We start from the raw sequence: 57,671 nt of genomic DNA, 5'->3' as shown, positions 1-57,671 counted from the left end.
CACCATTAATGCCCTGTATTACAATATTGCCGACTTCTCTATCCATGACTTTACTGGTGGATTGCAAGATCTTGAGCAACGTCAACTACGCCTGATTGGCGATCCTGAAACGCGTTACCGTGAAGATCCTGTACGCATGCTGCGCGCCGTTCGTTTTGCAGCCAAGCTCGATTTCCAACTCGAAGCCCAGACCGCTGCGGCACTGCGCCCTTGCGCCAGCTTATTGCTCCAAGTGGCACCAGCACGCTTATTTGATGAAGTGCTGAAGCTCTTTTTATCCGGCAAGGCAGTGAAGACCTTTCATCTGCTCCAGGAACAACATCTCTTTCAGTTTTTGTTTCCTGCCACCGCAGAAGCTTTTCGTGAAGATCCGACAAGCCTGAAACTGGTAGAACAAGCCCTCGCCAACACCGATCTGCGTATCGAGCAAGAAAAGCCCGTCACACCCGCTTTCCTCTATGCCGCACTACTGTGGCCGGGCGTCAAAATGCGTTTTGATAAGAAGCTGAGCGAGGGTTGCCCGCCCTTCCCCGCCTTGCAGCAAGCCAGTCAAAGGTTGCTTGAAATGCAAAGCCAGCATATTACGCTGCCCAAGCGCTTTGCTTTTCCGATGCGTGAGATCTGGGATTTACAGCTCAAACTCCCCCAGCCACATGGTAAAAAAGCGTGGCAGCTTCTCCAGCATCCACGCTTTCGAGCAGCCTATGATTTCTTGCTCCTGCGTGAGGCAGCAGGTGAAGCAACGCAAGGCTTTGGTCAATGGTGGACGGCCTTTCAGGAAACTGACGCCAGTGGGCAGCAACAGCTCCTCAGCCAGCTGGTACGCCAGCCTGGGGCAGCACGTAAGAAAAGACGTAAGCCCAAAAAGAAAGTGCAGCAGGAGGGCTAGATGGCACAGGCATGGATTGGATTGGGGAGTAATCTTGACGACCCGATAAACCAGGTGACGCAAGCCCTCGCTGAGCTGGATCAGCTGGACCAGACGCACTTGGTCACAGCATCACAACTCTGGCAGAGCCAACCTGTTGGCCCTCAAGATCAGCCGGACTTTATCAATGCTGTGGCGTTGATTGAAACCCAGCTGGCACCCTTGGCGCTCCTTCATCAGCTGCAAAGCTTGGAGCAGGCACATCGCCGTGTCAGAGAACGCCACTGGGGGCCACGCACCTTGGATCTGGATCTGCTCGCCTATGAACAGCAGGTGATGCAGACCCCTGAGCTGACGCTCCCCCATCCCCGTCTTTATGAACGCGCTTTCGTGCTCAAACCCTGGGCCGCGATCAATCCAGCATGCATCCTGCCACCAGGACAGACTATCCAATACTGGCTTGATCAACTGCCGCAGGCAGCACTAAATGAAGTGTTACCTTTGCAGACAGAAACCCTGAGCAGACTTTGACAACTGGGTTACTAGAGGTAACAATCCGCTCATGGCGAGCCAGCCACACGCCCGCTTGCCCTCTTTTATCTCACAAGGAAAATCAGTATGCAGGCTGTCACCCTCAGCACTCTGAAGAAAATGAAACAAGAGCAACGTAAATTCAGCGTTGTGACCTGCTATGACGCCAGTTTCACCCAACGTGTGAATGAGGCGGGAATCGATGTGATACTGGTGGGCGATTCACTGGGCATGGTGCTCCTCGGCCACGACTCGACCGTACCGGTGACCCTGTCAGATATGGTCTACCACACACAAAGCGTCAAACGTGCTAATCAGCGCTGCCTGATTATGAGCGATCTCCCTTTTATGCCTGATGCCAGCCCTGAAAAGCTGCTTGAGAACGCAGCAGCATTGATGCGCGCTGGCGCTCATCTGGTTAAAATTGAAGGCGGAGAATGGCTGGCGTCGGGGATTACTCAACTCACCCAGCGCGGCATTCCTGTCTGTGCGCACCTTGGACTCACGCCACAAATGGTCAACCAGCTCGGAGGTTATAAGGTGCAAGGACGCGGTGAAGCAGGCCAAGCCCTGATCGACTGCGCCCAAAAACTCGAAGCGGCTGGTGCGGCCTTGATTCTGCTTGAATGTGTTCCCAGTGAGATCGGTGCTGCTGTTACGCAGGCGGTGAGCTGTCCGGTGATCGGCATAGGCGCGGGTCCAGATACAGATGCCCAAGTCCTGGTTCTTCATGATTTATTAGGCATTACCCCTGGCAAAACAGCCAAATTTGTTAAAAACTTTATGGAAGAGGCCAGCTCGATTCCCGAAGCCCTGAGCCTCTATCATCAGGCCGTCCAATCAGGACGCTTTCCTGCAGAGGAGCACTGTTTTCAATGAGTCAGTTGACGACCCTGACCACTCTGGCCAGCCTCCGAGCCGAACTGCGCCAACTGCGCCAGCAAGGTCAGACTATCGCCTTAGTCCCAACGATGGGCAACCTGCACGCTGGGCATTTGCGTCTGGTTGAAGAAGCAAAACGCCATGCTGATAAGGTGATCGCAACCATCTTTGTCAATCCGCTCCAATTTGGTCCAGATGAAGACTTTGCCAGCTATCCGCGTACCCTCGCGGATGACCAGGCTCAGCTCGCCAGCGTGGGCTGTGACTTCTTATTTGCACCCAGCGTTGATGAAGTCTATCCTCACGGCCAGCAACAACTGACCAAGGTCTGTGTACCTCAGGTCAGTGAAGGTCTCTGTAGTGCCAAGCGCCCAGGGCATTTTGATGGTGTGGCCACCGTCGTCACCAAGCTGTTTAATATGGTGCAGCCTGATATTGCCTGTTTTGGTCAGAAGGACTATCAGCAGCTGGCGGTCATTCGTAAGCTGACCGAAGACCTCAGCTTCCCCATTCAGATTATTGGTGTGCCAACCTGCCGCTCCGCTGAAGGTCTGGCCCTGTCTTCGCGCAATGCCTATCTCACTGAAAAAGAGCGCGAGCGTGCACCTAAGCTCTATGCAACACTTCAGGCCATCGCCCTTAAGCTTCAGGAAGGCAAGCTGAATTACCATGAGCTGACCTATCAAGCCCGCGCTAAGCTGGCTGAGCTGGGCTTCTCACCTGAATATGTAGAAATTCGGGCACTGGATCTTTCTCCTGCTCTGGCCACAACGCAAGAATGGGTGATCCTCGCCGCTGCGCGTATGGGCAAAGCGCGCTTGATCGATAACCTGATTGTGAAAAAACATCAGGCCTAACACAAGCTGGACTCAGTCAGCGAAAGACTGTATAAAAACGGCCCAGCCGAACGAAAAGAGGTTTTTTAATCATGCAAACTATCCTGCTCAAAGCCAAGCTTCATCAGGCAAGAGTGACTCATGCCGTGCTTGAATATGAAGGTTCTTGCGCGATTGATGGCGATCTGCTCGATATGGCTGGCCTCCATGAGTATGAGCAAATCCAGATCTACAACATCGAAAATGGCAACCGCTTTACCACCTACATCATTCGTGGTGAACCCGGTTCTGGCATTATTTCAGTCAATGGCGCTGCCGCTCACTTGGCCGATGTTGGTGACCGAGTCATCATCTGCGCCTATGCCAACTACAGCGAATCCGAGCGCCAACAGCACAAGCCCGCGCTGATCTATCTGGCCGAGAAGAACCACGTTAGCCATACCAGCAACGCGATTCCAGTCCAAGTGGCTTAAAGGCCATAGCGCTGTTCATCAAGGCAAGCTCAGGCTTGCCTTTTTTGTGGCCGCTATCAGGCCGATAAAAGATCCATAGTCCCTCAGCCTAAAGTGTGTCATTCTTTTGTTGCGTGTTACTGCTAAGCTATTACCTTTACCCACCAACCTCAGTGTTGAGGTGTTTCAGGAGTCTAGACTATGCAAGACGTTGTTATTGTTGCTGCAGGCCGTACAGCGATTGGCGGTTTTGGTGGTGCTCTCGCCGGTGTTGCCCCCCATCTGCTGGGTGCCACTGTGATCAAGGGACTGTTAGAGCGTTCAGGCCTCAAACCTGAACAGATTGATGAAGTCATTCTTGGGCAGGTCCTGACTGCAGGATGTGGCCAAAATCCAGCACGCCAGGCGATGATTCATGCTGGCTTACCAGAAACCACCCCCGCGATGACAATCAATAAGGTCTGCGGCTCAGGCCTGAAAGCTCTCCATCTGGCCACCCAAGCGATTCGCTGTGGCGATGCGGAGATCATCATTGCTGGCGGCCAAGAAAACATGAGCCAGTCTCCCCATATCCTGCCTAACTCCCGCTCTGGTCAGCGCATGGGCAACTGGGTCGCGCAAGACACGATGATTGTTGATGGCCTTTGGGATGCTTTTAATGACTACCATATGGGCATCACGACAGAAAATATCGTCGACAAGTTCGCTATCAGCCGTGAAGATCAGGATGCCTTTGCCGCCGCCTCACAGGCCAAAGCACTGGCCGCACGCAATGCAGGTCGCTTTGCTGATGAAATCATTCCGGTGACGATCCCGCAGCGCAAAGGTGATCCGGTGATCTTTGATACCGATGAAGGCCCGCGTGAAGTCTCGCTAGAGAAGCTTGCCGCCATGCGTCCAGCCTTCAAAAAGGATGGCACAGTCACCGCCGGTAACGCCTCCTCGATCAACGATGGTGCTGCTGCGGTGATTCTCTGCTCAGCACAAAAAGCCGCTGAACTGGGCTTACCTGTCCTCGCTAAAATTGCGGCCTACTCTTCTGCCGGTGTTGATCCCACCATCATGGGAACGGGTCCTATTCCTGCCACCAAAAAATGCCTTGAAAAGGCAGGCTGGCAGATCACCGATCTCGACCTAGTTGAAGCCAACGAAGCCTTTGCCGCTCAAGCTTTATGCGTCAATCGTGAACTGGGTTGGGATACCGAGAAGGTCAACGTGAATGGTGGCGCGATTGCACTGGGCCACCCTATCGGGGCTTCAGGTTGCCGTGTTCTGGTCACGCTCGTGCATGAGATGCAAAAGCGTGATGCTAAAAAAGGTCTCGCCACCCTGTGCATCGGTGGTGGACAGGGTGTTGCACTAGCAATCGAACGCTAACAGCCAGGCTTTTTTAGGGTACAAAAAAACCCAGCTTAAGAGCTGGGTTTTTACATTCAGCGGCCGATTAAGATGCGCTGTTTTCCTGTTCGAAGCGCTGACGCTCTTCTTCAGTGACTTCTTTAATCGACAGCTTCACGCGGTTACGGTTATCAATATCGATGACCTTCACCAGCACTTCTTGGCCTTCCTTCAGGAAGTCCTTCACTGTCTCGATGCGCTGTGGCGCGATCTGAGAAATGTGAACCAAACCATCCTGACCTGGTAAGAAGGTGACGAACGCACCAAAATCAGCAATCCGCGCGACCTTGCCTTGGTAAACACGATCAATTTCTGCGACGGCAGTCAGACCGAGGATGATATCCACCGCTGCCTGAGCGGCTTCTTGATTCTCGGCGTAGAGCTTGATTTCACCGCTGTCGTCGATATCAATCGAGGCACCAGTGCGCTCAGTAATGCTACGAATCGTGGCACCACCCTTACCAATAACATCACGAATCTTGTCAGGATCGATTTTCATCGTGGTCATGGTGGGTGCATTTTGCGATACGCTAGAGCGTGAAGCAGGCAGCACTTCATTCATCTGGCGCAGGATATCCAAGCGCGCAGCTTGTGCCTGCTGCAGGGCCTGTTCCATGATGGCTTCATTGATGCCTTCAATCTTAATATCCATTTGCAGTGCGGTAATGCCCTGCTCAGAACCCGCCACTTTAAAATCCATATCGCCCAGATGGTCTTCATCACCGAGGATATCGGTCAGTACAGCATAACGCTCGCCATCCTTGACCAGACCCATCGCAATACCAGCAACAGGGGCTTTCAACGGGACACCCGCATCCATCAGCGCCAGAGATGAACCACAAACCGAGGCCATAGAGCTTGAACCGTTGGATTCGGTGATCTCCGAAACCACACGCACGGTATAGGGGAAATCGTTCTCAGCAGGCATCATCGCTTGAACGCCACGCTTCGCCAAACGACCATGGCCGATTTCACGACGCTTAGGACCACCCATAAAACCGGCTTCGCCGACAGAGAAGGGAGGGAAGTTATAGTGGAACAAGAAGTTATCCTTATGCTCACCTTCCAAGCTCTCGATGATCTGTGCATCACGAGAAGTCCCCAGCGTTGCCACAACCAGTGCCTGAGTCTCACCACGGGTGAACAAAGCTGAACCGTGTACCTTCGGCAGCACACCCACTTCAATGGTCAGCGGACGCACTGTCTGATGATCACGACCATCAATACGCGGCGCACCGCTTAATACGTTCTCACGCACGATATGCTTTTCTAAGCTGGCAAAAGCGGCCTTCACGGCTTCTGCACTCACTTCGCCTTCTTCTTTGACCAACTCAGCCAAAACAGACTGACGCAGCGCATCCAAACGCGCATAACGCTCCATCTTATTGGTGATGGTATAGGCTTCTTTGATGCCAGCTTCCGCTAAGGGGCGCACCAGATCCTGAGTCGTGGTGTCCTTAGGAGCAGGCTGCCAATCCCAAGCTGGCTTGCCAAATTCGGCTGCAAATTCACGAATCGCTTGAATCGCGACCTGCATTTCTTGGTGTGCATAGAGCACAGCGCCCAGCATCTGATCTTCTGTCAGCTCTTGCGCTTCAGACTCCACCATCAGCACTGCGGCTTCAGTTCCTGCGACAACCATGTCGAGGCGCGACTCTGCCAGTGCTGCACTATTGGGGTTGAGCATATAGCCATTGGCATCGGTATAACCCACACGGGCAGCCGCCATTGGGCCATTAAAAGGCACACCAGAAATGGCTAAGGCAGCAGAGGCACCCAGCATCGCAGCAATATCGGCTTCTTCGCCGCGCTCAGCAGAAACGACCGAACAGATAATCTGTACTTCGTTAGAGAATTCTTTGGGGAACAATGGACGGATCGGGCGATCAATCAAGCGCGATACGAGGGTTTCTTTCTCAGTGGGGCGGCCTTCACGCTTGAAGAAGCCACCAGGAATTTTGCCGACTGCGTAGGTTTTTTCTTGGTAGAAAACAGCCAGCGGAAAGAAATCTTGTCCTGGATTGACGTCTTTTTTAGCCACAGCGGTACAGAGCACGCTGGTCTGGCCCATGGTCACCAGCACCGCACCTGTCGCCTGACGCGCCAAACGGCCTGTTTCTAAGGTCACGCTATGCTGACCAAATTGAAAAGTCTTTGTTTTTGCTTCTGGAATCACGGATTTTATCCTTTCGTTCAATTGTTTGTCGCCATTAATTAGCCCCCGTATCATACGCTGCCTTGGGCAACAAACAAACCAACCAGATAAAAAAAACCCTCACCATCGTTGATGGCAAGGGTTTTCTTGCGTCAGTCGCCACAAGGGCGGCTGGGCAGCGCTTAGCGGCGCAGGCCTAAACGCTTGATCAGATCAGCATAACGGGTGACATCTTTACCTTTCAGGTAGTCCAGCAGCTTACGACGCTGGTTAACCTTACGGATCAGACCACGACGGCTGTGGTGATCCTTGTGGTTTTCCTGAAAGTGGCCTTGCAGCTTGTTGATGTCAAAAGTCAGCAGAGCAACCTGAACTTCAGGGGAGCCAGTATCGTTGGCGCCACGAGCAAAGTCCTGAACGATTTGTGCTTTTTCTTCTACAGTTAACATGTTTTTCTCCACGGTCGCATCAGAAAACAAGGGTCATGCCGTGCGACGTTACAGCAGACCTGAGGCCGATCAAATCGGCGAATCGGTTGAGCAAGAAACAGGAATCGGGCTGCGACACATCTTTTTGGGCTGTATCCACCCTGTTTCTGGCTGATATTCACCAAGACCCAAGAATTCGGACGTCGGCGAATAAAGGCGCGTAGTGTGCATCATCTGCGCCTCTGCGTCCAGCTTTGAGTCGCTTCTCGCCCCGTCCTGCCCAAGCTGATCAGCTTGCCAAAAAGGCGGATCCAGATAGGGTGCAGCCGCGACAGGCTGTCCGTGGAGGACGGCCTCAGCATCCGTTGAGGTTAAGCGGCACAAGGGCAGATGCTGTAGCAGAAAGTCCACTGGTTGCAAATAGGGCTCCAGTGCATGCTGATCTTCATCCGCATCGGCAAAGTCAGCTTCAAGCGCCTCTAGCGTGACCAACTGGTGAGCCTCGATACCACCTGATTCAATGCGCCGTAAAGCCGCCAAATAGCCACAACTGCCCAGTGCGCGCGCCAGATCTTCACCCAGCACACGAATATAGGTGCCCTTGGAGCAACGCACTTGGACTTCCAGCCAGTCATCGCCGAAATCCAGCAAGGTTAATTGGTGCAGCTCTATCGCCCTTGCTGGGCGCTCCACCTCTTGACCAGCTCGGGCAATTTCGTAGAGCTTCTGACCTTGATGCTTGAGTGCTGAGTACATCGGTGGCACCTGTTGCTGCTTGCCTACAAAGCTGGCCAACAGGGCTTCGAGACGCTCACGCGATAAGACAGGTAACGGGGCACGAGCGATCACCTCGCCTTCTGCATCCCCAGTTGAGCGAGCCTCACCCAGCTGAATGCGCGTAATATAAGTTTTATCCGCATCCAGACCAAAGCGGGCAAACTTGGTCGCCTCGCCAAAGCACAAGGGCAGCACACCACTGGCTAAGGGATCGAGATTGCCTGTATGCCCTCCCTTTTGGGCTTTGAGCATCCAGCGTACTCGCTGCAGCACCTGATTACTGCTCTTGCCCAGCGGCTTATCGAGCAGCAGAATGCCGTTCACCTCGCGCCTGAGCACCTTCTTTTGCGGTAACTTTTTGCTTGGAGCAGCTTGATCCATGAGGCTCTAGTCTTCCTGACGCTGGCGATCTGCGGCAACGGCCTGCTCAATCAAACTGGAGATCTGACGACCGCGCTGAACGCTTTCGTCATAGTGAAAGCGCAGCTGAGGAATCACTCGCAGCTTAATTTCACGTCCGATACGACTGCGCAAAAAGCCTGCCGCCTGCTTGAGAATCGCGAGATTTTCTTGAATCACCTCGGGCTTGTCTTCTTTGCCCAGCACCGTGACATAAACATCGGCATAACCCAGATCTTTGCTGACTTTTACGCCGCTAACCGTAATCATGGCATCGAGCCGGGGATCTTTAATTTCGCGCTGAATCATCACGGCCAGCTCACGCTGCATTTGATCGGCAATGCGATCTAAACGACTAAATTCTTTCATTGGGCTTCTCCTTAAAGAGACCTCCACCGTAAACAAAGAAGCCTCCTGCCGACATTCAGATTTTCTGAATTCTGCAGGAGGCTGGCGATTAACTCAGCTCTGATTAGAGACTGCGCTCAACCTTCACCTTGTCAAAGACTTCGATCTTATCGCCAACGCGGACATCATTGTAGTTCTTCACACCGATGCCACACTCCATACCATTGCGCACTTCACTGGCGTCATCTTTAAAGCGGCGCAGAGATTCGAGCTCGCCTTCATAGATCACCACGTTATCACGCAGAACACGGATTTTCTTATTCCGATAAACGGTACCTTCAACCACCATACAGCCAGCAATTTGACCCAGCTTGGGTGAGCGGAAGACATCTCTCACTTCAGCAATACCCACGATATCTTCGCGGAACTCAGGAGCCAGTTTGCCGACCATGGCTTGTTTAACCTGCTCGATCAGCTCATAAATGATGCTGTAATAGCGCAGATCCAGACCTTCGCGCTCGACCAGGGCTTTTGCTGAAGCATCAGCACGAACGTTAAAGCCGAGCAGAATCGCCTCAGAAGCCAGCGCAAGGTTTGCATCAGTCTCGGTAATACCACCGACACCTGAATAGACCACGTTCACCTTCACTTCATCGGTCTCAAGATCTTTCAGCGCACCGATAATAGCTTCCACTGAACCCCGCACATCCGATTTCAGGATGATATTCACGCTGGCAGTTTTGCCGTGCTCCATCTGACTGAAGACGTTTTCCAACTTGGCTTTTTGCTGGCGTGCGAGTTTGACTTCGCGGTATTTGCCTTGACGGAAGAGGGCGACTTCGCGCGCTTTCTTCTCATCCTGCACCACGGTGAATTCATCACCGGCTTCAGGCGTACCATCCAGACCAAGAATCTCAACAGGAATTGATGGACCAGCTTGATCTGTCTGCTTGCCGTTTTCATCGATCAATGCACGCACACGACCATAGTTCAAACCTGCAAGGACGATATCGCCCTTCTTGAGGGTTCCATTTTGAACCAGCACTGTGGCAACAGGGCCGCGACCCTTATCCAAGCGCGATTCAACAACCACACCCTTACCAGGCGCTTCAGGAACAGCGGTCAGTTCGAGCATCTCAGACTGCAGCAGGACGGCCTCGAGCAGCTCATCAACACCCATCCCCTTCTTGGCAGAAACGTGAACAAAAGGTGTATCGCCACCCCATTCTTCAGAGATCACGCCATATTGCGACAGCTCGTTACGAATGCGCTCAGGATCAGCGGTTTCTTTATCTATCTTGTTGACAGCCACCACCAGCGGAACGCCTGCAGCTTTAGCATGCTCAACAGCTTCAATGGTTTGCGGCATCACACCGTCATCGGCAGCCACAACCAGAATAACCACGTCTGTGGCCTTGGCACCACGAGCACGCATCGCTGTAAACGCAGCGTGGCCGGGCGTATCCAGGAAGGTGACCATATTGCCGCCTTCGGTTTCTACGTGATAAGCACCGATATGCTGCGTAATACCACCAGCCTCAGCATCAGCCACCTTGGCGCGGCGGATATAATCCAGCAGCGAGGTTTTACCATGGTCAACGTGACCCATCACCGTGACAACTGGCGCACGCGTGATGGATTGACCATCGTAGCTGATGTTCTCCAGCACTTCGGTTTCAATCGCGTTTTCTTTTTGCAGCTTGGGAATATGACCCAGCTCTTCCACCACAATGGTTGCAGTGTCTTGGTCGATGACCTGATTGATGGTTGCCATTGCGCCCATCTTAAACATCACCTTCACCACTTCTGAGCCTTTAATGGCCATACGATCAGCCAGATCAGCAACAGTAATGCTTTCGGGAATCAAGACTTCGCGTTTAATCGGTGCTGTTGGCTTTTCAAAACCGTGTTGACGACCGGATGTGGGCGCGCGTCGGCCACCCTTGCGCTTGTCATCCTTGCTACCACGGCGACTGAGACGACGATCATCAAAGTCATCTTCTCTTTTGGTGCCTGTCTTGCGGCCACCAGCAGATTTGCGGTTACCTGGCTTGCTTTTTGGCTTGTCATCGACCTTAGCGACGCGGACATCGGCATCAAGGACTTCTTCTTTTACATCATCTTCGACATCTATCACGACTGGATTAGCTCTCGCTTTGCGCGCCTGCTCTGCACGACGCTTCTCTTCTTGTTTGCGACGCTCTTTTTCAGCTTCGGCTTTCTGAGCCGCTTCAGCATCTAAGGGGGCCGCTTCTTGAGTCCGATCTTGCTCTTGCTTCTGACGACGCGCTGCCTCTTCGGCTTCCAGCTGACGCGCTGCTTCTGCCTCAGCTTCACGACGCTTGGCTTCAACTTCTTGGCGCTTGGCTTCAGCAGCGGCTTCTGCTTCTTGCAGGGCTTGCTGTTCAGCGGCCAGGCGTGCCTGTTCTTCCGCTTCTACATTGGCCTGCTGTGCTGCCACAGCTTCTACATCTGCTTTTTTGACGAAGGTTCTCTTCTTGCGAACTTCAACATTCACGCTCTTGCGACCATCGGTTTTCAGCTGTTGCGTCACCTTACGCGTCATGGTGATCTTGGCTGGCTCATCGGCAGCCTTGCTATTGCGCTTCAAAAAGCTCAGCAGCTTTTCCTTATCTTGCTCAGAGACAGGCTGGTCAGCTTGAGTATGATGCAAGCCGGCTTGCTTCATCTGTTCGAGCAGGCGCTCAACGGGGCGCTTTACTGCTTCTGCTAAATCTTTTACGGTATTTTCTGCCACTATCCATCTCCTCTTACCTGCAACCTGATCACCGGGAAGAATCCTGTTCGCCCTTGGGCTTATTCCTGATCTTCAAACCAGTGAGCACGAGCAGCCATAATGAGTTTACCAGCCCGCTCTTCTGTCATGGATTCGATATCCATCAGATCATCTATCGCCAATTCGGCCAGATCATCCAGACTTTTGACACCACGCTGAGCCAGTGCTGCGGCAAGAGAGCGATCCATACCGTCAAGATCCAAGAAAGAACCTTCTGGATCAACTTCAGCTAACGCCTCTTCAGATGCGATCTCTTGGGTGAGTAGCGCATCTTTCGCTCGACGTTTAAGCTCGGCAATCAAGTCTTCATCAAAACCATCAATTTCTAAGAATTCTTCTGCGGGCACATAGGCCACTTCTTCTAAACCGGTAAAACCTTCTTCAACCAGCAAACGGGCAAGATCTTCATCCACATCCAACTGCTGAATAAAAGACTGAACCAGCGTATCTGTTTCCTGCGCCTGCTTACCGCTGGCTTCTTCTTCGGTCATCACATTCAGACGCCAGCCTGTGAGCTCACGCGCCAGTTTCACGTTTTGACCACCACGACCGATCGCTTGCGCCAGGTTATCAGCGGCAACAGCCACATCCATCGCATGCGCATCTTCATCAACAATGATCGAGGCCACCTCAGCAGGCGCCATCGCATTGATGACCAGCTGAGCAGGATTGTCGTCCCAGAGCACAATATCGATGCGCTCATTGTTCAGCTCAGTAGAGACCGCCTGCACGCGTGAACCACGCATACCAACACAAGCACCAACAGGATCAATACGGCGATCGTTGGTTTTCACGGCAATTTTAGCACGCAATCCAGGATCACGTGCAGCGCCGCGGATTTCAATCAGCTGCTCTGAAATCTCTGGTACTTCGATCTTGAACAGCTCAACCAGCATTTCAGGGCAGGCACGCGATAACAACAGCTGGTGACCACGCTGATGTGGGCTGACTTCGAGCAGAACCGCACGCACACGATCATTCATACGGAATTTTTCACTGGGAATCATCTCGTGACGCGCCAGATAAGCTTCTGCGTTGCCGCCCAGATCAACAATCACACCATCACGCGTGACTTTTTTAACACTACCGGAAACCAACTGGCCCTGCTGCTCCATATACTGGCGCACGACCTCGGCCCGCTCGGCCTCGCGTACCTTTTGTACGATGACCTGTTTAGCTGTTTGCGCGGCAATACGACCAAACTCGATCGATTCGATCAATTCTTCTTTGATATCACCAACATGCCGCCCTTCTTCCTGTGCTTCAGAAAGGGGGAGCTCAGCTGCTGGTTCAGAGAAGTCTTCGTCATCAACCACTGTCCAACGGCGGAAGGTTTCATATTGACCGGTTTTGCGATCAATTTTGACGCGAATATCGACTTCTTCTTCCAGAAAGCGCTTTTTGGTTGCACTGGCTAGTGCGGCTTCTATGGCCTCAAAAATGGTTTCCTTTGGAACGCCCTTCTCATTGGAGACGGCATCCACGACCATCAAAATTTCTTTACTCATGCCTCAGCCTCGCAAAACTGTCCTTGCTACTTATTAGATTTTGTTTTCTCCAGGCGCGTTTGTACTTTGGCCTGGTCAATCGTTTCAATAGGGAAACAAAACTCGTCTTCATCGACATGGAGGATGACTTCATCCCCTTCCACGCCTTTTAATACACCGGTGAATTTACGCCGTCCTTCAAAGGCTAAGCGTAGCTTAATCTGAACGCTTTGACCGCTATAGCGCTGATAGTGTTCTAATTTAAACAGCGGGCGATCAAGACCAGGCGAGGAGACCTCGAGGGTATATTCACCAGGAATAGGATCTTCAACATCTAAGATCGCACTGAGCTGACGACTGACCTTGGCGCAATCATCGACCAGGATACCGGCATCACTTTCAATATAGACACGCAGTAGGGTTTGGCTGCCTCGACCACTGAATTCAAGACCCCAGAATTCATAGCCTAGAGAGGTCACAGTGGGCTCAAGGAGTTGTTCTAGCAGTGTTTCTTTCATTGCCACGGGAGGGGCTCCAGCTAAATGTCATAAGAAGCGACATATCACAGGCCGGAAAACTTCGAAGATTGGTCTAAGGGGCACCGTCTGTGCGAAGACTTTTTCGACCTAACAAAAAGCCCCTTAAAAAAGGGGCTTTCGATAAATCTTGGTAGCGGGGGCCGGATTTGAACCGACGACCTTCGGGTTATGAGCCCGACGAGCTACCAGGCTGCTCCACCCCGCATCAGAAGAACTACATCTTATAGACTGGAAAGCGGCAAGTCAAGAAATTAAATATTGAAGCTGAGGAGCACTTCTCTTTACTTGCTTTAAAGGACAAGCTTTTGTCTGATGGTGCCGAAGGCGGGACTCGAACCCGCACAGCCATACAGCCACTACCCCCTCAAGATAGCGTGTCTACCAATTCCACCACTTCGGCGAGCCTATTTACTCAGGCGCAAATATACTATTCGTTCCATTGGGCTTTTGCAAGCCCAAAAGAAATATTTTTACTCAGCTTCAGCCGCTGGCACTTCAATAACAGCAGGTTCTTGTGGAAGAACAAAGGCATCATCCAGAAGCGGCAGACGATCCCGATTAAACTCTTCGATAATATCAGCCGCTGGCGTTTGAATCGTTGGCGCATGCTGCTTGCCCGCCAGATAAGCCAAACCCAAGCTGGTCACAAAGAACCCAGCCGCCAACCAGCTGGTGGCTTTACCAAAAAAGCCTAGTGGACCCAGACTACCAAAAACTGTATTGGAAGCACCGCCACCAAAGGATGCGCCGGCTTCAGCGCCCTTACCTTGCTGCATCAGTACCAGCACGACCAGCGCGACGGCCAGAACAACATGTATCATCAATACCACAGTGTGCATAGTTTTATTCCGCTGCGTTTGCAATTGCTAAAAACTGGCCTGCATCCAGGGACGCACCACCAATCAACCCACCATCTATATCCGGCATACTGAATAAGGAAGCCGCATTATCAGCCTTTACACTGCCCCCGTAAAGCACTCCGACCTGCTCCGCCCAGCTGGCATCCACTTCAGCTAACTGAGCACGAATGGCGGCATGGACAGCCTGCGCTTCTTCCGGCGTTGCAGTGAGACCTGTTCCGATTGCCCAGACAGGCTCATATGCAATACAGAACGAAGCCAGCTCTTGGAGCGTGAAGTGTTCTAAAAAAGGAGCAATCTGTGCTGCAACCACCTGCTGCGTCAAGCCCTGCTCGCGCTCAGCCAGTGTTTCTCCGACACACAAAATAGGCTTGAGCCCAGCTTCAACAGCGCGCCGTCCTTTTTCAACCAACAGCGCGTTGTCTTCACCGTGGTAGTGCCTTCTTTCTGAATGGCCGATCAGCACCCATTGCACACCTAGATCAGCCAGCATGCGTGCCGACACCTCACCCGTATAAGCACCCTCCTGATACGCCGAGCAGTCCTGCGCACCAATCTCGACACCCGTGGTCTGCAAGGCTGCGACAGCTTGCAGCAGATAAGGAAAAGGAGGACAGACCAGTAGCGCCGCCGTGGTCTTTTCCGCCTGCTCGGCAATGGCATGCAGCAAGGCAGCATTCTGCGCCTGATCGCCATTCATTTTCCAGTTGCCTGCTACCCGCTTTTGTCGCATCTTCTTTTCCTGTATTGAATTCAGCCCGCGATTCTATAAAAAAAGCGTCAGCGGCTCAACCTGCGACCTGAATCACCACCGCAGCAATCCGTTCAGCGGCCTGCTGGACTTCCTCTTTATCCTGCCCTTCAACCATCACACGAAGCAGAGGCTCTGTACCGGATGGACGCAAGAGTACGCGGCCGCGCCCCTGCATCTCTTGCTCGACAGCCGCGACTTCTTGCAGCACTTGAGGATGGCGTAACAGCATGGTCTTATCGGCTTGAGTGCGCACGTTGACCAAACTTTGTGGCAACTTCTCCAGACCTTGCAACAAGGGCTCCAGCTGGCCTTTGGCTTCCACCATCGCCAGCAAAACCTGGAGCGCTGCGACAATACCATCACCCGTGGTTTGCACATGACGACAGACCAAATGGCCCGACCCCTCACCACCGAGTAACCAGTTATTTTTTTGCAGCTCAGCCATCACATAGCGATCACCAACAGCGGCGCGCACAAAAGGCACACCCATCTCTTTGAAAGCCAGCTCAAGGCCATAGTTGGTCATCAAGGTGCCCACCACGCCACCTTCTAAGCGCCCTTGTTGATGGAGATGTCGGGCAATAATGTACAGCAGATCATCGCCGTCTAATAAGCGCCCTGTCCGTGTCGCCATCACCACACGATCACCGTCACCATCAAAGGCAATACCGAGATCTGCACCTAGCTCCACCACCTTATCCTGTAGAGCCTGCGGATGGGTTGAACCCACACCTTTATTGATATTCAGGCCATCTGGCTCAGCACCGATCACCGTAACCTGCGCACCCAGCTCGCGCAAAACAGCCGGCGCGATGTGATAGGTCGCACCATGCGCACAATCAATGACCAGATGCATACCTTGCAAGCTGGTGTGAAAAGGCAGGGTATTTTTGCAGAATTCGATATAGCGTCCAGCAGCATCATTGATCCGACGCGCCTTACCCAAGAGCGCCGGCGCCACAGTTTCTAGAGGCTGCTCTAACCAGGCTTCGATTTCTGTTTCGATCTCGTCATCCAGCTTTTCACCCTGAGCGGAAAAAAACTTGATGCCATTATCCTCAAAAGGATTATGGGAAGCGCTGATCACAATACCTGCATCGGCGTGAAAGGTCTGCGTAAGATAAGCAATGCCAGGGGTTGGCATCGGCCCCAGCAAATAGACATCGACACCGGCCGCAGACAAACCGGCCTCCAAAGCAGATTCAAACATATAACCTGAAAGGCGCGTATCCTTACCGATCAGAATGCGCTTTTTCCCTTGGCGCGCAAACACCTTACCCGCTGCCCAACCTAGTTTGAGCACAAAATCGGGAGTGATCGGCAGCTCTCCAACTCGACCTCTTATACCATCTGTACCAAAATAACGACGCGCCATACTGCCTTCCTTTATTGTTTATCTTTGCAAAAAACCATGCGTGCGCCCAGCCATCTACTGGCCGCTCATTCAATCCTGGGTATACTGCTCGACAGCGCGCCAGACCTGCAGGGCATCATGCAAACCAGCCACTTGATGCACTCTTAGCCAGCTGGCACCTTGTTGTGCCGCCATCAGATGTGCAGCCAGCCCTGCCGCCTCACGCTCTTCAACAGGCCGACCGGTGATTTCGCCAAGCATTCTTTTACGCGACATACCCACCAGCACGGGAAGACCCAAGTTAGTTAAGGCCGATAAATTCGCTAGCAGCGCCAAATTATGCTCTAGCTGCTTTGCAAAACCAAAGCCGGGATCCAGAATCAAGCGCTCGCGCAGGATACCTGCCGCAGCACAAGCTTGAACACGGGCTTCAAGCCACTGGCCGACTTCAGCCACCACCTGCTGATAGATACTCTGTTGCTGCATTGTTTGCGGCTCTCCGCGCATATGCATAAGACAGACAGGCAATCCAGTGGCCGCAGCAGCTTCCAACGCACCAGGACGACCTAAGGCTCGGACATCATTAATCAGATCTGCCCCCAAGGCCGCGGCCTCCGTCATCAGCTGGGGTGAACTGGTATCAATAGAAATTTTAATGCTACTTTGCGCACGCAACTTTTCCAGAACTGGCAACACGCGATCCATCTCTTCCTGCACTGATACAGGTGCAGCACCTGGGCGCGTGGACTCACCACCCAGATCAATTAATTGCGCCCCTTCCTGCTCTAGGCGCAGAGCCTGCCGGACAGCGGCATCAACCTGCTTATAACAGCCACCATCTGAAAAAGAATCGGGGGTAATATTCACAATACCCATGATTTGCGGTGTCGTTGGACACCACCATCTTTGCTGCATCGCCTACTCCTTAACGATCACGCCGCTGATAAAAGTCAAAGTCCATCGCCAGAATACACAAAACCCGCCGAAGCGGGTTGTGTGGATCAACTGATTTAGTGGACGGAGCCACCGAGAGGATCACTGGGTTTACGTGGTTCCACACCCTCGTCCTCGTCATCCTGCTCGTCGGTCTCAGGCTCCACGTCCTGCGCCTTAACACCACCTTGATCATCATTATGCCAGTCTTTGGGTGGCTCTGGCTTTTTCCCTTCCATAATCTGATCAATCTGATGCGCATCGATAGTCTCGTACTCCATCAAGGCATCTTTCATCAGCTCCATCTTATCGCGGTTTTCTTCTAGCAGGCGCGTGGCTTCTGCATAGCAGTCATCAAGAATCTGGCGTATTTCAGCATCCAGAAGCTTGGCGGTTTCACCGCTGACATTCATCGAGCCGCCACCTGAGTTACCCTTACCAAGGAAGATCTCACCTTCTTCTTCGCTATAGAGCACTGGGCCAGCTTTATCGGATAAGCCCCACTTGGTCACCATATTGCGCGCCATTTTGGTGGCCTGCTGAATATCATTTGAAGCCCCAGTTGAGACGCCATCTGCACCATAGAACATCTCTTCAGCGATACGCCCACCATAAGCAGAGGTAATGCGGCTCAACAGGTAGCGACGGCTGTAAGACACCTTGTCTTCTTCGGGCAAGAACATAGTGACGCCCAGCGCGCGACCGCGTGGAATAATCGAAACCTTATAAACAGGATCATGTGCTGGCAACAAACGGCCCAAGATGGCATGACCCGCCTCATGGTAAGCAGTCATGATCTTGTCTTTTTCAGTCATCACCATGGACTTGCGCTCAGCGCCCATCATGATCTTATCCTTGGCCTTATCAAACTCTTCCATGCCAACTAGACGACGATCAGTGCGTGCTGCAAAGAGTGCAGCCTCATTGACCAGGTTCGCTAAATCAGCACCGGAAAAGCCTGGCGTACCCCGTGCGATCACAGAAGGGTTCACATCATCAGCCAAAGGCACTTTGCGCATGTGTACCTTGAGAATCTGCTCACGACCACGAATATCCGGCAGACCCACGACCACCTGGCGATCAAAACGGCCTGGGCGCAACAGAGCTGGGTCCAATACATCCGGACGGTTAGTGGCCGCAATAACAATAATGCCATCATTGGGATCAAAACCATCCATCTCAACCAGCAGCTGGTTCAGAGTTTGTTCGCGCTCATCGTGGCCACCGCCCATGCCGGCACCACGGTGACGACCAACAGCATCAATCTCATCAATAAAGATGATGCAAGGCGATTGCTTTTTGGCCTGCTCAAACATATCGCGTACCCGTGAGGCACCGACACCAACGAACATTTCAACAAAGTCAGAACCTGAGATGGTAAAGAAGGGCACCTTGGCCTCACCTGCCACCGCTTTGGCAAGCAATGTTTTACCTGTCCCTGGGCTACCGACCATCAGCACACCACGCGGAATCTTGCCGCCAAGACGCTGAAATTTGTTTGGATCACGCAGAAAGTCCACCAGCTCTTTCACGTCTTCCTTGGCTTCATCACAGCCTGCAACATCGGCAAAGGTGGTTTTAATCTGATCTTGAGTGAGCAGACGGGCTTTGGATTTACCAAAGCTCATCGGGCCACCACGACCACCGCCACCGCCTTGCATCTGGCGCATAAAAAACAGGAAGATCGCCATGATCAGCAGAATCGGGAAGCTGGCAATCAGCAGACGCGTCCACAGGCTCTGGCCCTCTGGCTTGCGGCCTTCAATGACGACATCATTGGCGATCAAATCATCGATCAAACGTGGATCTTCGGCTGCTGGACGAATCGTCTGGAAGCGACTCCCATCCGTGCGCTCACCGTAGATATCAAAGCCATCGATCACCACTTTGCGCACCTGTTGGCGCTGCACATCTTGGACGAACTGAGAATAGTTCACCGTATTGGCAGGGGTATCGACATTAAAACTATTAAACACGGTCAGCAGTACTGCCGCGATAATGAGCCACAGAATGAGATTTTTGGCCATATCGTTCAAGGCATTGCCCTCTTATTAAAACACGTCCGCCGAATCAGCTTTTCGGTCAATATACTACAGCATTTCATAGATGAGACCGAAGAAAAACCAATGCGTTTCATTGATCTTTTAAATGAACAGTCAGCAAGCAGGCTAGCACAAAGACTGGATGCCTTTCCATATTGCAGCGCCGTTGCTTGTCTCAACCATCAGGCCGACTGATCACCTTCCACCACGAAAACCCTTAGCCAGCAGGTACACCTCGCGTGAGCGCGCACGCGATGCCTTGGGTTTACGCGTCAACACCTGTTGAAAGTGCTCTTTTAGTAATTTGAGATAGACATCATAACCTTCGCCCTGAAAAGCCTTAGCCAGAAACACCCCTTGAGGTTTCAGCACCTGCTGCGCCAAATCCAGCGCCAGCTCGATCAAATACATGGCTTTCGGCTGATCGATGGCATTCATACCGCTGAGATTAGGTGCCATATCGGAGATCACCAGATCGGCCTGCCGACCCTGCATGGCTTCCAACAGGGCATCCAACACGCTCTCTTCGGTAAAATCGCCTTGAATAAACTGCACATCGGCGATCGGGTCCATCGGCAGAATATCTGACGCCAGAATAATCCCGCGCCCTTGAAGGCGCTCAGCGACAAGCTGCGACCAGCCACCTGGAGCAGAACCGAGATCGATCACCGTCATACCCGGCTTGAGCAGCTGATCTTTATCATCGATTTCTGCAAGCTTATAAGTGGCGCGCGAACGGTAGCCGTCTTTTTGCGCCTGCTGCACCCAATAGTCGTCCACATGCTCTTTGAGCCAAGCGGCACTGGTTTTTGATCTTGCCAAGTATCACCTATTGATTGACTAGGCTGAATGTCAGCCGCGACACCCAGCTGTAAAAATGAGGCCTCATCCACCCGAGACACAAAATAAAGTCGCGAGAGGATGACCCTCTGGCTTTCTAGCACTAGAATAGCGGGATCCGATGACTGACGCGGCTCATCGGCTGCGCAGCCTTTTTTAACCCCGAGACGAGAATAGATTAACATGAGCCTAAAAGGCGCACAAAAGAAAGCACTTCGTTCGATTGGTCATCACCTCAACCCGGTGGTGCTGGTTTCCGAAAACGGCCTCTCTGAAGGTTTGCTCAAGGAAGTTGAACGTGCACTGAATGATCACGAACTGATCAAAATTCGTTTTGTGATTACTGAGCGTGATGAGCGCATTGCACTGATAGAGCAGTTGGCGCAACAGGTTCAGGCTGAGGTTGTCCAGACGATTGGCAAGATGGCGCTCTTTTATCGCCCAGCCAAAAAGCCGAACCCCAAGCTCTCTAACCTGCTGCGTTTTCAGGAAGGCTGAGTTTTTCATAGCCCTCTGCTGAACGGCCTGCACACCGGCCCATCCAGATAAAGCAAAGCCACCCCCAAGGGAGTGGCTTTTTTTGCGACCTGCATGTGATCAAGGCTGGCCGTAATGTACCGCCGTGATCTCGTACTCAACCTCACCTTTTGGCGTTTTGATATTGGCAACATCACCTTCTTCTTTGCCGATCAAACCGCGTGCAATCGGTGAAGTAAAGGAGATCTTGTTGACCTTCAGATCAGCCTCATCTTCGCCAACGATGGTGTAGGTGACTTCTTCATCGGTATCCAGATTCAACAGCTCGACCGTGACGCCAAACACCACCTTGCCGTTATTCGGCAAACTGGTGACATCGATCACCTGCGCCATCGAGAGCTTGGCTTCAATTTCTTGAATACGCCCTTCGATAAAACCCTGCTGCTCACGCGCTGCATGGTATTCCGCGTTTTCTTTGAGATCTCCGTGCTCGCGGGCCTCAGCAATGGCTTCAATCACCTTGGGACGCTCGATGGTTTTGAGCTGCTCGAGCTCTTGGCGCAGGCGCTGCTCGCCTTGCACCGTCATAGGACTTTTTTGCATTAGACTTCTCCTGCGTGTAGGTCTTGCAAGCGACGTACACGGATATTCATGCCATATTCCAGCGCCTGACAGAGCGCCACTGCGCCAGCCAATGTGGTGGTATAGGGCACCTTGTGTTGCAAGGCAGCACGACGGATACCTGAAGAGTCGGCGATCGCCTGACGCCCTTCTGTCGTGTTGACGATATAAACGATCTCGTCGTTTTTCACCTTATCAACAATATGCGGACGCCCTTCAGCGACCTTATTGACCACTTCAGCTTCATAGCCAGCAGCGCGCAACACAGCCGCTGTTCCACTGGTCGCAACAAGGCTATAGCCCAGTTTGGTTAAGGAAGCCGCGACAGCAACCACACCTGGCTTATCGGCCTCACGCACAGATAGGAAGGCCTTACCACCGGCTTTGGGCATCTTTTCACCCGCGCCGAGCTGGGCTTTCAAGAAGGCTTCAGCAAAGGTTGTGCCGCTGCCCATGACTTCACCCGTCGACTTCATTTCTGGGCCGAGGATCGGATCCACGCCTTGGAATTTATTGAACGGGAAAACGGCCTCTTTGACGCTAAAGAAAGGCGGAATAATCTCTTGCTCAAAGCCCTGCTCTTTCAAGCTGGTACCGGCCATACACCGCGCTGCAACCTGCGCCAAGGAAGTACCGATGCACTTGGACACAAAAGGTACTGTCCGCGAAGCACGTGGATTGACTTCAATGATGTAAATCTCGCCATCCTGATAAGCCAGCTGCACGTTCATCAAGCCCACAACACCTAGCTCGCGTGCCATCTGAGCAATCATCACACGCATCTTGTCCTGTACATCTTTGGGCAAGGAGTAGGGCGGCAGCGAACAGGCCGAATCACCTGAGTGCACACCAGCTTGCTCGATATGCTGCATGATGCCGCCAATCACGACATCCTTGCCATCACTGACAGCATCAACATCAATTTCAATGGCGGCATTTAAGAAGTGATCCAACAGCACTGGGCTGTCATTCGAGACCTTGACGGCGCTGGTCATATAGCGCTCAAGCTCATCGGCGCCATAGACGATTTCCATCGCACGGCCACCCAGCACATAGGAAGGACGCACCACCAGCGGATAGCCAATGGCTTCGGCCTTGGCAAGCGCCTCATCAAAGCTGCGCGCGGTCGCATTCGGCGGCTGCTTGAGTCCTAGTTTTTCAATCATCTGCTGGAAGCGCTCACGGTCTTCCGCACGGTCAATCGCATCCGGTGTGGTGCCAATAATGGGCACACCAGCGGCTTCTAGATCCCGCGCCAGTTTCAGCGGCGTCTGGCCACCAAACTGCACGATCACGCCTTTTGGCTGCTCTTTAGCGACGATTTCAAGCACGTCTTCTAAAGTGACTGGCTCAAAATAGAGGCGATCAGAGGTGTCATAGTCAGTCGAGACGGTTTCGGGGTTACAGTTGACCATGATGGTTTCATAGCCATCATCACGCATCGCAAAGGCGGCGTGCACACAGCAGTAGTCAAACTCGATACCCTGACCTATCCGGTTCGGGCCGCCACCGAGCACCATGATCTTATCGCGTGTAGAAGGCTCGGCCTCACACTCTTCTTCATAGGTGGAGTACATATAAGCCGTGCTGGTGGCAAATTCAGCGGCACAGGTATCCACGCGCTTATAGGTTGGACGCACACCAAATTGGTGGCGCAGCTTGCGGAAGCTGCTCTCAGACACACCTAATAGCTGCGCTAAACGGGCATCAGAGAACCCTTTACGCTTCAGGCGATACACCTGATCACGATCTAGCTCACCAAAGGCTGTTTTGGCGACCTGCTGCTCAAGCTGGATCAGTTCTTCAAGCTGAATCAGGAACCAAGGATCAACATTGGTTAAACGGAACACTTCTTCCAGCGCCATCCCACTGCGGAAAGCATCACCGATATACCAAATACGCTCAGCACCTGGGTTGAGCAGTTCACGCTTGAGCAGATTGCGTGCTTCGTCATCCCACTTTTCAATCTTGGGATCTAAGCCATTCGCGCCGACTTCCAATCCGCGCAAGGCTTTTTGCAAGGATTCTTGGAAAGTCCGGCCGATGGCCATGACTTCACCGACCGACTTCATCTGAGTGGTCAGACGATCATTGGCCTGCGGGAACTTCTCAAAGGTAAAACGGGGGATCTTGGTAACAACATAGTCAATCGCTGGCTCGAAGGAAGCCGGTGTTGCCCCACCCGTGATGTCATTTTGCAGCTCATCGAGGGTGTAGCCCACAGCCAGCTTGGCAGCAATCTTGGCAATCGGGAAACCCGTGGCTTTTGAGGCCAGCGCCGAGGAACGGCTCACACGCGGGTTCATCTCAATCACAACCATGCGGCCGGTATTGGGGCAGATGCCAAACTGAACGTTGGAGCCGCCCGTTTCGACACCGATCTCACGCAACACCGCCAAGGAGGCATCACGCATGATTTGGTATTCTTTATCTGTCAGCGTTTGCGCTGGAGCAACAGTGATCGAATCGCCAGTGTGCACACCCATCGCATCGAAGTTTTCAATGGCACAGACAATAATGCAGTTGTCTTTTTTGTCACGCACCACTTCCATTTCGTATTCTTTCCAGCCAATCAGCGACTCATCAATCAGCAGCTCTTTGGTAGGAGAAAGATCCAGACCACGGGTACAAATCTCTTCAAACTCTTCCTTGTTATAAGCAATACCGCCGCCTGAACCTCCCATGGTGAACGAAGGGCGGATAATGCACGGGAAGCCCAGTTCAGCCTGAACCTGCCAGGCTTCTTCCATGCTATGGGCGATCTTCGCGCGCGGGCACTCAAGGCCGATCTTTTTCATCGCCTTGTCAAAGCGCTCACGGTCTTCCGCCTTATCAATGGTGTCTGCATTGGCGCCAATCATTTCAACGCCATACTTTTCCAGCACACCGTGTTTTTCCAGATCCAGTGCACAGTTGAGCGCGGTTTGCCCACCCATCGTCGGGAGCACCGCATCAGGGCGTTCCTTCTCGATAATTTTTTCCACCACTTCCCAGTGAATGGGCTCGATATAGGTGGCATCCGCCATCGCTGGATCGGTCATGATGGTGGCAGGGTTGGAGTTCACCAGAATGACGCGATAACCTTCTTCACGCAGGGCTTTACAAGCTTGTGCACCGGAATAGTCGAACTCACAGGCCTGACCGATGACAATCGGGCCAGCACCTAAAATCAAAATACTCTGAATATCTGTACGTTTTGGCATGATCTCTTTTCCTATCAGCTTGCGGCGGAGGTGTTTTGGCGCGCTTGAATCAACTGAATAAAGCGATCAAACAAGGGTGCCACATCTTGGGGGCCAGGGCTGGCTTCTGGATGACCTTGGAAGCTGAACGCGGGTTTATCCGTGCGCTCCACACCCTGCAGGGTGCCATCAAACAAAGACTTGTGCGTTGCGCGCAGATGATCTGGCAGGCTGGATTCATCAACAGCAAAACCGTGGTTCTGGCTGGTGATCATCACCACGCCTGTTGCAAGATCTTGCACTGGATGGTTAGCACCATGATGGCCGTGCGGCATCTTCACGGTTTGCGCTCCAGAAGCCAGCGCCAGTAGCTGATGGCCAAGGCAAATACCAAATACTGGCAGGTCTGTCTCTAGAATTTCACCAATCGCTTGGATGGCATAGTCACAAGGCTGGGGGTCACCAGGGCCATTCGACAGGAACACACCATCGGGCTGCATCGCCAGCACATCTCGCGCGGGTGTCTGAGCGGGCACCAGTGTGACACGACAGCCACGGCTGACCAGCATGCGCAGAATGTTGTATTTGACGCCATAGTCATAGGCCACAACATGGTAAGGCTGGGTCGCAGGATCCACTTCGCTGTAGCCTTGGCCAAGCGTCCATTCTCCCTGCCGCCACTCAGTGATCTCTTGCGTGGTCACTTCTTTTGCCAGATCCATCCCTTTCAGACCGGGGAAGGCTTTGGCAGCGGCCAGAGCCTGCTCAACACCCGCCTCAGTGGCGGCCGCCTCGCCTGCCAGAATACAGCCATTGAGCGAGCCTTTATCACGCAGAAGGCGCGTTAAGCGGCGCGTGTCGATATCACCTATCGCCACTAAACCTTGCTGCTCAAGGTAGGCCGGCAGAGACAGTTCACTGCGGAAGTTGCTCGCCATCAGCGGGAGGTCACGAATAATCAGGCCAGCTGCACCTAAACCAGCCGACTCTTGGTCTTCGCTGTTGATGCCGGTATTGCCAATATGGGGATAGGTGAGGGTAACGAGTTGGTGGGTATATGAAGGATCGGTGAGAATTTCTTGATAGCCAGTCATTGCGGTGTTGAATACAACTTCACCAACGGTTTGGCCGTCTGCACCTATCGCGGTACCACGGAAAACACTCCCATCTTCGAGTGCCAGAATAGCGGGTCTGGTCAAAACTGCCTCCTCCCATCGCAGGCGTTTAGCTGTTACAGGATGCGCTTCAACAGCTAAATTTAGGTTGTAAAAAAGCGAGATGAACTAAGAGAAATCAGCTCATCCCGCTTTTAAATCAGAAAGTGGTGGGCACGCCGCTTTCAATCTTGCAGGCGCTCATCTTCGTTATATTAACGCATTTTTGCATGGCATGTCTATCCTCTCGACTGACGCCGCCGCGGTGGATAGATCTGAATCAAACCCGAGCTTCCCTGAAAATCAGCAACCAGCCAAATCTGCTCAAAAGGATGATCGGCTGGCAGATAGATCTGCTCCCAGTGGCGCAAAAAATCTTCGCGCTGCCACAGCGGGTTCATATTGCGCACCACCAGCCAGACTTTTTCTGAATGGTAGTTTTTACGCGCCTTAGCGGCCAGCACCCGATTCAAAGCCGTCATCAACCGCTCTTCAAGGGGCGTGGCCTCTAACTCTTGCAGCAGCGCCTCCGTGGCCTCACCCCAGTCCCGTCCCAGCAGGAGCATGGCCTCAGCACGACTACCATAGAGATGCGCAATTTCCAGATCCAGCTGCACGCGCTCGCGCCCTTGACCCATCAAGCAGGAGACATCCGGCTTTTTCGGCTGGTTATGCCAGATATGCCGCAAGGGCTGATCAAAGCAGGCCTCATAAAGGCGCATAAAAAGACGCGCGGCTTGATGCTCTAAGCGCACCTTCTCTTGCTCAGATTCAGAAAGCGGCGCGCCTGAGGCATCGCGCTGTAGATCCGATGTCATTAAGGGCACTTAGGCCAGATGCAACACGTCACGCATGGTGTATAAACCGGCTGGCTGCTTCTGCAACCACAAGGCCGCCCTAACGGCACCCTTCGCAAAGGTCATACGACTGGACGCCTTGTGGGTAATTTCAATACGTTCGCCTTCATTACCAAAGATCACCGTATGATCACCGACCACATCACCCACGCGCACAGTCGCAAAGCCAATCGTCTGCCGATCCCGCGCACCAGTAAAACCTTCACGTCCATAGACCGCAACTTCTTTTAAATCACGCCCTAAAGCACCGGCAACGGCCTCCCCCATACCCAAGGCTGTCCCAGATGGGGCATCCAGTTTATGACGATGGTGGGCTTCGACGATCTCGACATCATAATCATCGCCTAGCACCTGTGCGGCCATTTCGAGCAGCTTAAAGCAGAGGTTGACGCCCACACTCATATTGGGGGCAAACACCACGGGCATCTGCTCGGCCAAGGTCGCTAACTCTGCCTTTTGTTCTGCGCTCAACCCCGTTGTACCTATCACCATTGCCTTGCCTTGGGCAGCACAAAAACGCGCATGATGGAGTGTCGATTCAGGAGAGGTAAAATCGATCAACAGATCAAAATCAGCCTGTGCCAGATCAGCCGTGGCCACCAAGCCCAACTTACCCTGTCCTGCCAGCTCGCCCAAATCGGCTCCAACTAGACTCGAACTTGGCTCAACCAAGCCAGCACTTAAGCGCAAACTGGCTTCTTCACTGATGGCCTGCACCAAAGCGCGCCCCATTCTGCCTGCCACACCCACCACTGCAATTTTCATTTGTCTTTCTCCTCGTTGACTCAGCTGCATGCTATCTTTACTAGCACTCTACCCAGTTATCACCCTGATCCAGTCACGCAGTGAACGGCAAGATACAAGACTGGGATACGTTGGATCGCAATAAAATGACGGATCTGATTTGAAAGTGTGAAGTGGATCACCCCACTCTCTATTCAGTTTGTTACTCTGACTCAGCAGCGCATCGAGGCCACCATGTCTGATTTTTCTTCTATGAGCGCAGAACGTATTCGCCGCTTAAATGCCATTGGCATCGCTCTCTCTGCGCAGCAGGACCAAAACCAGCTGTTGGAAATGATTCTCAGCAGTGCGCGTGAGTTAACACAAGCCGATGCAGGCACCCTCTACCGACTCGAAGGTCAGGCATTACGTTTTACTATGGTGCAGAATGATACACTGAATATCCACCTTGGCGGCAGTGGTGCCCCAGTTGGTGATCACTTTCCGCTGATTCCTCTTTATCTGGAGGATCAACAGCCCAATCAGCGCATGATTGTGGCTTTTTCTGTGCTCCATAAAAAAACAGTCCGCATTGAAGATGCCTACCATGAGGCAGGTTTTGATTTCTCAGGTACGCGCGCTTTCGATCAAAAAAGCGGCTATCGCTCTCAGTCCTTTTTGACCGTCCCTCTACTGAACCATGAAGGCGAGGTCATCGCCGCGCTTCAGCTGCTGAACAAGAAATCAGGCCAGCGCACCATCAGCTTTGATGCAGAGGATCAGGAAATCGCCGAGTCTCTTGCCTCACAAGCCGCTATAGCGCTGACCAATCGCTGCTTAATTGATGAGCTGCGCCATCTATTTGATAGCTTTGTACAGGTGATTGCCAGCGCCATTGACTCGAAATCGCCCCATACCGGAGCCCATTGCCGCCGCGTGCCGGATGCTACGCTCATGCTCGCGCAGGCCGCTGATGGTGCTGGCTTTCCTGGCCTTGAGGACTTCACGCTCAGCGAAGAAGACTACTACGAACTCAAAACAGCCGCATGGCTACATGATTGTGGCAAGGTGATCACACCCCATCATGTGATGGAGAAATCAACCAAGCTGGAAACCCTGTATGATCGTATCGACGCGGTGGCAGATCGCTTTGAAATTCTCAAACGCGATCTTGAAATCCAGCAGCTCCAAGCTGAATTGGCCGCCTTGCGTGCAGGCCAGACGCCACCCGATCGCACCGCTGAGCAGCAAGCCATCCATCAACTCGAACAAGATCTGTTTTTCTTGCGCCAAGCCAATACCGGCGGCGAGTTTATGGCCGATGAGGATCTAGCGCGCATTCAAGGCTTGCGTCAGCACCAGTGGGTGGATCTCCACGGCCAGACTCGTGCTCTGCTCACCGAGGAAGAGGCCATGAATCTTTCCATTCGTCGCGGCACCCTCAATAGTGAAGAAAGACAAATCATGGAAGGCCATATGGTGCATACCCTGGCGATGCTGAAACAGCTTCCCTTTCCTAAGCATTTACAACGCGTACCGGAATACGCTGGCGGTCACCATGAGCGTATGGATGGGCGCGGCTACCCTTTAGGGCTGACACGCGAGCAGATGTCGATTCCGGCACGAATGATGGGCATTGCGGATGTTTTTGAAGCCCTCACGGCGCACGAACGGCCTTATAAAAAGCCCATGCCCTTATCTCAGGCGCTCACGATTATGGGGCGCATGGTCGAGGACCAGCATCTTGATCCCGATCTCTTCGCCCTCTTTGTTTACAAGAAAGTCTATCTTGATTACGCTAAAAAACATCTGCGCCCAGAGCAGCTTGATGAGATCGATCTGGGCAGTCTTCCCGGCCTCGCTCTGGCTTGTGCTGATCCAACTCACCAATAGGAGTCGCTCTGCGTGAAGATCGAAATTCTTGGGTGCAGTGGCGGCATGGGGCTGGGATTACACACCACCTGCTTACGCATCAACCAACATCTGCTGATCGATGCCGGTAGCGGACTGGGTCAACTCAGCCAGGAAGAGCTGCTGGCCATACGGCATATTCTGATCACCCATGCCCATCTGGACCATCTGTGCTTTTTGCCTTTGCTGATTGATAACCTGTTCGAGCATCTGGAGCAGCCCATCGAAGTCTATGCCCTGCCTGAGGTCATTCAGGTGATGCAGCAGCATATCTTTAACTGGCAGGTCTGGCCTGATTTCTCAACCCTGCCAACGCCAGAGCATCCTGTGGTGCGCTTTCATGCCATCCAACCGGATCAGCCCTTAGTCCTTGAACAACTCAAGATCACGCCGTTTAGTGTGCAGCATACGGTACCCACCTGTGGTTATCATCTGATCAGCGAACACGGCCGATGCTTTGCTTTTACCAGCGACACCACCTTCTCTGCCGATCTAGTGGCGCGGCTCAATCAGTTTGGCCCCTTGGATGCTCTGATGACCGAGTGCGCCTTTCCGAATCGGATGCAGGATCTGGCCCGTGCCTCACAACACCTCACACCCATGCTGCTCAAACAGCTTCTCAGTGAGCTCGATCACCCACCGCAACAAGTCTGGCTATCGCATCTTAAGCCCAGCCAAACAGCGGAAATCAGAGACGAAATTCAGCAGCTGCGCAGCGCCAGTCAATTGCATCTGCTGCGCTCAGGCGAGCAGTTTAGCCTGTAAGCCAGCTATTTATTTTTCGTGATGCACCCACACGCCAGCCCAGTCTTCTCCGGGAGGGGTTGCGCTATAGAGCTGACACCGCTCACGATAGATATGAAGGATATTGAGCTCTGGCTGTTGCAGCATCAAGGACTCAAAAGCCGCCTGCGCCACGCTAAAATCCGCCTGCTGATAAGCCTCAACGGCTCGATGATAAGCATCCAGCTGAGCTTGCTGATCCGCGCTGAGTTCAGCGCTCAGGCCCAGAGGTTGATAAATATGAACGGGTTCAGCACGCCCCTTCACCTGAACACAATCCACATATCGATAGGCAAACTCAGGGGCCGCATCACGTGTTGTCTGACTCACCAAAACGGGCACAGCATAAAACTTGGTTAAGCCTTCTAAGCGCGAACCCAGATTGACGTTATCTCCCATGACGGTATAAGCCATCCGAAAACTGGAGCCCATATTGCCAACATTCATCGCGCCGGTATTCAGCCCTATCCCCATAGCCAGCGCTGGCTTACCCTCAGCAACAAAGGTGTGATTCACCCGCTCTAACGCCTCCAGCATGGCAAAAGCGCCGCGTAGCGCCGCCGCTGCATGTTCAGGCTGGTGCAAGGGGGCCCCCCAAAAGGCCATGACCGCATCGCCCATATATTTATCAATGGTGCCCTGTTGTTGATGGATCGCGGCGGTAATCGGAGTCAGCAGGCGATTCATCACCTCCGTCAGCTCGGAAGGCGCGAGGGTTTCAGAAAAGGCCGTAAAGCCACGCACATCTGAGAAGAGCACGGTCATCTCACGCTCTTCTCCATCCAGCGTTAACGCCTCTGGGTGCGCGACCAGCTCAGCCACCAGCTCTGGCGGGATATAGCGCCCAAAGCTCTGCGTCACCCAGTTTTTTGCGCGGCTTTCACGCAGAAAGTTCATGCTCATGTGCCAACCCGCTAAGAGCAGCAGCAGCACAACGCCCGAGGCCAGAGGCAAGACCCAGCCAGCGGACCAGGCCCAAAAATTCAGCGCAAAGTGGATCGTCAACAACAGCAGGCTGATCGCTAACACAGCCAGAGCTTGCCAGCGGGGGAAGAAGTAAGTCATCAATATCCCCAGCGCGAACAGCAACAGCAGTGCGGCGGCCAGGGTGAAGGGGGGTTCAGCTTTAAAGCTTTGATGTAGCATCCCTGCCAACAAGGTGGCGTTGATCTCTGGCCCGGGATAAACACTGCCCACCGGAGTCGAACGCAGATCCATCAAGCCCGGTGCAGAAGCCCCTAAAATCACCAGCGCCCCCTCTAGAAGCGCCGGATCGGCTAATCCGAGCAGAATATCCTTGGCCGACACATAGGTAAAATGCCCGCGCTCACCATACCAGGGCACCAAAGCCCCTGATCGCCCATCGGTGGGCAGAACAAAACCGCCGAGATCAATACCCTCAAGCTGCAATAGACCACCCGCTTCTTCGATCTTTAACTCAACTGGCGGCTGACCTAAAAGCTGATACAACATCGCCAGAGGCAGATTAGGGTAGAGCTGGCCTTCCCAAAGCTGAAAGAGCGGCACGCGACGAAAAACGCCATCCCCATCCACCAGCGGATTATCAAAAAAGCCACCACCTAAGGCGGCTGCCTGCAAGGAGGTGAGATTGCTGGTATAGCGCTCTGGACGCGGCCAAGGCAGGCTGGCCCAGTCTCGCTCTGTCGGTGCCAGAAGGACGGGGGCGGGTAACTGCCCTGAAGCGGGTGGGTCTTGTTCAGTGACTCGCGATTGAAAGTAAAATCCAGTGACCACCGGAAACTGTGCCATCACCTGCGCCAACAGATCATCACCTGAAGCACGCGGAGGTTCTACCGGCAAATCAGGGTAGGCGTGATGCAGCTGCGGCCAGATCAGCGCCAGCGGGTCCGCTTCTGGCTCAGCAAAGACGATATCAATACCCAGTAGGCTGATCTGATAATCGAGAAACAGGCGCTCGATCAACTCCGCCACCGTCATGCGCGGCCAAGGCCATTGCCCAATCGCCGCCAGACTGCGCTCATCTAAATCGACCAGCACGATTGCTGGGTCAACGTCTCCACTTAAGGTGGTTTGCACGCGCCAGTCATAACTCATCCATTCCAAGCGCTCCACCAGACGACTCGGCCACCAACCCGCGACCTCACCCAGAATCAGGGCTAGCAAAGCCAGACTGATCCAACGCTGCACGGCCAATAGATTCCAGAAATGCTGCCGCCAAACACGACCTGCTGCCTGTACGATGGCCATGCGACCTCCTCATTAAATAGCCTCTAAAGCTTCACTGAGGCTGGAGACAGCGATGACCTCCATACCTGAAATCGGCTCGCGCGGCTGATTCCCCTTGGGAACAATCGCTTTTTGAAAGCCATGCTTGGCCGCCTCACGAATCCGCTCTTGTCCACTTGGCACCGGGCGAATTTCGCCTGAAAGCCCCACCTCACCAATCACCATCAATTCATGCGGCAGCGGCTGGTTTCTCAGCGAGGAGACGATGGCCACCAAGGCCGCCAAATCGGCACTGGTTTCTAATACCTTGACCCCGCCGACCACATTCAGAAACACATCCTGATCTCCGGTAAACACGCCACCGTGGCGATGCAAAACAGCAAGCAGCAAGGCCAAACGCTGAGCATCCAGTCCCACAGCCACTCGTCTCGGCTGCCCAAGCGCGGATTCATCGACCAGAGCTTGCACTTCCACCAACAGCGGGCGCGTGCCTTCCCAGGTCGCCATCACCACACTGCCCGGCGCGGCCTCTGCATCGCGGTTCAAGAAGATCGCAGAGGGATTTTTCACTTCTTTGAGTCCAGTTTCTAGCATCGCAAAGACACCCAGCTCATTGATCGCGCCAAAACGGTTTTTCTGACCACGCAGCATCCGAAAGCGTGAATCGCCATCCCCCTCTAGAAGTAAGGAGGCATCAATCATGTGTTCCAGCACCTTCGGACCAGCCAGAGAACCGTCTTTGGTGACATGGCCAACCAGAAACAATACGGTATGACTTTGCTTGGCATAGCGAGTCAAAAAAGCCGCCGACTCACGCACCTGTGCCACACCGCCCGGTGCGGATTGCAGTTCTTCGATATGCATGGTTTGGATGGAGTCCACGATCAACACCTGAGGCTTCATCTGCTCGGCTGTGGCTAAAATCGCTTCGACGCTGGTTTCAGCCAGCATTTTCAGCCCCTGAGTCGGCAAGCCTAAGCGCTGTGCGCGTAAAGCCACTTGCTGCAAGGATTCCTCACCCGTGACATAGAGCACCGACATGACCTGCGCCAGCTGGCAGGCCGTTTGCAATAACAAGGTCGATTTACCGGCACCAGGATGGCCGCCCAGCAGTACCGCCGAACCTGGGACCAAACCGCCCCCAAGCACGCGATCAAACTCGGCAAAGGTGGTTGAAAAACGCGGCAGGGCTTCCAGATTGATTTCAGACAGATCCTGTACCTGACGTGAGAGCCCGCCAGCAAAACCGCTACGTGCACCACTGGTCAGCGGCGCGGCACTACGACTGCTGCCAAGACGCACTTCCTGGACGCTATTCCACTCCTTACAAGAGGCGCACTGGCCCTGCCACTTGCTGTATTCCGCGCCACATTCAATGCACACATAGGCCGTTTTCTGTTTTGCCATCTTGCTTTTCTTTCCTTTTCACACTTGCATAGATATGCATTGACAGTTATAAAAATCAGCACCAATATAACCAAAATCCGTATTACTCCAAAGCCGCTCACACGAGCAGGCCAGCCCTCAAGCTGCTCCACCCATCATCCACTAGGAAGAATAAAGATGAAACGTGAAACCCTTGCCTTGCACCATGCTTACACCCCTGATGGCCAGCATTCTGTTGCTGTGCCGATTCACCAAACCACTTCTTTTAGCTTTGATTCGGCGCAGCATGCCGCAGATCTCTTTGATCTCAAAGTTCAAGGCAATATCTACTCACGCATCATGAATCCGACCTGCGATGTGCTGGAGCAACGTGTTGCCGCGCTAGAAGGTGGCCTTGCTGGTCTGGCTTTTGCCTCAGGCATGGCGGCCATTACCGCAGCGATCCAGACGCTGGCAGAGACAGGGGATAACATCATCTCGATCAGTGAGCTTTATGGCGGTACTTATAATCTCTTTGCTCACACTCTACCACGCCAGGGTATTGAGGTTCGCTTTGTCGATAAAGATGACTTTGCTGGCCTAGCAGCGCGGATTGATGCACGCACCAAAGCCGTGTATTGCGAATCCATTGGCAACCCCTCCGGCAGTCTAGTCAATATGCAGCGCCTGTGCGAAGCCGCCCATCAGCATGGTGTTCCTGTGATCGTGGATAACACGGTTGCAACACCCTTTTTGTGGCGGCCAATCGAGCAAGGCGCGGATATCGTCGTCCACTCAGCAACGAAATACATCGGTGGTCATGGCACCACCATTGGTGGCGTTCTGGTAGATTCTGGCCGCTTCCCTTGGGCCGATTATCCAGAGCGCTTCCCGCTACTGAACGAACCGGATGTTTCTTATCATGGCGTCAGCTATACCCGTGATGTCGGCGCGGCGGCTTTTATCGCACGCGCGCGGGTTGTTCCGCTGCGCAATATGGGCGCGGCATTATCAGCGCAAGCCGCTTGGAATCTGCTCCAGGGTTTAGAAACTCTGGCCCTGCGCATTGAGCGCATCTGTGATAACACCCAGAAGGTGGCTGAGTTTCTTGAGCAGCATCCTCAGGTTAGCTGGGTCAAATATGCCGGCCTGCCGAGTCACCCAGATCATGCCTTGGCACAAGAGATCATGCAGGGCCGCGCTTCGGGTATTCTGAGCTTTGGCATTCAAGGCGGGAAGGAAGCGGGGGTGCGCTTCTATGATGCGCTGCAACTCTTTACACGCTTGGTGAATATCGGGGATGCCAAAAGCTGCGCCTCGATTCCTGCCTCGACAACGCACCGTCAGCTCAATGCGCAGGAGCTGGCCAGTGCAGGAGTCAGTGAAGATATGGTGCGCCTTTCAGTGGGTATCGAACACATTGATGACCTGCTGGCGGATCTCAACCAAGCCTTGGAAGCCGCACAAGGTTAAGCTTGTTATGCGCCGTCATCAAACGGCAACATAAGTCTATACTTGGTGACTTGCTGCTAGAGAAGTCGGGCTATAAGATGGCCCGCTTCTTTAGTAGCAGTGCAAATAAGGTGGGCTGTTCTACATTCACTGAACGGCCATTCACCGACACCGAGGTTGATCTTGAATCAAGAATATCGTTTAGGGGAGCAGGATCTCCTTATCTCACGCACCAATCTGCAAGGCCAAATCACCTACGCGAACCCGGCTTTTGTTGAGGCCAGCGGCTACGCGCTCCATGAATTGATCGGTGCCAACCACAATCTGGTGCGCCATCCCAGTATGCCCAAAGCCGCTTTCGCCAACCTCTGGTCCTGCATTCAAGCTGGCCAGACCTGGCAAGGGCTGGTCAAAAATCGACGTAAAAATGGCCAGTTCTATTGGGTGCAAGCCCATGTAGTGCCACTGGTTGAAGACGGCCGCGTGGTGGGCTACGCCTCTTTGCGCACCTGCCCTGACCGTGAAGCCGTGGCCCTTGCCCATCAAGTCTATGACAAGATGCAGCGCGGAGAGCGCACTGGCTATCAGCTCCAACAAGGTCAGCTCATACCTACCTCTGTGTTCGCTAAGGTGGCCCGAATCCGGTGGCGCGCTGCCGAAGTACTCTTGCCCTTACTGCTGCTGCTCTTCAATGCGTTTTTTATCCTCGCATTAAGTCAGTTTTTTACTCACACCACCGCGCCTGCCCTCTCTTGGCCTTGGATCACAGGTGTCGGCCTTTTTGTGCTGCTCACCAATGGGCTGGGCTGGCTACTGAGGCGCCAGCTGATTCAACGCACCCACCAGCTCAAGGCTTTCGCCTTACAAATCGCCGCTGGCAATCTGAGTGTCTCGCCCCCTGTAGAGGATCGCAGCGCGATGGGACAGCTCGCGCAGGCCTTACAGACCATGCGTAAAGGACTGCTCAGCATTGCGCTTGATGTCCATCAAAGCGTGGCGCAGATTTCGCCGCAAATCGAAACCATCGCCCAAAGCAATCAGGGTATTGCCGGACAGGTCACCCAACAGGCGGCCGCGATGGAAGAACTCACCAGCGCCATCCAAAGCATCAGTCAGGATGTGCGCACCACGGCAACCCATGCTCAGCAGGCCACCGGCTTGGCGCAACAAAGCCATCAACAGATGCAGACCACCCAGATCCTTTCGCAAGAGGCCCTGGCTGCCGTTCAGCTCACGCATCGCCTGAGCAGTCAAATGTCCAGCATTCTCGAAGCCATGCAGGGGATTGCCTTTCAAACCAATATTCTGGCTCTCAATGCTGCCGTAGAAGCATCACGTGCGGGTGAACACGGGCGTGGATTTGCGGTTGTGGCAGGTGAGGTCAAAAGACTGGCGCAACACAGCGCCCAAGCAGCCAAGGAAGCCAGCGGATTGATTAGCCAATCGGCGCAGCAGATGCACACGACCAGCAGCAGAATTGAAGAAATGGATCAGGCGATGCAGCAGATTGGGCAGGCCAGCCAGAGACTCTTGACCCTGATGCGCAGCCTACAGCAGATTGCAACCGAACAAAGCCAAGAAATTAGCTGCGTGACCCAAGCCGCAGAGTCTGTACAAAATGCCACACTGGAAAACAGTGATCTCGCCGCGGCGGCAGCAGAAGCTGCCCAACAGCTGGATACGGAAAACCATCAATTAATTGTTGCCGTCAGCGCTTTTCGTACACAAAACCAGCAAGGACGGGAACTGACGGCGGAGATTCAGCCCTCGCACGCATAAAGTGAGATCGAGAGCTGAATCGATGGTGGCTGAGCCAGCCGCAGATTTAACGAGAAGTGGGCTTTTTCCGGCTCGATGTGGTTTTCTTCCGCGCCGGCGTTCTTCTCTGAGCCGGCTTGGCAGGCGCGCTGGTTGGCGACTCAGCAGCAGCCGTTTGTGGTGCGGATGTCGACGGCGATGTCTCAGGCGTTGACGACTGAGTCTGCGCCGATTGAGCAGCAGAGGCTGTCTGTGTTGTCGCTGGAGCGGCCTCAGCTGCCTTGGTCTCAGGGGCTGGCTCTTTGGCTGCAGGAGCAGGGGCTTTAGGTGGCTGAGGCTGATGCGCAGGCGGCTCATCTTGCAAGAAGTCGGCGGCTGTTTCTAAATACTCCGTCAGCAGCTTTTTACTGACCACAAAGATATGGCCAATATTCTTCTCGATCGTCCGGTTCAAGCCACCGCGCGTCATCTGAATATTCTCTTTGGTGCTGCCCCAGCGTTCACTGGTTAAACAGGAACCAACAGGCGCAATAGGATCGCGCTGCCCACGATAATCAAAGATCGCAAAGTCAGCTGTATTCAGCACATCCATATTGACTGGCTTGCCATCCAGTTCAGGGAAGCGAGAAGGCAGGCAGTAGCGCCCTTCCCAAATCTCATTACCAATAAAGACCCGCTCTATCCATTCACGGTGTGCCTTTGCTGGGAAGCGGGTACCTGAATTCAACCAATGCAGGAAGGGCGCGGCATCATCAATCGCACCAGGGAAGTTTGCCCGCGCATAGAAGCCTTCGGCCACACTGAAGGCCACTCCGGGCTGAATCGCATGCATACCAGCTTCAATGGTTTGTGGCGGCAGGTTGGATTCGCCGAAGAAGGTTTGCATGATTTCAGCATCATAGCTTTCACGGATCACATCCCGCATCGGCTTATGTCCGCTCTTCTCATCGTCAAACAGAATGGGTGTGGTCATCAGCACCACTTGACGAATCTTCAGCTCACGCCCTTCCAAAGCGGCTTCTTCAACACGGCGCGCTAGATAGGGCATAAACAAGGTGCCGCCCATGCAGTAGGCCATGACTTCAATCACCTGACCTGGATGGCGCTCCATCACCAGATCAAGATAGCGGTCATGTACTGTCTTGCCATAGAAGTTCAAACCCAAATGCTTCTGCTCAGGCCCAGGATTGCCATAGTCGACCATATAGAGGTCATAACCAAGTGCAAGCATACCCTCAACCACGGATTTGCCCGGAGCCAAATCAAACAGCTCACAACGGTTGATCATCGGGCTGGCCATATACAAGGTTTTGCCATTCGGCTTGACCCCTTCTGGGCGCGGATAGTGGCGCAAACGCACCGTGTACAGCTCAGAGCCTGCCACTGTCTCCCACGGGCAGGCACCGATACGCGCATAAGGAGATTCCAGCGCAAAACGCCGCACATCAAAAGCATCATGGGCCAGCAGCGCCAGTAAGCGCAGCTCGCAATCTTCTAAATATTCCTGATCTGTCTGCAGCTTGGCACCTTCGGCCGACACCTTGCGATAAGGGTTACGACGCAGTTCACTCAAGGGCTCATTGGCGATGACCTGCAGCAGCGAGCGCAGTAGTTTCTTCATCGCACGCAGGCGGGTTTGTCCATAGCTGTGGTATTGATGCTCAAGCAATGGGAAGGCCGCCAGCTGCCCCATCAACCAAGCCTGACCGGCCGGTGTGGTGCAGGCCCATTCACATTGCTGGCGATCAAAGCTGAGCTTACGGCCCTGACGAGTAATGTAATCGCGTTTTTCTTCTTTTTCTTGCTCGCTGGCCTCGGTTTCTTTCGTTAAAGCCGTCACTAGGCGTCTCAGACGAACCGCATACAGGCTCTCAATACGCAGATTATCAGCTGCTACGGCATCGGGATCGCGGCCTGCAGCGACGGCCTTTTCTGTAGCGGCCACAAGAGGTTTCATCCAGAAGGTAAAAGCTTCTTGCGGAACACCCCAAGCACCCCAAAAAGCAGCCTGCTGCTGGCTGGCTTTAAAGCAGGTTTTTAGCATCAGCCCGTTGTATTCACTGAGCCAATGTTTGGTGTCTGGACGACGATCGGGATTATCAATCATCGTTAAGCCAAGCATGGCGTCCAAATCATCCGCACTGAACCTTTTGGGGAGTAGACCGGCATACTGCTCTGCTGTCCATTGGGTGAGACTGGGAATAAGCTCTTCACTCATCGCAAACATACCTTAACCTCCTGTGAAGCAAGATGGCTGTGCTCACCGGAAACATCGCAGTGAACACAGAAAAAACACGACCAACGATCGTTTAGCTGCCCTGGTGCAGCGGCAAGCTCAGTTCATGCACGGCATCAATCAGCACGCGCGCATGTTCTGGATCAGCAAACTGATTAATACCATGCCCCAGATTAAAGACATGGCCTGTTCCTGGGCCATAGCTGGTCAGGATACGCTGCACTTCCTGACGAATGGACGCTGGCGAACCAAATAGCGCGCTGGGGTCCATATTGCCTTGAAGCGCAACCTGATGGCCCACGCGAGCACGCGCATCGCTCATTTCTGTCGTCCAATCCAGACCGAGGGCATCAGCACCTGTCGCAGCCATGGCTTCAAGCCACTGGCCACCGCCCTTGGTGAACAGAATCACTGGGACACGGCGACCATCCTGCTCACGGATCAAGCCATCAACGATCTGCTGCATATACTTGAGCGAAAACTCAAGGTAGGCAGGCGTTGACAAGGCACCACCCCAAGAATCAAAGATCTGCACGGCTTGAGCACCAGCACGTATCTGGGCATTCAAATAGGCCGTGACCGTTTGCGCCAGCTTATCCAGCAGCTGGTGCATCACCTCTGGCTGACCATAGAGCAGACCCTTGGCATGACGATACTCTCGACTGCCTTGGCCTTCGATCATATAGGTGGCCAAGGTCCACGGACTGCCAGAAAAACCGATCAGCGGCACACGGCCATTCAGCTCTTGGCGAATCATGCGCACAGCATTCATCACATAATCCAGATCAGTCTCAACATCGGGAATGGGTAAGGCTTCGACTTCAGCTGCCGTGCGTACGGTCTTTTTAAAGCGCGGACCCTCGCCTGCTTCAAAATAGAGGCCCAGGCCCATCGCATCAGGAATAGTCAGAATGTCTGAGAAGAGGATCGCGGCATCCAGCTCAAAGCGCTCCAAGGGCTGTAAAGTCACTTCACAAGCCAGCTCAGTATTGCGGCATAAATCCATAAAATTACCAGCTTGCTGACGGGTCGCCTTGTACTCAGGTAGATAGCGTCCGGCTTGACGCATCATCCAAACAGGCGTTTTGTCTACAGGCTGACGCAGCAGCGCGCGCAAGAAACGATCATTTTTAAGCTCAGTCATAAACCTTCCTAATCAACAAGAAATCACTAAAATGGCTGGATCTATTGTAGCCTGCCTCGCATCAGGGTACACGATGAGATACAAAAAAGTCCGGCCCAGCACTGAGTGGATCAACTTGTTCAACAAAATACGATCGAAAGCTGTCGAATGCGCGCTATCCGAGTACAATAGTCGGATTAATGCTGCACCAAGCTTGCTCTCCTTCCACCCTATCGATAAGAGAACAACCTGTGACCTTGCGTTTTATCGCCTCATCTAAACTGCCCACACCCTGGGCTACCTTTACTATGCATGGCTTTGAAGAAACCAGCAGCGGACAGGAGCATGTCGCGCTGACGCTCGGTTCTTTTGCTGATCAACAACCCGTGCTGGCCCGCATCCATTCTGAATGCTTAACTGGCGACGCCCTGTTTTCTTTACGCTGCGATTGTGGTTTTCAGCTTCAGGAAGCTTTGAAGCGCATTGCAGCCGAAAAACGCGGTGCGCTCTTTTATCTGCGTCAGGAAGGGCGAGGCATTGGCCTGTTGAATAAGATTCGCGCCTATCATTTACAGGATCAGGGCGCAGATACAGTTGAAGCCAATGAACGCCTTGGCTTTGCTGCTGATCAGCGCGACTACTCGATGTTGCAGCCAATGCTGGAGCATCTAGGCATTCAATCAGTCCGCCTGATGACCAATAATCCGCGTAAGTTAAAGGCGCTAGAAGGCTATGGCCTGACAGTGGCCGATCGCGTGCCGCTCACAACTGGACGCAATCCTTTTAATGAGGATTATCTCAGCACCAAAGCCAGCAAGCTCGGCCATCTGATGCAGGCAACAGACTTCGAGCCTTTTACGCCGCATCACCCTGATGCACGCCGCCAACCCTAAGGCAGAGCGCAGCTAGCCCCTATAAAAAACCCCGCCAAGATGAGCGGGGTCAGACGAGAAGGAGACAAGCTAGTCGCCGATCACCATCACGCCTTCTGCTTCAAACTCAGCGCCCTTAGGCAGAGCAGAGACTTGGACTGCGGCGCGAGCGGGATAGGGCTGCTGGAAGTAGCGTGCCATCACTTCATTGACCAAGGCAAAGTGGCCCAGATCGGTGAGGTAAAGATTTAGCTTCACCAGATCCTCTAATCCACCGCCAGCGGCTTCGCAAACGGCCTTGAGGTTCTCAAATACTTGCACCACCTGATCTTCAAAACTGCTGGTCACCAGCTCCATGGTTTTGGGATCAAGAGCGATCTGACCAGAAAGATAAACGGTGTTACCGGCCTTCACTGCCTGGGAGTAGGTGCCGATGGCCTGAGGGGCTTGGTCCGTTGAAATCACTGCACGATTACTCATCACATCCATCCTCTTTATGCTGTTAACGTAAACGTACCACTTTGCCGACTTCTGGAATCAGACGCAAGTGCTTCATGACACGCGCCAAATGCACCCGATTTTTCACTGAGAGTTCCAAGGTCAGCGTCGAGAGCTTGGCGTCTCGATCATCCACACTGATACGCTCCAAGTTAGCATCCATCTCCGTCACCAAAGTGGCAATGCGTGCAATCATGCCACGCTGATGTTCGATCACCAGACGCAGATGCACAGCAAAATCACCTTCTGTCTCTGCCGCCCATTCAAGTGGCAGGCACTTATCGAGATTGTCACGAATATCGGCCAGATTACGACAGGTATCACGATGCACAACGATGCCACTGCCAAAGCTGATATGGCCAAGAATCGAGTCACCAGGGATAGGACGACAGCAGCGCGCAAAGCTGATCACCATGCCCTCAGTGCCATGAATAATCATCGCCGAACTGCTGTCCTGACGCGGTTTTTCTTCATACTTCTGCTGATCGAGCAAGCGACGTGCAACGGCATAGGCCATGCGCTCACCCAAACCAATCGAAGCCATCAGAGCAGAGACGGAATCCAGCTCCATCTCCTGCGCCAGCTGCTCTAGCCGTTCAGGGGCCAGCTGCTCTAGCTGCACATCGAATTGTAAGAGGGCTTTTTCAAGCAAACGCCGACCCAAGGCTTCTGATTCCGTGCGCTGCTGCTGTTTCAGATAATGACGAATAGCGGATCTGGCTTTGGCCGTGGTCACAAAAGAGAGCCAAGCCAGATTGGGGCGCGCTCCAGGTGCGGTGATCACTTCAACGGTTTGTCCGCTTTCTAGCTTCATCGAAAGCGGCGCCAATTTGCGATCAACGCGACAGGCCACACAGGCATGCCCTATATCCGTGTGCACTGCATAGGCAAAATCAACCGCATTCGAGCCTTTGGGCAGCTCCATAATATCGCCGCGCGGCGTGAAGACGTAGATCTCATCTGGAAACAGATCGACCTTCACATGCTCGATAAACTCCAGCGAGTCTCCAGCACGCTGCTGCATCTCCAGCAACCCCTTCACCCACTGGCGCGCACGGGCATGGCTGCCCTCAGCAATGGGACGTTCAGTCTGGCCCGCTTTATAAAGCCAGTGAGCGGCCACACCATTGTTGGCCATGGCTTCCATTTCACGGGTGCGAATCTGCACCTCTATCGGCATGCCGCTCAAACCAAACAAGGTGGTATGCAGGGATTGATAGCCATTGGCCTTGGGGATGGCAATATAATCTTTGAATCGGCCAGGCACTGGCTTATAGGTATTATGCACGCTACCCAGAACACGGTAGCAGTCATCGACACTCTCCGTCAGCACCCGAAAAGCATAGACATCCATGATTTCATGGAAGGATTTTTTCTGGTGCTTCATCTTGCGATAGAGCGACAGGACATTCTTCTCCCGCCCAACGACACGGCCAGACAAGCCATCTTGATCCAAGCGCTCTTGCAGGCGATTTTGGATTTTCTTCACCACTTCTTTGCGATGACCGCGCACCTTCTGCACCGCACGCTTCAGGCGTTCGTAGCGCATCGGATAGATGGCTTGAAAGCTGAGATCTTCGAGTTCAAGACGCAGTGTATTAATGCCCAGACGATTAGCGATTGGCGCATAGATTTCGAGTGTTTCTTTAGCGATGCGGCGTTTTTTATCTGCGCGCAGTGCACCCAGCGTGCGCATATTGTGCAAACGGTCCGCCAGCTTCACCAGAATAACGCGGATGTCTTCGGCCATCGCCAAGACCATCTTGCGAAAGTTCTCAGCCTGAGCTTCGGCCTTGGATTCAAACTTAATCTGGGTCAGCTTAGAAACGCCATCCACCAGCTCAGCAACTGACTCGCCAAACTGCTGACTAATGGCTTCTTTATTCACGCCGGTATCTTCAATCACATCATGCAGCAAAGCGGCCATCAGTGCTTGATGATCAAGATGCAGGTTAGCCAGAATGGTGGCCACCGCAAGGGGATGCGTCACATAGGGTTCGCCGGAGCTGCGTTTCTGGCCATCATGGGCCTGCTCAGCATAGTAGTAGGCGCGACGAACCTGCTGAATCTCTTCAGCAGGGAGATAGCCTTTTAAACGGTCGCATAAATCTTCGATGGTATTCATTACCCGACTCCACGGCTTTTAAAGGCTCAACTGAATGACGGGTAGGAAGGGCATCGAATCAATACTCCTGCGGCTGCATGTCGTGGCTAGGCTCCACCGCAGGCTTGACCTCAGCTTCATCAAGAATCGAAGCACTCACCAGGCCATCAGCGATTTCGCGCAGTGCGACGACGGTCGCCTTATCATTTTCCCAGGGGATTTGTGGATCTTGTCCGCCCAGCGTCAGCTGACGCGCACGTTTGGTGGCAACCATCACCAACTCAAAACGGTTTTCAACGTGATCCAAACAATCTTCAACAGTGACACGAGCCATGAGTGAGCACCTGACTTTAAACTAAATAATGAAAGAGAAGGGTTATTGTACGGAGCTAGCCGCAGCGCAACAAGGGGCGCAGACGGTTTTCACACCGACCCTGACGGAATTCTTAGATCTTTTTTTGCTGCAATGCAACCTCAGGAACCTCTGATCAACGTCATGCGCGCAGGCGAAGTGGATCGAAAAAGCAGAGTTGACTCTGAGTCCATGAGCCTTGTACGGTCAATTTCAATCCAACATCGCCAAGCGCAAACCCTCAGACAGGCGGATGATTCAAGATGCTGAGGCCAGCAAGTTGGTCAAACGCGCTTGCTGTACCCTTGCCTGACGCTCACGCGTGAGACGCTGAGCTTGAAAAATCGCGCTCAGATCGGCCAGCGCCTGATCAAAGTCATCATTAATGACCAGATAATCAAACTCGGCCCAATGACTCATCTCGCTCTGCGCCTGCGCCATCCGCCCTGCAATGACTTCAGCGGAATCTTGACCACGCTGAGTCAAACGCTGCTGCAGGGCTTCTAAAGAAGGTGGCAGAATAAAAATGCTCAGTGCTTGCGGCATTTTTTGTCTGACCTGCTGCGCGCCTTGCCAATCTATCTCAAGAATGACATCCACACCCGCAGCCAAACGGGCCTCAACGCTCTGTTGGCTGGTGCCATAGAAGTTGCCAAACACCTCGGCCCATTCAAAAAAAACATCTTCAGCGATCAGCTGCTGAAAAGCAGCCGGTGTGGTGAAATGATAATTCACGCCATCAACCTCACCGGGACGAGGCGCACGCGTGGTATGAGAAACCGAGACTTCAAGCTGATGAAGATGGCGCAGCAGGGCTGCAACCAGACTGGTTTTGCCAGCCCCAGAGGGCGCAGCAACGATATAGAGTTGACCTTGCGACATGGATCAATCCTCGCAAAACGCAGCATTCTACTCTGCCTCAACCCTGTTCGCCATCTTTTCACTGGAGAAAGCCGGCACCGCTTTTTGCTTGCGTCGTATCGAGCCTACGTTATAATTTTTGACTATAGAAAAAAAGATATTCAGTGAAAGGATCTATAGATAAACCCTATCGACTTGTTAAAATGAATTCACTTCCCTCTGTCATCAGAGGCCAGTAGTATGAATCCTGTACTGAGAATCCAAGTTGTTTCAACCCACACACCAAGGAGACTTATCTCATGGGTATCGTTAACTCTGAAATCAAACCTTTTAAAGCCACTGCCTTCAAACAAGGCGAGTTCGTTGAAATCTCTGAAGCCGATGTCAAAGGCAAGTGGTCTGTCTTCTTCTTCTACCCAGCTGACTTTACTTTTGTGTGCCCTACTGAGCTGGGCGACGTTGCTGACAAGTACGAAGAACTGCAAAAGCTGGGCGTAGAAGTCTTCTCTGTTTCTACAGACACCCACTTCACCCACAAGGCTTGGCACGACAGCTCTGAAACCATTGGTAAGATCAACTATTACATGGTTGGCGACCAAACTGGCACCATCACCAACAACTTCGGTGTGATGCGTGAAGGCCAAGGCCTGGCAGACCGCGCGACCTTCATCATCGACCCACAGGGCGTGATCCAAGCGGTTGAAATCACTGCTGAAGGTATCGGCCGTGATGCAGAAGACCTGCTGCGCAAAATCAAAGCGGCTCAGTATGTTGCTGCTCACCCAGGTGAAGTCTGCCCAGCAAAATGGAAAGAAGGTGAAGCAACACTCAAGCCTTCTTTGGATCTGGTTGGCAAAATCTAAGGCCTTCCTGTGTGCCAGCGGCTCCCCTCGCTGGCCATCCACTCAACTGGGTGCAACTGCGCCCAGTTGGGTCGCCAACTGAGCTTGGCCAACCTGATGCGTGTTCAGCCAGATTCTTGATCGTGATCCACCCTTGACCCGAGTCCAAGGTTCATCAGTCTTCTTTATTTATCATGACTGCTGAATCAGGCTGACATTTTACTTTTTAGATTCGATTTTACTAATACATAAAGGACACAGATTATGTTGGACACAGATTTGAAAGCTCAGCTGGGCACTTACTTACAAATGATCGCACAGCCTATCGAGTTGCATATTGCGGCTGATGATCAACCTAAATCTCAAGAATTATTGACGCTGGCGCAAGAAATTGCCGCCATGTCAGACAAGATCACCTTAAAAGAAGTGAGTGCAGAGCGCACCCCAAGCCTGGCCATCGGTCCTCAGGCAACAGCACCGCGCGTCAGCTTTGCCGGTATTCCCATGGGCCACGAATTCACCTCTTTGGTACTGGCACTTCTGCAAGCAGGCGGCCATCCTTCTAAGGCTGATCCCGCATTGCTGGAGCAGATCCGCCAGCTGCCAGGCGAGTATCACTTTGAGACCTATATTTCTCTCTCTTGCCAGAACTGCCCGGATGTTGTGCAGGCACTAAACCTGATGGCCACACTCAACCCAGGCATCCACCATGTGATGATTGATGGCGCTCTGTTCCAGCAGGAAGTCGAAGAGAAAAACATCATGGCCGTGCCTTCGGTCTACCTGAATGGCCAGCCCTTTGGTCAGGGACGCATGACCCTAGCTGAAATCGTCAACAAGTTGGATACCGGTGCTGCTGAGCGTCAAGCCGCCGCGTTGAATGAAAAAGAACCCTATGAAGTGCTGGTGATCGGTGGTGGTCCAGCCGGAGCCTCAGCCGCTATTTACACTGCCCGTAAAGGCATTCGTACCGGTGTCGTGGCCGAGCGTTTTGGTGGCCAGGTCATGGATACGGTCGGGATTGAGAACTTTATCTCTGTGCCCTATACCGAAGGCCCCAAGCTGGTCGCGCACTTAGAGCAGCATGTCAAAGAATATGATGTTGATGTGATCACCGAGCAACAGGTGACTGGCGTTAAGAAGGCTGAACTGATTGAAGTCACTCTTGCCAGTGGCGCGACACTCAAAAGCCGCAGCGTGATTCTGGCAACGGGAGCCCGCTGGCGTGAGATGAATGTGCCCGGTGAGCAGGAATATCGCGGCAAGGGCGTGGCCTACTGCCCACACTGTGATGGCCCACTGTTTAAAGGCAAGAAGGTCGCCGTCATCGGTGGTGGTAACTCAGGTATAGAAGCCGCGATTGATCTCGCTGGGATCGTTCAGCAGGTAACCGTGCTGGAGTTTTCTGACACGCTGCGCGCGGATGCTGTTCTGGTGCGTAAGGCCGAATCTATGCCGAACATCACCATCATCAAGCAGGCCATGACGACAGAAGTTCTGGGTGAAGATGGCAAGGTTGTCGGCTTGAAGTACAAGGATCGCCAGAAGGATGAAACCCATGTGGTGGATGTGGCAGGGATCTTTGTTCAGATCGGGTTGGTGCCCAACAGTGAATTCCTGCGCGATACGCTGGAACTGACTGAGCGCGGCGAGATTGTTATTGATAGCCACGGCAGCACCTCGATGCCTGGCGTCTTTGCAGCGGGCGATGTGACCAACACCCCCTATAAGCAAATTATTATTGCGATGGGATCAGGTGCCACAGCCGGTTTAGGGGCTTTTGATTACCTGATTCGGAACTAGGCTCGTTGCCCTGCACCCCACACGAGTGTAGGGCCAAACAGGCACATGATGATGAGGATGTGCTCTTTTGGCTGCCCAACTTGGGCAGCCTTTTTTGCTATTTTCAAGCCAAAAAAAGTAAATATCACTGGCAGCGCAATAGGAGCAAGAAATCTTTACGTTCGCTGCCTAGCTATTCCAGTTGGATCTGCTAGCATAGCTGGCTCACAATCCTTATTGAGACGATTTTTGCTGCGCCATGTCTGCTTCTGCCTACACCACTGCGTTTAAAACCTCCTTACCGGTGCTCTTTGGTTATCTTCCACTTGGCGCGGCCTTTGGCGTGGTCTTTGCCACCTCACTGGACTTTGCTTGGTGGATTGCACCCTTGATGGGACTGGTGATCTACGCCGGTGCAGGACAGCTGCTGGCAGTCAGCCTGCTGATGACGCAGACGGGCCTACTGGAAGTTTTTCTGGCGATGTTTTTACTCAATATTCGCCATCTTTTTTATGGGCTCTCGCTGCTACAGGCTTTTGAAGGCGCAGGCTGGCGTAAAGCCTATCTGATTTTTGGTCTGACCGATGAAACCTATTCACTGCTGACGGCGCGCCCGCGCAGCAAGGATAGGGCAGCGGAACAACAGCAGGATTTTTTGATCACCCTGTACAATCAGCTCTACTGGATTGCGGGCTGCGCGCTAGGCGCCTGGCTCGCCCATACACTGATTTTTGACGCGTCAGGGATCGAGTTTGCCTTGGTCGCGCTCTTTATTATTCTCTGTATCGAGCAGTATCTCAGCCTGCAAACTCGGTTTCCGATCTGGGCCGGGCTGGCCGCAGGGATCAGCGTCACCTTATTGATCCCGAGCAGCCAACAGCTGGTCGTGGCCTTAGGGCTCACTTTAGTGGCCCTGTTGTGGCAGTATCCCAGCCGTCGCCATCTTTATACGCCCCAAGTGAATGTATCTCAGGTAGATACAGCTCAGGTAGATACCGTCACAGCGTCTGATCGCCACACTCAAGGAGACCAGCATGAGCCCTGAGTCTTGGTACCTGCTCAGCTTTATTGCTGTCACAGCGGTCGCCACCCTGCTGACGCGCTGCCTGCCGTTTTTGCTGCTCGGCCGTCTTAGTCAGCAACCGTTTATTCTGCATCTTGGGCGCTATCTGCCAGCAGGGATTATGGCCATCTTAGCCAGCAGCTTTTTGCTCCAGTCGAGTGATTGGCAGCTGCCCCTATGGGGATTCGATGCCTTGATTCCGGCCCTACTGGTCATCATCTTCCACTTGTGGAAACGGCAAGCGCTGCTCTCGATGCTGGTTGGCACGCTTTCGTATATGCTACTGCAACACAGCGCCAGCCTGTTTGCTCTCTAAACCACGATCGCTTCACCTTCATTAAGCTGCACCGCCTTCTTCATGCTGAGGATGGCGCACAATTCAAGCCACGGAACTAGAAGGCTTCTCGTTTTATTTCTCAATTAGGTCATTGGTATGTCTCTTGGTCACACTTCTCGTTCTTCATCTTTAATTTGGATGCTGGCAGCACTGATTGCCATTGGCCCGCTTGCTGTCGATGCTTATTTGCCCGCCATGCCGGATATGGCGCGCGATCTCAACACCAGCATTCATCATGTTGAGTTCAGTCTGAGCTTCTTTCTGATTGCCTTTGGTCTGGGCCAACTGATCGGCGGCCCCTTGTCCGATCAATTTGGCCGCCGCACAACGATCAGCTGGGGGCTGGCAATGTTCTCGCTCGGGAGCCTGCTCGCTATTTTTACACCCAGTATCGAAATCCTCTGGTTAGCGCGCTTGCTGCAAGCCTTGGGTGGCGGCCTCGGTGTCGTGAATACCATGGGGGTGATTCGTGATCTCTATTCAGGCAAGGAGAGCACCCGCGCCTTATCCAGAGTCATCTCGATTATGATGGCGGCTCCGTTACTGGCACCCTTTCTTGGCAGCGGATTACTCCTGATCAGCAACTGGCGCAGTATTTTTGTTTTTCTGCTCGCTTATGCACTGTTGCTGCTGTTGGTTTTACTGCGCGCGCTACCTGAGACCCGCCGGGCCAGTGCCAAGAGCGTGGAACAGGGATTTCATCCCTTCAAGCGCTATGGCTCTGTGATGCGTCATCCGATGGCGCTTGGCTACCTGTTTTCAACTGCCTTCAGCCAGGCTGGGATGTTTGCGTTTATTACCGGCGCAGCCTTGATTTATATGGAGTATTACGGTGCCAGCGCCCAGGTCTTCCCTATTCTGTTTGGGATGAATATTCTGACTCTGATGCTGTTTAATCGGGTCAACCTCTGGCTACTCAATCACCGCGAACCCATTACTATTTTGCGTGGCGGGCAAGCGCTTCAGCTCACGATAGGCGCACTGCTAGCCGCTTGTTTTGCTATCTTTGATCTGCCGCTCTATGCCGTAGTGGCCGGCATCATGCTGTTTATTGGCCTGCATGGCCTGATCATGTCGAATGGTATCTCAAGCGCTGTGGATTATTTTCCTGAAAGCGCCGCCACGGCCAGTGCCCTGATGACAGCCAGCGGCTTTATGATCGGCGCTCTTGCAGGCGGTTTAGTCGGGCTACTGGGCGATGGCTCCCCTCTGCCGACTCTGGTCGTCATGGCTTGCTGCCCCCTGCTCGGTATACTGCTGCGCCGCCTCTGCCATGCCTTTGCACGCCCGCACCATCTGGCTCCAGAGACACAAGAAGAAGCAACAAACAGCAACAGATAGAGGGTGCTTGGCTCTTCACCCCTCTGCTATACTGGTGTTTTACATTGAATCTCATTTGGATTCTACTGATGCGCCTTTTATTGCTTTCCGATTATGCTGCCCTCAGCGGTGCACTGGATCAGGCAGCCCAGCGCTACCCTGGGATCGATTTCTGCCAGCGCAGCCCCCAAACTCAGTTGCTGACACTGCCTGATTTTGATTTTCTGCTGCTCGCGCCGCTTGCAGAGCAGGCTGAGGTTGGGCAGCAGCTCCAGCCACAACAGCTGCAGTACTGGCTCAAGAACCTGCCTGAGCTGCTTGATCTGTGCCGCTCACGCGATGCCGGCCTGCTCTTGATCAGCTCAGACTGTGTTTTTGCTGACCAGCAACAGGGAATTGCTGAGCTGGACCCTCCGGCGGCAGAAGATCCGCTGGCGCAAGAGCTGATGCAGCTCGAAACTCAGGTCGCTCAGCTTGAACAACACCTGATTCTGCGCCTAACGCCTCTTTTGAGTACAGATCCGCAAGGCGGTCTTGCTCAGCTGGTCGCGCGTTGCCGCCAACACCAAGCACCCGATAATGTAGATTATCGCGGGCTGGTTCCTTTGGATGATCTCGCGCGAGTGGTGCTTGGCATGCTGCTTCAGGTCGATGCTGGGGCGCAGGTCAGTGGCCTCTATCACTACACCGCGACCGAGCCTGTTAGTCAAACTGAACTGATGCATACTTTGGCGCGTTTGCTGAACACCGAGGCCTACCCCGCCGATCTATCCGGCACCAGCCGCCTTGGCATGAATACGCAACATATTATGGATCACTTTGGTATCCACCCTCGCGCTTGGCGGGCCACCCTGCCTGAGCTACTGGAGCAGCTGCATGTCTAAACCTCGTCCTTTAGGTAGCCTTCTTTTTTATGCCGGATACTTTGGTGCACTGCTGCTGCTGGGTGCCCCCTTGGCGCTGATTTCCATCCCCTTTCCGTTGCGTCAGCGTTTTGCGATCCTGAACATCTATAATCGCTTTATTTTGTTCTGGCTGCGTATTACCTGCAGCATCGAATATCGCTTTTCAGGCGTTGAAAGCCTGCCCGATGGCAGCTTTGTGATGATTGCCAACCATCAAAGCGAGTGGGAAACCATTATCCTTCATACCTTGAAGCCCCCCTTGTGTACGGTACTCAAACAAGAGCTGCTCAACATCCCGATTTTTGGCTGGGGACTGCGCTTGATTAAACCGATTCCTCTTGATCGCAGCCAACCCGCCAAGATGCTCAAAAAGGTACTTAAAGTTGGTGGTGAACGCCTTGATGAAGGTCTTTCGGTGCTGATTTTTCCAGAAGGAACCCGCGTACCTCCCGGACAGAAAAAGCCCTTCAGTAAAAGTGCGGCGATGCTGGCTTGCCGCGCCGGCGTGCCTTTGGTTCCTGTCGCCCATAATGCCGGTGAGCATTGGAACCCTAAAACCTGGATCAAGAACTCAGGGGTACTCAGCCTGCGCGTTGGCCCTGCGATTCCTACTGTTGGACGAAGGGCTGATGAGGTGATTGAAGAAGCCCAAAACTGGATTGAAGCGCAGCTAGCTGAGATTTCAGCTGTGCCCCGCCCTCAGGAAGACAAGGCCCAACCGACCCAGCGCGAGACAAAAACAGAAGTGGCCAACTAGTTCGCAAATCTGCCTTCTGCACAGCAGCGCCCCATTAAAAAACCCAGCCGAAGCTGGGTTTTTTAATATAGAACATCAAGCCATCGCTAGGGTTCATCAGTCCTGATAGCGCTGGAACACCAAGCAGGCATTCGTGCCACCAAAGCCAAAGCTATTAGACAGCACCCGATTCAGCTTGACCTGCTCACGCGCTTGGCCGGTCACGATATCCAAGCCAGCGGCACCTTCATCCAATTGCTCTACATTGGCTGAAGCGGCAATAAAGTCATGCTGCATCATTAACAGTGAATAGATGGCTTCTTGCACACCTGTTGCACCTAAAGAATGTCCTGTTAAAGACTTGGTCGAACTCATCGCTGGGCAGGCCTCACCAAATACCTGCTGGATTGCTTTCAGTTCTGCCGTATCACCTACCGGCGTAGAGGTACCATGGGTGTTGATATAATCCACACCGCCTTCCAAACCCTGTAAAGCCTGCTGCATACAACGCACAGCGCCTTCACCAGAGGGAGCGACCATGTCATAGCCATCTGAGGTGGCACCATAACCGACGAGCTCACCATAAATCTTGGCACCACGCGCCTTGGCATGCTCCAGCTCTTCAAGCACCAGCATCCCGCCGCCACCGGCGATGACAAAGCCATCACGCGCCTGATCATAAGGACGCGAGGCCAGCTCAGGCGTCGCATTATAGCTAGTAGAAAGCGCGCCCATCGCATCAAACAAGCAAGACAGTGTCCAGTGTTCTTCTTCACCGCCACCCGCGAAAACAATATCCTGCTTGCCCAGCTGGATCATCTCCATCGCATTGCCAATGCAGTGCGCCGAGGTCGCGCAGGCTGAGGAGATCGAATAGTTCACCCCTTTAATTTTAAAGGGTGTGGCAAGACAGGCAGAGACAGTGCTGCCCATAGTGCGCGTAACACGGTAAGGACCGACACGACGCAGACCTTTTTCACGCATCACATCAGCGGCTTCAACCTGATTCGCCGACGAAGCACCACCTGAGCCAGCAATTAAACCTGTACGTGGATGAGAAACCTGCTCTTCGGTGAGGCCAGCATCTTCGATGGCCTGCTGCATAGAAAGATAAGCATAGGCAGCTGCATCACCCATAAAGCGCTTGTGCTTACGATCAACCAGCGCATCCAGATCCAGATCGATGCTACCAGCAACATGGCTACGAAAGCCCAAATCGGCATATTCCTGCTTGAATCGAATACCAGAGCGTCCTGTACGCAGTGCTTCGAGTACCTGCTGCTGATCAGCACCAAGACAAGAAACAATACCTAGGCCTGTGACGACGACTCGCTTCATACACTGATCCTCTTTTAAAATCCGCTCGTGCTTGTAAATAATCCAACACGCAGATCCTTCGCCTCATAAATCTTACGACCATCCACTTCCATGACGCCGTCAGCAATGCCGAGCACCAGCTTGCGATTCATTGTCCGCTTGATATCAATACGGTAGGTCACCAGCTTGGCTTCTGGCAGCACCTGACCAGTGAATTTGACTTCACCGCTACCCAAAGCACGACCTCGGCCTGGATTGCCCTGCCAGCCAAGATAGAAGCCGACCAGCTGCCACATGGCATCAAGACCAAGGCAGCCAGGCATCACTGGATCGCCAGGAAAGTGGCAGTCAAAGAACCACAGATCAGGCTGGATATCCAGCTCAGCAATGATTTGGCCCTTGCCATAAGCACCGCCATCACTATCAATACGAACAATACGATCCAACATCAGCATATTCGGCATAGGCAACTGTGCATTGCCTGGGCCAAAGAGTTCGCCACGCCCGCAGGCCAGAAGTTCATCACGCGTATAAGAGCTTTGTGGTATCACAGGGGTTTCCCTTGTTGTTTGTGTTGAGTCCATGAAACATGGGTATAGATTTTATTATGGATCTCTAGTTTACTGCCTTCGCCTGTGCTTTGCATCCTTCGCTCTCTCCAGCCCCTATCCAGTTCAGGCACCAGCCACAACTCAGCTTCATAGAATCAGCCAGTTGCAATACTTAACCGACATCCAGCAGCACGAACTGCTAAAATAGAAAGTTCATCTATCGACCTGCTTTCTTCTGGCCTACATATATCATGAAGACGAATCTCCCGGTGACTGATCAGGAAGTCTCCCTAAGCGCTCAGGATAGGCTTGTTTCTACTACAGATCTGAAAGGCATCACGCGCTATGCGAATGCTGATTTTCAGCGCATCAGCGGTTTTAGCGATGCCGATCTTATTGGCCATAATCACAATGTGGTGCGCCACCCTGATATGCCGCCTCTGGCTTTTGCCGACCTCTGGGCCAGGCTCAAAAAAGGCGAGTCCTGGATGGGCGTGGTCAAAAATCGCTGTAAAAATGGCGATTACTACTGGGTTGATGCGTTTATCTCACCCATTTTTGAAGGGAAACAACACGTCGGCTATCAATCGGTTCGTGTGAAACCCAATAAGCATTTAATTGATCGTGCTCAAGCCAGTTATCAAGCCATCAATAGCGGACAGCAAAAAGCGCCCAAAAAACGCTGGTCTGTTTATGGGTTGCTGCTAGGGCTGATCCTGGCGCAGATTCTGTCCACACTGGGCATTCTTTATCTTGTTGATGACAGAAGTTTTGCAGGCCTGCTTGCCGGTGTTGTGGGCCTGAGCATTCTGGGTGCCGCTGCCTATTTTTTGAATCCACTAAAGAATATCTACCGTGCCGCACTCAGCGTGGTGGATAACCCCGTCACGCAACAGGTTTATGCTGGCAAGATGAATGAGTTTGGTGCACTGGAGCTGGCGTTACGCATGCAGCAGGCTCAGCTACGCACTGTTGTTGGACGAATAGAAGACGCCACCCAGGCTCTCGATGAAGTGGCCCAGAGCGCTGATTCGACCTTTACTCAAGCAGAAGAGGGCGTCAAAGAGCAAGAAGAACGCCTTGATGTACTGGCCAGCATGACCGAGCAGCTCTCAAGCAGTATCCATCATGTTGATCAACACATGCAGGATATCAAGCAGGCCAGCACGCAGATGCAGCAGGAAATCCAGCAAGGAGAAGTCAGCATTCAACAAAGTGTTGCTTCCGTGCAGACGATGGCCGAGCGTTATACCCGCGCTGTGACGCGTATCGAGAGCCTAGAAGAAGATGCCGCTTCCATCAGTGACAGCCTGCAAGCCATCCGTGAAATTGCAGATCAGACCAACCTGCTGGCTCTGAATGCTGCGATAGAGGCCGCCCGTGCTGGGGAGTCTGGCCGAGGTTTTGCTGTGGTCGCCGATGCAGTGCGTCAGCTGGCCACCAACACGCAGGATGTCACGGCAACCATCAGTGAGCGCATTGAAGCGATTCAATCCAGTATCAGCGGTGCAACGGCTGAGCTGTTGGCCAGTCAGGCGGATACCCAGCGCAGCGTGACACAAATCGAGCAGGCAGGCGCGGTATTACTAGAACTGACTCAGGTCGCCACTGAACTCCAGCTGGCCAGCCAACAAACAGCTGCCGCGATGTCGCAACAAAGCCAGGCAGGCGATGTGTTGGTCGATACACTCCATCAATTGCAAAAGCTCACTGAGCAGAATCGGCAGCAGGCCGAGCTCAGCGCACAAAGTGCGGATCACCTGACGGACCAGATACATCAGATGCATTCTCTTGCGCGTACTTTTGGTCACAGGTAATTTTTTATGCCAGAACTTCTGGTTGCCAGTTTTTTACTGCTGTCGATTGTCCTCGGTTTAGTCGCTAGTCTGCTTCTGCAACGCACGCGTTATCAAACGCAGAAGAATACGCTGAAGCTGATGAAAGAGGTTTTTGATCACACCCATGACGGGGTGACCATTACCGATCCGAATGGCAAGATCATCGCCGTCAACCGCACTTTTACTCAGGTCACTGGCTATAGCGAAGCCGAGGTACTGGGCCAGAACCCCCGTATTCTGAGCTCAGGCTATCATGATGCCGCCTTCTATGAAGCCTACTGGCAAAGTTTGTTACGTGATGGCGTTTGGCAGGGCGAAATCTGGAATCGGCGCAAGGATGGCGAAGTCTACCTCGAATGGCTCACCTGTAAGGTCCTCAAGGATACGCATGGGCGAATCAGCCATTATGTCGCTATTTTTACTGATATCACCGAACATCGCCGCCAAGAAGCCCGTCTAGAAAAGGCCACCGACTATGACCGCCTCACCGGTCTGCCCAATACAGGGCTATTTTTGCGCAGCCTAGCCAAACAGCCCCCAAGCAGCCAAAACTACTGGTGTCTGGTGCTAATTGATATCGATAATTTCCGCCTAGTGAATGCCAGCTACGGCTTTAGCGTGGGTGATCAACTACTGGCCAATATGGCCAAGCGCCTGCGGGATATCTGCCCTGGTGTCATCGCACGCCATTCAGCCGATGTTTTTATTTGGGGCATTCCGCTAGAAGCCACTGAAGAAGATACAGGCTATTTGCAGCAGATTCACGATGCGCGCCAAAGCCTGGCTCGCCCCTTCTCGATCAAGGGCCGTTTGATGGAATTCAACTTCTCGATGGGCGCGACCCTGTGGACAGAAGAAACGCTGAGCGTCAGTCGTGCACTGCAAGAAGCCGAGCTGGCACTCCATGCCGCTAAAAGTCGAGGCGCAGGTCAGCTGCGTTTTTACTCAGAAGATTTGAAAGAAGCCGAGAATCCACTGATTCTGCTACAAGCCCTGCGCGATGCCTTGGCAGCCCAGCAGTTGAGCCTCCACTATCAGCCACTGGTCTGTGCAGCAAGCGGTAAAATCCATGCGTTTGAAGTGCTGATGCGTTGGCAGCATCCCACACTCGGGGCGATTTCTCCCGCTCAGTTTATTCCGCTGGCAGAACGTCATGGTTTGATGGAGCAGCTCGGTCAATGGACGCTGGATCAAAGCTTGCAACAGTATGCTGCTTGGGAAAAAGAAGGCATCGCCCCTGCTCGCATCGCGGTCAATGTGTCTCCACTGGAGTTTGCCGCAGAGGGCTTTGTTGAGCAGGTCTCGGCTAAGCTCAAAAGGCATCAACTCTCGCCCCATTGCCTTGAATTAGAGTTAACAGAAGGGGTCTTTGTCCAAAGAGATGAGTCGACGCTAGAGCGGCTCGATCAACTGGCCAAAATGGGCATCCGGCTCGCGATTGATGATTTTGGCACGGGCTATTCATCACTTGCCTATCTCAAGCACCTGCCAGTCAATCAGCTCAAGCTCGACCGCTCTTTTATTCAAGGCTTGCCGCATCACAAGGCAGATCAGGCGATTGTCGAATCAACCCTAGCACTGTGCAAAGGCCTGAAAATGCAGGTGGTCGCAGAAGGCGTCGAAAAGAGCGAGCAGGCTGACTATCTGCGTGAACAAGGGTGCGACCTGCTACAAGGTTTTTATTTTGGTCGCCCCCAAAATGCAGTCGAGACCACACAGCTCTTGCGGCAGCACCGCGTGAGCACCACTCAAGCCCGATCTGC

The 57,671-nt window shown here is 53.2% G+C and carries 49 protein-coding genes and 2 tRNA genes (1 of these 51 running past the window's edge); 21 read left to right on the top strand and 30 right to left on the bottom strand.

Annotation, left to right across the window (positions count from 1 at the left end):
• From pcnB to V6U78_RS11770, 6 genes are all read left to right on the top strand, one after another.
• Nucleotides 1-889 carry the 3' portion of a polynucleotide adenylyltransferase PcnB gene (gene pcnB, locus V6U78_RS11795; protein ID WP_405341076.1) on the top strand. 464 nt of this gene lie to the left of the window's left edge, so only the last 889 of its 1,353 coding nucleotides appear in the window; its start codon lies off the left edge, out of view; it ends in the stop codon at nt 887-889.
• Nucleotides 890-1,399, top strand: a complete 510-nt coding sequence (gene folK, locus V6U78_RS11790; protein WP_405341073.1) for a 2-amino-4-hydroxy-6-hydroxymethyldihydropteridine diphosphokinase — start codon at nt 890-892, stop codon at nt 1,397-1,399.
• 87 nt (nt 1,400-1,486) lie between these two features.
• Nucleotides 1,487-2,278 carry a 3-methyl-2-oxobutanoate hydroxymethyltransferase gene (gene panB, locus V6U78_RS11785; protein ID WP_405341070.1) on the top strand — a complete coding sequence of 264 codons (792 nt, stop codon included), beginning with the start codon at nt 1,487-1,489 and terminating at the stop codon, nt 2,276-2,278.
• Between the two features lie 5 nt (nt 2,279-2,283).
• Nucleotides 2,284-3,138: a pantoate--beta-alanine ligase gene (gene panC / locus V6U78_RS11780; RefSeq protein WP_405341129.1), complete on the top strand. Its 855-nt coding sequence runs from the start codon at nt 2,284-2,286 to the stop codon at nt 3,136-3,138.
• 71 nt (nt 3,139-3,209) lie between these two features.
• Nucleotides 3,210-3,590, top strand: a complete 381-nt coding sequence (panD, locus tag V6U78_RS11775; RefSeq protein WP_405341067.1) for an aspartate 1-decarboxylase — start codon at nt 3,210-3,212, stop codon at nt 3,588-3,590.
• A gap of 180 nt (nt 3,591-3,770) precedes the next feature.
• Nucleotides 3,771-4,946, top strand: a complete 1,176-nt coding sequence (locus V6U78_RS11770; protein ID WP_405341064.1) for an acetyl-CoA C-acetyltransferase — start codon at nt 3,771-3,773, stop codon at nt 4,944-4,946.
• Between the two features lie 67 nt (nt 4,947-5,013).
• On the opposite strand, the gene pnp is transcribed toward V6U78_RS11770, so the two are convergent.
• The 15 genes from pnp to rlmE form a co-directional block, all read right to left on the bottom strand.
• The gene (pnp, locus tag V6U78_RS11765) at nt 5,014-7,197 is read right to left on the bottom strand and encodes a polyribonucleotide nucleotidyltransferase (protein WP_405341061.1); all 2,184 of its coding nucleotides are present in this window, start codon (nt 7,195-7,197) and stop codon (nt 5,014-5,016) included.
• Between the two features lie 107 nt (nt 7,198-7,304).
• Complete coding sequence (rpsO, locus tag V6U78_RS11760; protein ID WP_405341058.1) at nt 7,305-7,571, bottom strand: 30S ribosomal protein S15; 267 nt, start codon at nt 7,569-7,571, stop codon at nt 7,305-7,307.
• A gap of 69 nt (nt 7,572-7,640) precedes the next feature.
• On the bottom strand, nt 7,641-8,708 hold the full coding sequence (truB, locus tag V6U78_RS11755) for a tRNA pseudouridine(55) synthase TruB (RefSeq protein WP_405341055.1): 1,068 nt from the start codon (nt 8,706-8,708) through the stop codon (nt 7,641-7,643).
• A gap of 6 nt (nt 8,709-8,714) precedes the next feature.
• Complete coding sequence (rbfA, locus tag V6U78_RS11750) at nt 8,715-9,095, bottom strand: 30S ribosome-binding factor RbfA (protein WP_405341052.1); 381 nt, start codon at nt 9,093-9,095, stop codon at nt 8,715-8,717.
• Nucleotides 9,096-9,198: 103 nt separating this feature from the next.
• A complete protein-coding gene (infB, locus tag V6U78_RS11745; protein ID WP_405341049.1) occupies nt 9,199-11,832 on the bottom strand; it encodes a translation initiation factor IF-2 in 2,634 nt (877 codons plus the stop codon).
• 59 nt (nt 11,833-11,891) lie between these two features.
• Nucleotides 11,892-13,379, bottom strand: coding sequence for a transcription termination factor NusA (nusA, locus tag V6U78_RS11740; protein ID WP_405341046.1), 1,488 nt, complete (start codon nt 13,377-13,379; stop codon nt 11,892-11,894).
• 26 nt (nt 13,380-13,405) lie between these two features.
• Complete coding sequence (gene rimP / locus V6U78_RS11735; protein ID WP_405341043.1) at nt 13,406-13,882, bottom strand: ribosome maturation factor RimP; 477 nt, start codon at nt 13,880-13,882, stop codon at nt 13,406-13,408.
• A gap of 143 nt (nt 13,883-14,025) precedes the next feature.
• Nucleotides 14,026-14,102, bottom strand: a tRNA-Met gene (locus V6U78_RS11730).
• A 108-nt stretch (nt 14,103-14,210) separates the two neighbouring features.
• Nucleotides 14,211-14,297: transfer RNA gene (locus V6U78_RS11725), tRNA-Leu, on the bottom strand.
• A 70-nt stretch (nt 14,298-14,367) separates the two neighbouring features.
• On the bottom strand, nt 14,368-14,736 hold the full coding sequence (secG, locus tag V6U78_RS11720; protein ID WP_405341040.1) for a preprotein translocase subunit SecG: 369 nt from the start codon (nt 14,734-14,736) through the stop codon (nt 14,368-14,370).
• A gap of 4 nt (nt 14,737-14,740) precedes the next feature.
• Complete coding sequence (gene tpiA / locus V6U78_RS11715) at nt 14,741-15,490, bottom strand: triose-phosphate isomerase (protein WP_405341037.1); 750 nt, start codon at nt 15,488-15,490, stop codon at nt 14,741-14,743.
• 55 nt (nt 15,491-15,545) lie between these two features.
• Nucleotides 15,546-16,886, bottom strand: coding sequence for a phosphoglucosamine mutase (glmM, locus tag V6U78_RS11710; RefSeq protein WP_405341034.1), 1,341 nt, complete (start codon nt 16,884-16,886; stop codon nt 15,546-15,548).
• Between the two features lie 69 nt (nt 16,887-16,955).
• On the bottom strand, nt 16,956-17,780 hold the full coding sequence (gene folP / locus V6U78_RS11705) for a dihydropteroate synthase (protein WP_405341031.1): 825 nt from the start codon (nt 17,778-17,780) through the stop codon (nt 16,956-16,958).
• A gap of 95 nt (nt 17,781-17,875) precedes the next feature.
• Complete coding sequence (gene ftsH / locus V6U78_RS11700) at nt 17,876-19,834, bottom strand: ATP-dependent zinc metalloprotease FtsH (protein ID WP_405341028.1); 1,959 nt, start codon at nt 19,832-19,834, stop codon at nt 17,876-17,878.
• A gap of 201 nt (nt 19,835-20,035) precedes the next feature.
• Entirely contained in the window at nt 20,036-20,662 is a 627-nt protein-coding gene (gene rlmE, locus V6U78_RS11695) for a 23S rRNA (uridine(2552)-2'-O)-methyltransferase RlmE (protein ID WP_405341026.1), read from the bottom strand.
• 201 nt (nt 20,663-20,863) lie between these two features.
• On the opposite strand from rlmE, the gene yhbY reads away from it, so the two are divergent.
• Nucleotides 20,864-21,178 (top strand): ribosome assembly RNA-binding protein YhbY, encoded by a 315-nt coding sequence (gene yhbY / locus V6U78_RS11690; protein ID WP_405341023.1) that lies wholly within the window; start codon nt 20,864-20,866, stop codon nt 21,176-21,178.
• 99 nt (nt 21,179-21,277) lie between these two features.
• Here yhbY and greA read toward each other — a convergent pair whose 3' ends face one another.
• From greA to dapB, 5 genes are all read right to left on the bottom strand, one after another.
• Nucleotides 21,278-21,760: a transcription elongation factor GreA gene (greA, locus tag V6U78_RS11685; protein ID WP_405341020.1), complete on the bottom strand. Its 483-nt coding sequence runs from the start codon at nt 21,758-21,760 to the stop codon at nt 21,278-21,280.
• The gene (carB, locus tag V6U78_RS11680; protein ID WP_405341017.1) at nt 21,760-24,981 is read right to left on the bottom strand and encodes a carbamoyl-phosphate synthase large subunit; all 3,222 of its coding nucleotides are present in this window, start codon (nt 24,979-24,981) and stop codon (nt 21,760-21,762) included. The genes greA and carB overlap by 1 nt, the downstream gene beginning before the upstream one ends.
• A gap of 14 nt (nt 24,982-24,995) precedes the next feature.
• Nucleotides 24,996-26,159, bottom strand: coding sequence for a glutamine-hydrolyzing carbamoyl-phosphate synthase small subunit (carA, locus tag V6U78_RS11675; protein WP_405341014.1), 1,164 nt, complete (start codon nt 26,157-26,159; stop codon nt 24,996-24,998).
• A 194-nt stretch (nt 26,160-26,353) separates the two neighbouring features.
• Nucleotides 26,354-26,932 carry a hypothetical protein gene (locus V6U78_RS11670; RefSeq protein WP_405341011.1) on the bottom strand — a complete coding sequence of 193 codons (579 nt, stop codon included), beginning with the start codon at nt 26,930-26,932 and terminating at the stop codon, nt 26,354-26,356.
• A 9-nt stretch (nt 26,933-26,941) separates the two neighbouring features.
• Entirely contained in the window at nt 26,942-27,736 is a 795-nt protein-coding gene (dapB, locus tag V6U78_RS11665; protein WP_405341008.1) for a 4-hydroxy-tetrahydrodipicolinate reductase, read from the bottom strand.
• A 213-nt stretch (nt 27,737-27,949) separates the two neighbouring features.
• Between dapB and V6U78_RS11660 the strand changes: the two genes are divergently transcribed.
• Together V6U78_RS11660 and V6U78_RS11655 are read left to right on the top strand one after the other, a co-directional pair.
• Nucleotides 27,950-29,587 carry an HD domain-containing phosphohydrolase gene (locus V6U78_RS11660; RefSeq protein WP_405341005.1) on the top strand — a complete coding sequence of 546 codons (1,638 nt, stop codon included), beginning with the start codon at nt 27,950-27,952 and terminating at the stop codon, nt 29,585-29,587.
• Nucleotides 29,588-29,599: 12 nt separating this feature from the next.
• Nucleotides 29,600-30,370 (top strand): 3',5'-cyclic-nucleotide phosphodiesterase, encoded by a 771-nt coding sequence (locus V6U78_RS11655; protein WP_405341002.1) that lies wholly within the window; start codon nt 29,600-29,602, stop codon nt 30,368-30,370.
• 9 nt (nt 30,371-30,379) lie between these two features.
• On the opposite strand, the gene V6U78_RS11650 is transcribed toward V6U78_RS11655, so the two are convergent.
• Both V6U78_RS11650 and radA read right to left on the bottom strand, forming a co-directional pair.
• Nucleotides 30,380-32,617: a CHASE2 domain-containing protein gene (locus tag V6U78_RS11650; protein ID WP_405340999.1), complete on the bottom strand. Its 2,238-nt coding sequence runs from the start codon at nt 32,615-32,617 to the stop codon at nt 30,380-30,382.
• Nucleotides 32,618-32,629: 12 nt separating this feature from the next.
• Nucleotides 32,630-34,003: a DNA repair protein RadA gene (gene radA / locus V6U78_RS11645; protein ID WP_405340996.1), complete on the bottom strand. Its 1,374-nt coding sequence runs from the start codon at nt 34,001-34,003 to the stop codon at nt 32,630-32,632.
• A gap of 156 nt (nt 34,004-34,159) precedes the next feature.
• Here radA and V6U78_RS11640 point away from each other — a divergent pair, with 156 nt between their 5' ends.
• The gene (locus V6U78_RS11640; protein WP_405340993.1) at nt 34,160-35,434 is read left to right on the top strand and encodes an O-acetylhomoserine aminocarboxypropyltransferase/cysteine synthase family protein; all 1,275 of its coding nucleotides are present in this window, start codon (nt 34,160-34,162) and stop codon (nt 35,432-35,434) included.
• A gap of 162 nt (nt 35,435-35,596) precedes the next feature.
• Nucleotides 35,597-37,192, top strand: coding sequence for a methyl-accepting chemotaxis protein (locus tag V6U78_RS11635; protein WP_405340990.1), 1,596 nt, complete (start codon nt 35,597-35,599; stop codon nt 37,190-37,192).
• A 46-nt stretch (nt 37,193-37,238) separates the two neighbouring features.
• On the opposite strand, the gene V6U78_RS11630 is transcribed toward V6U78_RS11635, so the two are convergent.
• A complete protein-coding gene (locus V6U78_RS11630) occupies nt 37,239-39,398 on the bottom strand; it encodes a hypothetical protein (RefSeq protein WP_405340987.1) in 2,160 nt (719 codons plus the stop codon).
• Between the two features lie 82 nt (nt 39,399-39,480).
• Nucleotides 39,481-40,551, bottom strand: coding sequence for a uroporphyrinogen decarboxylase (hemE, locus tag V6U78_RS11625; protein WP_405340984.1), 1,071 nt, complete (start codon nt 40,549-40,551; stop codon nt 39,481-39,483).
• A gap of 230 nt (nt 40,552-40,781) precedes the next feature.
• Between hemE and ribA the strand changes: the two genes are divergently transcribed.
• A complete protein-coding gene (gene ribA, locus V6U78_RS11620) occupies nt 40,782-41,423 on the top strand; it encodes a GTP cyclohydrolase II (protein ID WP_405340981.1) in 642 nt (213 codons plus the stop codon).
• A 69-nt stretch (nt 41,424-41,492) separates the two neighbouring features.
• Here ribA and V6U78_RS11615 read toward each other — a convergent pair whose 3' ends face one another.
• From V6U78_RS11615 to gmk, 4 genes are all read right to left on the bottom strand, one after another.
• Nucleotides 41,493-41,882, bottom strand: a complete 390-nt coding sequence (locus V6U78_RS11615; protein WP_405340978.1) for a RidA family protein — start codon at nt 41,880-41,882, stop codon at nt 41,493-41,495.
• A gap of 22 nt (nt 41,883-41,904) precedes the next feature.
• On the bottom strand, nt 41,905-44,025 hold the full coding sequence (gene spoT / locus V6U78_RS11610; protein ID WP_405340975.1) for a bifunctional GTP diphosphokinase/guanosine-3',5'-bis pyrophosphate 3'-pyrophosphohydrolase: 2,121 nt from the start codon (nt 44,023-44,025) through the stop codon (nt 41,905-41,907).
• Nucleotides 44,026-44,083: 58 nt separating this feature from the next.
• Nucleotides 44,084-44,338: a DNA-directed RNA polymerase subunit omega gene (rpoZ, locus tag V6U78_RS11605; protein WP_405340972.1), complete on the bottom strand. Its 255-nt coding sequence runs from the start codon at nt 44,336-44,338 to the stop codon at nt 44,084-44,086.
• A gap of 276 nt (nt 44,339-44,614) precedes the next feature.
• The gene (gene gmk, locus V6U78_RS11600; protein WP_405340969.1) at nt 44,615-45,238 is read right to left on the bottom strand and encodes a guanylate kinase; all 624 of its coding nucleotides are present in this window, start codon (nt 45,236-45,238) and stop codon (nt 44,615-44,617) included.
• Nucleotides 45,239-45,522: 284 nt separating this feature from the next.
• On the opposite strand from gmk, the gene ahpC reads away from it, so the two are divergent.
• The 7 genes from ahpC (at nt 45,523) to V6U78_RS11565 (ending at nt 52,223) form a co-directional block, all read left to right on the top strand.
• On the top strand, nt 45,523-46,080 hold the full coding sequence (gene ahpC, locus V6U78_RS11595; RefSeq protein WP_452312090.1) for an alkyl hydroperoxide reductase subunit C: 558 nt from the start codon (nt 45,523-45,525) through the stop codon (nt 46,078-46,080).
• Nucleotides 46,081-46,323: 243 nt separating this feature from the next.
• The gene (ahpF, locus tag V6U78_RS11590; protein WP_405340963.1) at nt 46,324-47,862 is read left to right on the top strand and encodes an alkyl hydroperoxide reductase subunit F; all 1,539 of its coding nucleotides are present in this window, start codon (nt 46,324-46,326) and stop codon (nt 47,860-47,862) included.
• A 238-nt stretch (nt 47,863-48,100) separates the two neighbouring features.
• Complete coding sequence (locus V6U78_RS11585) at nt 48,101-48,886, top strand: AzlC family ABC transporter permease (protein ID WP_405340960.1); 786 nt, start codon at nt 48,101-48,103, stop codon at nt 48,884-48,886.
• Complete coding sequence (locus V6U78_RS11580; RefSeq protein ID WP_405340957.1) at nt 48,876-49,220, top strand: branched-chain amino acid transporter permease; 345 nt, start codon at nt 48,876-48,878, stop codon at nt 49,218-49,220. The genes V6U78_RS11585 and V6U78_RS11580 overlap by 11 nt, the downstream gene beginning before the upstream one ends.
• A 117-nt stretch (nt 49,221-49,337) precedes the next feature.
• Nucleotides 49,338-50,582 carry a multidrug effflux MFS transporter gene (locus tag V6U78_RS11575; RefSeq protein WP_405340954.1) on the top strand — a complete coding sequence of 415 codons (1,245 nt, stop codon included), beginning with the start codon at nt 49,338-49,340 and terminating at the stop codon, nt 50,580-50,582.
• 68 nt (nt 50,583-50,650) lie between these two features.
• Nucleotides 50,651-51,445: a sugar nucleotide-binding protein gene (locus V6U78_RS11570; RefSeq protein ID WP_405340951.1), complete on the top strand. Its 795-nt coding sequence runs from the start codon at nt 50,651-50,653 to the stop codon at nt 51,443-51,445.
• A complete protein-coding gene (locus tag V6U78_RS11565) occupies nt 51,438-52,223 on the top strand; it encodes a lysophospholipid acyltransferase family protein (RefSeq protein ID WP_405340948.1) in 786 nt (261 codons plus the stop codon). Before V6U78_RS11570 ends, V6U78_RS11565 begins: the two co-directional genes overlap by 8 nt.
• A 96-nt stretch (nt 52,224-52,319) precedes the next feature.
• Here V6U78_RS11565 and fabB read toward each other — a convergent pair whose 3' ends face one another.
• Both fabB and fabA read right to left on the bottom strand, forming a co-directional pair.
• Complete coding sequence (fabB, locus tag V6U78_RS11560; RefSeq protein WP_405340945.1) at nt 52,320-53,540, bottom strand: beta-ketoacyl-ACP synthase I; 1,221 nt, start codon at nt 53,538-53,540, stop codon at nt 52,320-52,322.
• Nucleotides 53,541-53,554: 14 nt separating this feature from the next.
• On the bottom strand, nt 53,555-54,103 hold the full coding sequence (gene fabA, locus V6U78_RS11555; protein ID WP_405340942.1) for a 3-hydroxyacyl-[acyl-carrier-protein] dehydratase FabA: 549 nt from the start codon (nt 54,101-54,103) through the stop codon (nt 53,555-53,557).
• 218 nt (nt 54,104-54,321) lie between these two features.
• Between fabA and V6U78_RS11550 the strand changes: the two genes are divergently transcribed.
• Nucleotides 54,322-55,887 carry a methyl-accepting chemotaxis protein gene (locus V6U78_RS11550; protein WP_405340939.1) on the top strand — a complete coding sequence of 522 codons (1,566 nt, stop codon included), beginning with the start codon at nt 54,322-54,324 and terminating at the stop codon, nt 55,885-55,887.
• A 6-nt stretch (nt 55,888-55,893) separates the two neighbouring features.
• Nucleotides 55,894-57,671, top strand: a 1,778-nt coding sequence (locus V6U78_RS11545) for a putative bifunctional diguanylate cyclase/phosphodiesterase (RefSeq protein WP_405340937.1), incomplete at its 3' end; no start/stop codon positions are given.

Source organism: Marinospirillum alkalitolerans (genome assembly GCF_045055655.1).
In the GTDB taxonomy this organism is placed as follows: Bacteria; Pseudomonadota; Gammaproteobacteria; order Pseudomonadales; family Halomonadaceae; genus Marinospirillum; species Marinospirillum alkalitolerans.
This window is presented reverse-complemented; position numbering and strand designations above follow the sequence as displayed.

Bases quoted from the DNA above. Each gene is read 5' to 3' on its own strand.
- rpoZ (WP_405340972.1), bottom strand. From the start codon at position 44,338: ATGGCTCGTGTCACTGTTGAAGATTGTTTGGATCACGTTGAAAACCGT.
- V6U78_RS11650 (WP_405340999.1), bottom strand. From the start codon at position 32,617: ATGGCCATCGTACAGGCAGCAGGTCGTGTTTGGCGGCAGCATTTCTGG.
- V6U78_RS11770 (WP_405341064.1), top strand. From the start codon at position 3,771: ATGCAAGACGTTGTTATTGTTGCTGCAGGCCGTACAGCGATTGGCGGT.
- secG (WP_405341040.1), bottom strand. From the start codon at position 14,736: ATGCACACTGTGGTATTGATGATACATGTTGTTCTGGCCGTCGCGCTG.
- radA (WP_405340996.1), bottom strand. From the start codon at position 34,003: ATGGCAAAACAGAAAACGGCCTATGTGTGCATTGAATGTGGCGCGGAA.
- glmM (WP_405341034.1), bottom strand. From the start codon at position 16,886: ATGGCGCGTCGTTATTTTGGTACAGATGGTATAAGAGGTCGAGTTGGA.
- V6U78_RS11565 (WP_405340948.1), top strand. From the start codon at position 51,438: ATGTCTAAACCTCGTCCTTTAGGTAGCCTTCTTTTTTATGCCGGATAC.
- fabB (WP_405340945.1), bottom strand. From the start codon at position 53,540: ATGAAGCGAGTCGTCGTCACAGGCCTAGGTATTGTTTCTTGTCTTGGT.
- V6U78_RS11550 (WP_405340939.1), top strand. From the start codon at position 54,322: ATGAAGACGAATCTCCCGGTGACTGATCAGGAAGTCTCCCTAAGCGCT.
- pnp (WP_405341061.1), bottom strand. From the start codon at position 7,197: ATGATACGGGGGCTAATTAATGGCGACAAACAATTGAACGAAAGGATA.
- hemE (WP_405340984.1), bottom strand. From the start codon at position 40,551: ATGACTGAGCTTAAAAATGATCGTTTCTTGCGCGCGCTGCTGCGTCAG.
- panD (WP_405341067.1), top strand. From the start codon at position 3,210: ATGCAAACTATCCTGCTCAAAGCCAAGCTTCATCAGGCAAGAGTGACT.
- panB (WP_405341070.1), top strand. From the start codon at position 1,487: ATGCAGGCTGTCACCCTCAGCACTCTGAAGAAAATGAAACAAGAGCAA.
- rpsO (WP_405341058.1), bottom strand. From the start codon at position 7,571: ATGTTAACTGTAGAAGAAAAAGCACAAATCGTTCAGGACTTTGCTCGT.
- tpiA (WP_405341037.1), bottom strand. From the start codon at position 15,490: ATGCGACAAAAGCGGGTAGCAGGCAACTGGAAAATGAATGGCGATCAG.
- V6U78_RS11585 (WP_405340960.1), top strand. From the start codon at position 48,101: ATGTCTGCTTCTGCCTACACCACTGCGTTTAAAACCTCCTTACCGGTG.
- folP (WP_405341031.1), bottom strand. From the start codon at position 17,780: ATGCAGCAAAGATGGTGGTGTCCAACGACACCGCAAATCATGGGTATT.
- rbfA (WP_405341052.1), bottom strand. From the start codon at position 9,095: ATGAAAGAATTTAGTCGTTTAGATCGCATTGCCGATCAAATGCAGCGT.
- ahpF (WP_405340963.1), top strand. From the start codon at position 46,324: ATGTTGGACACAGATTTGAAAGCTCAGCTGGGCACTTACTTACAAATG.
- V6U78_RS11570 (WP_405340951.1), top strand. From the start codon at position 50,651: ATGCGCCTTTTATTGCTTTCCGATTATGCTGCCCTCAGCGGTGCACTG.
- V6U78_RS11575 (WP_405340954.1), top strand. From the start codon at position 49,338: ATGTCTCTTGGTCACACTTCTCGTTCTTCATCTTTAATTTGGATGCTG.
- spoT (WP_405340975.1), bottom strand. From the start codon at position 44,025: ATGAATACCATCGAAGATTTATGCGACCGTTTAAAAGGCTATCTCCCT.
- folK (WP_405341073.1), top strand. From the start codon at position 890: ATGGCACAGGCATGGATTGGATTGGGGAGTAATCTTGACGACCCGATA.
- greA (WP_405341020.1), bottom strand. From the start codon at position 21,760: ATGCAAAAAAGTCCTATGACGGTGCAAGGCGAGCAGCGCCTGCGCCAA.
- dapB (WP_405341008.1), bottom strand. From the start codon at position 27,736: ATGAAAATTGCAGTGGTGGGTGTGGCAGGCAGAATGGGGCGCGCTTTG.
- V6U78_RS11615 (WP_405340978.1), bottom strand. From the start codon at position 41,882: ATGAGTAATCGTGCAGTGATTTCAACGGACCAAGCCCCTCAGGCCATC.
- nusA (WP_405341046.1), bottom strand. From the start codon at position 13,379: ATGAGTAAAGAAATTTTGATGGTCGTGGATGCCGTCTCCAATGAGAAG.
- V6U78_RS11670 (WP_405341011.1), bottom strand. From the start codon at position 26,932: ATGACATCGGATCTACAGCGCGATGCCTCAGGCGCGCCGCTTTCTGAA.
- V6U78_RS11580 (WP_405340957.1), top strand. From the start codon at position 48,876: ATGAGCCCTGAGTCTTGGTACCTGCTCAGCTTTATTGCTGTCACAGCG.
- fabA (WP_405340942.1), bottom strand. From the start codon at position 54,103: ATGGACTCAACACAAACAACAAGGGAAACCCCTGTGATACCACAAAGC.
- V6U78_RS11640 (WP_405340993.1), top strand. From the start codon at position 34,160: ATGAAACGTGAAACCCTTGCCTTGCACCATGCTTACACCCCTGATGGC.
- V6U78_RS11660 (WP_405341005.1), top strand. From the start codon at position 27,950: ATGTCTGATTTTTCTTCTATGAGCGCAGAACGTATTCGCCGCTTAAAT.
- gmk (WP_405340969.1), bottom strand. From the start codon at position 45,238: ATGTCGCAAGGTCAACTCTATATCGTTGCTGCGCCCTCTGGGGCTGGC.
- V6U78_RS11630 (WP_405340987.1), bottom strand. From the start codon at position 39,398: ATGTTTGCGATGAGTGAAGAGCTTATTCCCAGTCTCACCCAATGGACA.
- carB (WP_405341017.1), bottom strand. From the start codon at position 24,981: ATGCCAAAACGTACAGATATTCAGAGTATTTTGATTTTAGGTGCTGGC.
- truB (WP_405341055.1), bottom strand. From the start codon at position 8,708: ATGGATCAAGCTGCTCCAAGCAAAAAGTTACCGCAAAAGAAGGTGCTC.
- yhbY (WP_405341023.1), top strand. From the start codon at position 20,864: ATGAGCCTAAAAGGCGCACAAAAGAAAGCACTTCGTTCGATTGGTCAT.